The following is a 54,470-nucleotide window of genomic DNA, read 5'->3' on the forward strand; positions in this document are numbered from 1 at the left end:
CACCAAGTAATCGGTAAAACCGCAGGTCAAAGCATGATCGGCCGTCGCCCTCTAGCGGGCGGCGGCCGATCGTGTTTAGGTGCGTCTGACGCTTTTCTTATTGACATTCGATCCACGGGGGAGTGGTTCCGCATGCCCAACGGAGGGTTCTGCAAGTTGCCCGGAGGCAGCGTGGTCGTCGCCATAGGGCTGCCCAGCCCGGCCCGCGACGGCGCCACCGTCCGCTTCCTGGTCCACGCCGCGAACCGCGCCCGCGCCCTGACCAGGCTGCGGAACCTCGGACTGCGGGCCGTCTACCTCCGCGGCAACAGCGAACCGCCCACCCCGGACGAGATCACGGCCGTCCTGCACCACCCGGACGGCCTGCTGTGGAAATCCACCCCCGGCGCCGCCCAGGAGCTCTGGCACCCCGTACGGTCCCTCCCCAGGGAACCCGCGGCGTAGGCCCTACGGGACCGCCGGCCGGCCCGTCAGCTCCACGCCCGCAGCCCGCAGCTCCTCCAGGGCCCGGTCCGTCGTCTCCTTCGCGACGCCCGCCGTCAGGTCGAGCAGCACATGGGTGCGGAAGCCCTCTCGGGCCGCGTCCAGGGCCGTCGCCCGGACGCAGTGGTCGGTGGCGATGCCCACCACGTCGACCTCGGTGACGTCCCGCGCCCGCAGCCACTCCCCGAGCGTCCGCCCGTTCTCGTCACGCCCCTCGAAGCCGCTGTACGCCGCTTCGTAGGCGCCCTTGTCGAAGACGGCGTCGATCGCCCCGCTGGCGACGGCGGGGGCGAAGTTCGGATGGAAGCCCACCCCCTCCGTACCGGCCACGCAGTGCACCGGCCAGGAGGTGACGTAGTCCGGCTCCTCGCCCGCCGGGGCGAAGTGCGCGCCCGGGTCGACATGGTGGTCGCGGGTCGCGACCACGTGCCGGTAGGACGTGCCCGCCGTCTGGCCGACCAGGTCGGTGATGGCGGCGGCGACGTCCGCGCCGCCGGTCACCGCGAGGCTGCCGCCCTCGCAGAAGTCGTTCTGAACGTCCACAACGATCAATGCGCGGTGCATGGCGGGTGTCCTTAGCGGGTCGGGAAGGGGTGGGTTCGAGCCTAGAGACTTCCCTTCCCCACCGGGAGGGGGCGTCGACCGGAGCCTGGGGCCTGTCGTCCGGGTCAGGCCCTACATGTACTCCGTCGGCAGCACCGGCTCGCCCCGCGAGAGCTGGATGGCCGACATCGGCAGCCCGCCTCGGGCCGCGATGTGCCGGGACCTGGCGGCTTCGAGCGGCTCCCTGGCCACCACGTCGCCGCCCTTGACCAGCTCCACCAGCAGCTGGTGGTCGGCCAGCTCCGGCGGCACCGGCCCGGTGCCCACGACCTCCGCCTCCGCGATCCCGTGCGCGTCGGGCCGGCGCGCCGCCCACTTGCGCCCGCCGACCGAGGCCTTGCCGCCCATGGACTTCTTGGCCACCGGCACGAGCGGCGCCTTGAGGTCGGCCGAGGCCGCCCGCGCCACCAGCTTGTAGACCATGGAGCAGGTCGGGTGGCCGCTGCCCGTGACCAGCTGCGTGCCGACCCCGTACGCGTCGACCGGGGCCGCCGCGAGCGAGGCGATGGCGTACTCGTCGAGGTCCGAGGTGACGACGATCCTGGTGTCCCGCGCGCCCAGCTCGTCGAGCTGCGCCCGCACCCGGTGGGCGACGAGCAGCAGGTCGCCCGAGTCGATGCGGACGGCGCCGAGCTCGGGCCCCGCCACCTCCACGGCGGTACGGACGGCCTCGGTCACGTCGTAGGTGTCGACGAGCAGGGTCGTACCGCGGCCGAGGGTCTCGACCTGGGCCCGGAAGGCGTCCCGCTCGCTGTCGTGGAGGAGGGTGAAGGCGTGGGCGGAGGTGCCGACGGTCGGGATGCCGTAGCGGAAGCCGGCCGCGAGGTCCGAGGTGGCCTCGAAGCCGCCGACGTACGCGGCGCGGGAGGCCGCGACGGCCGCCAGCTCGTGGGTGCGCCGGGCGCCCATCTCGATCAGCCGGCGCCCGCCGGCCGCGGCCGACATGCGGGAGGCGGCGGCGGCGATGGCCGAGTCGTGGTTGAGGATCGAGAGGATCACGGTCTCCAGGAGCACGCACTCGGCGAAGGAGCCCTCGACGCGCAGCACGGGGGAGCCGGGGAAGTACACCTCGCCCTCGGGGTACCCCCAGATGTCGCCGGAGAAGCGGTAGCGCGCCAGCCATTCGAGGGTCGGCTCGTCGACGATGCCGCGCTCGCGCAGGAAGCCCAGGACGGCGGGGTCGAAGCGGAAGTTCTCGACGGCGTCGAGGACCCGGCCGACGCCCGCGAGGACGCCGTAGCGCCGCCCCTCGGGCAGTCTCCGGGTGAAGACCTCGAAGACGGAGCGCCGGTCGGCGGTGCCGGCCCGCAGGGCCGCCTGGAGCATGGTCAGCTCGTACTGATCGGTGAAGAGCGCGGTCGACGGCACGTCCACCGGCAGCCCAAGGTCCGCAGCGTTCATGTCAGCGATGCTAGCGCAGAAATCGTCACTCTGACGATTTCTAGGCCGTACGCGCCCGGAAGGCCCGACCCGTTTGTGCGACGGGCCCCCTGGAGTGGCAGCATGGGGTGAGTGAGCGTCGCGCCTATTGAGATCGAACGTACCGAGTCGGCCGAGGAGGTCTCCGCGGTCGTCGAACCGGATGTGCCCTGGGTGACCCTCGTGCACAACGATCCGGTGAACCTGATGAGCTACGTGACCTACGTCTTCCAGGCGTACTTCGGATACTCCAAGGACAAGGCGCACAAACTGATGCTCGACGTGCACCACAAGGGCCGCGCGGTGGTCTCCAGCGGCACCCGCGAGGAGATGGAGCGGGACGTGCAGGCGATGCACGGCTACGGCCTCTGGGCGACCCTCACCCAGGACCGCGGCTGATGGCCGGCCATTTCGAGGTCCTGCCCGGCGGTGGTGCCGCGGTCGCCCTCGACGACGTCGAGATCTCCATCCTCCGCTCCCTCGCCGTCCAGCTCATGGAGCTGATCGGGCCGGGCGACGAGCCCGCGAAGGACGCCGACCCGCTGGCCGCGCTCTTCGCCGAGGGCCCGAGCAAGCCGCCGTCCGACCCCGCGCTCAAGCGCCTCTTCCCCGACGCGTACGGGGACGACAGCGAGGAGCTGCGGGCGGCCGCCTCCGACTTCCGCCGCTACACCGAGAACGACCTGCGGGCCCGCAAGCGCGAGGACGCCCTCCTGGTGGTGCGCGCCCTGGACGGGCTCTCCGCGGACGCGGCGAGCGAGGGCGGCGCCGTCCTGAAGCTGACCCCGGACGAGTCCCGGGCCTGGCTCGGCGCGCTCAACGACCTCCGGCTGACCATCGGGACCCGTCTCGAGGTCACCGACGACGAGGAGAGCGAGCAGCTGTACCGGCTGCCGGACTCCGACCCCCGCAAGCCGATGGTGATGGCGTACCTCTGGCTGGGAGCGCTCCAGGAGTCCCTCGTCGAGACCCTGATGTCGTAACGACACCGGGCGACCCCCTGGTGTTCGCTCAGCGGACGCTCAAATCCGGATAACGAATGCGTTATCAGAGCGTCCGCTTCGCCGTGTTGAATCCCTTTTGTCCGCCGTTTTCTGTGGCCCGCGCCACACGCGACTCCCTCGATCGCGTACCGCACCGTGATAAATCTTCACGACCGCTCGGGGACGCCACCCCTGTCCCCGAGGGCGCTTGGACCGGCTGACCGCCGGTGGCACTCCATCCACATCCGGGGGGATCAGGATCTGATCCGCGGCCGACGCACTCGCAGTCGCGCGGATCAGCATGGAGAAAGGCGCACCACCATGACCTCTGTGCAGGTCGACAAGCAGCACGACGGCACCGACGGGGCCGTGGACGGCGGCGAGGGCTACCAGCGTGGCCTCGGCGCCCGGCAGATCCAGATGATCGCGATCGGCGGCGCCATCGGCACCGGCCTCTTCCTTGGCGCGGGCAAGGCCATCGCCAAGGCCGGCCCCAGCCTGATCCTCGCGTACGCCATCGCGGGCCTGGTCATCTTCTTCATCATGCGGGCCCTGGGCGAACTGCTCATGTACCGCCCCGTGTCCGGCTCCTTCGCCGAGTACGCGCGCGAATTCGTCGGCCCCTTCTGGGGCTTCGTGACCGGCTGGACGTACTGGCTCTTCTGGGTCGTCACCGGCATCACCGAAGTCACCGCCGCCGCCACCTACATGACGTACTGGTGGGACATCCCGCAGTGGATCTCGGCGCTGGTCTTCACCGTCATCCTCTACGGCGCCAACCTGATCTCCGTGAAGCTCTTCGGTGAGCTGGAGTTCTGGTTCTCCATGGTCAAGGTCACCGCCATCATCGGCATGATCCTGATCTGCGCCGGCATCCTCACCATCGGCTTCTCCGACGCCGGCGACACCGCCTCCGTCACCCACCTGTGGGACCAGGGCGGCTTCTTCCCCACCGGCATCGGCAACACGCTGATGACCCTGCAGATCGTCATGTTCGCCTTCCTCGCCGTGGAGCTGGTGGGCGTCACCGCCGGCGAGTCCAAGGACCCGAAGACGGTCCTGCCCAAGGCCATCAACACCGTCCCGTGGCGCATCGCCGTCTTCTACGTCGGCGCGCTGATCATGATCCTGTCGGTCGTCCCGTGGACCGAGTTCCAGCCGGGCGTCTCCCCGTTCGTCGCCGCCTTCGAGAAGATGGGCCTCGGCGTCGGCGCCGCCATCGTCAACTTCGTGGTGCTGACCGCCGCCCTCTCCTCCTGCAACTCGGGCATGTACTCCACCGGCCGCATGCTGCGCGACCTCGCGCTCAACGGCCAGGGCCCGAAGATCTTCACCAGGCTCACCAAGAGCGGCACCCCGCTCCTCGGCCTGACCTTCTCGGCCTCGCTGATGCTCGTCGGCGTCTGGATCAACTACGTCGCCCCCGGCAAGGCCTTCGAGTACGTGGTCTCCTTCGCCACCATCTCCGGCATGTGGGCCTGGATCATGATCCTGGTCTGCCAGATCCGCTACCGCGCCAAGGCGAACCGCGGCGAGCTCCCCGAGTCGACCTTCAAGGCCCCGGGAGCCCCGTACACCAGCTGGTTCGCGCTCCTCTTCATCGGCATGGTCATCGTCATGATGGGCATCGACGAGGGAGCCCGTACCGCCCTCTACGCGGCACCGGTCTGGGGCCTCATCCTGGGCGTCTCCTACCTGGTCCTGAAGGCCCGCAACCCCGAGGGCGCGGCCTTCGCCAAGCGCTCGTAAACACGCTCGCAAACACCGCCGCAAGGCACAGCTGTCCAGCATCCGGGCCATCCCGTACCACTCCTCGGTACGGGATGGCCCGTCTGCTTATCCTGTCGGCATGCTGACCATCACCCAGGCCCTGTACGACCAGATCGTGGAACACTCCCGCGCGGACCACCCGGACGAGGCCTGCGGCGTGGTCGCGGGCCCCGTGGGCACCGGACGCCCGGAGCGGTTCATCCCGATGCTGAACGCCGCCCGCTCGCCCACGTTCTACGAGTTCGACTCCGCGGATCTGCTCAAGCTCTACCGAGAGATGGACGACCGGGACGAGGAGCCCGTCATCGTCTACCACTCGCACACCGCGACCGAGGCCTACCCCTCCCGCACCGACATCTCGTACGCGAACGAGCCCCAGGCCCACTACGTCCTGGTCTCCACCGCCGACAGCGACGGCGCGGGCCCCTTCCAGTTCCGCTCCTACACCATCGTCGACGGCGTCGTGACGGAGGAGGAAGTGAAGGTCGTGGAGGCCTACGAGACCGAAGCGGTCTGAGAACACCCGAGGTCATCCGTGGTCCCGCCCGACAGGTGTCCGGCAGGCGGGCAGGAACCGTTCACCATGTGAGATCACATTCCGAAACCCGGACCGGGAATCGATACGATGAGCCCATGGTTTCCCACGACGTGAGCGAAGAGACGCCGAGCAGCATGCTGCTCGTGGCACGCCTGCACGTCGATCTGTGCCGCCTCGCCAGCGCGATCTGTACCTGATCCGCGCGATCCGTACGTGACCTGTACATCCCGCGCCGCGCTCTGAGCGAGACCGGCCCGAGCGCACCTCCGAGCACGACCCCCCTCCCGCGGGGGCCAGCCACGCGCCCACCACGTCACCCGTGCACCACGCCACCCGCGCCACCACGCCACTTCCGACAGGAGCCCACGTCCATGGCCATCGAGGTCCGCATCCCGACCATCCTCCGCACCTACACCGACGGCGAGAAGGCCGTCCAGGGCAACGGCGAGACCATCGCCCAGCTCCTGGCCGACCTGGAGTCCCGCCACGCCGGCATCGAGGCCCGCATCGTCGACGGCGACAAGCTCCGCCGCTTCGTCAACGTCTACCTCAACGACGAGGACGTCCGCTTCCTCGACGGCATCGACACCAAGCTCAGCGACGGCGACAACGTCACGATCCTGCCGGCCGTCGCCGGCGGCATGGTCTGATCCACATGCGCTACGACTCCTCGCTGGCGGCGGTCGGCAACACGCCGCTGGTCCGCCTCCCCCGGCTCTCGCCCTCGGACGACGTCCGCATCTGGGCGAAGCTGGAGGACCGCAACCCGACCGGCTCGGTCAAGGACCGCCCCGCGCTCCACATGATCGAGCAGGCCGAGAAGGACGGCCGGCTCACCCCCGGCTGCACCATCCTGGAGCCGACCAGCGGCAACACCGGCATCTCCCTCGCCATGGCCGCCAAGCTCAAGGGCTACCGCATCGTCTGCGTCATGCCCGAGAACACCAGCGAGGAGCGCCGCCAGCTGCTCGCCATGTGGGGCGCCGAGATCATCTCGTCCCCCGCGGCCGGCGGCTCGAACACGGCGGTACGCGTCGCCAAGGAACTCGCGGCCGAGAACCCGACCTGGGTGATGCTCTACCAGTACGGCAACCCGCACAACGCGGGCGCCCACTACGCCACCACGGGCCCCGAGATCCTCGCCGACCTGCCCTCGATCACCCACTTCGTGGCCGGCCTCGGCACGACGGGCACCCTCATGGGCGTCGGCCGCTACCTGCGCGAGCACAAGCCCGACGTCAAGATCGTCGCCGCCGAACCACGCTACGACGACCTCGTCTACGGCCTCCGGAACCTCGACGAGGGCTTCGTACCGGAGCTGTACGACGCCTCCGTCCTCACCACCCGCTTCTCCGTCGGCTCGGCCGACGCGGTCACCCGCACCCGCGACCTCCTCCAGCAGGAGGGCATCTTCGCGGGCGTGTCCACCGGCGCGGCCCTGCACGCGGCCATCGGCGTCGGCAACAAGGCGGTCAAGGCCGGCGAGAGCGCGGACATCGCGTTCGTCGTCGCCGACGGCGGCTGGAAGTACCTGTCGACGGGCCTCTACACGGCCAAGACGACAGAGGAAGCAATCGAAGCGGTCCAGGGCCAACTCTGGGCATAGCCGTCCGGCCCCCGCTGGGGGCTAGCCCCCAGCGGTGTGGGCAATCGTCCCGCATGGGGGTCCCCCCCGGACGAAGTCCTCGGGGGAGGGACGGGTGGGCGCACGGGACGGCGCCCACTGCCGGGCCTGGGCTCTCGTCGGCCCGGACCCGCGCCCAGGGGCCGGCGCCGCGAAAAGCTCCCGCAACCCGGCCCCGTAACCCGCGCTACCGCGCCAGATGGCGGACCTGGTCCCACACGACCGGGTCCGCCGTCCCCGCCCTCCGCCGGAAGCCGGAGACCGGCACCTCCCGCAGCTCGTCCGTCTCCAGGAAGCTCGGCCGCCCCTGCGCGTCGCCCACCGTCCCCGGCGGCAGCGCGATCACCCCCGGCCGCTCGTCGTGGTACTTGCTGGTGATCTTGGCGACCAGCGCCATGTCCCCCCGTACCGCGAGCACCAGGCAGGGCCTGTCCTTCGACCCCGGGCCGTCCTCGAACGGCACGTCCGCCCACCAGATCTCGGACTCCTTAGGCCCCCGCCCCGGACGCGGCGGAGCCTTCCGCGGCGGCCGGCCGGGAGGACGCGTCCGCCCCGAGGGCCGACGCGCCGACGGGGGCGCGGGCCGCCGCTTCGAACGCTTCCATCCGTCGGCGAGCGCCACGACCAGCGCGATCACCACGACCGCGACCAGCGCGGGCCACCACGACGTGTCCATACCTCAAGACGGTACCGGCGCGCGCGTCGCTCCGCCGCAACGGCCCGCCATCCATCCGAACCGGTGACAGAGCCCGTGAGTTCGCCCACAACGGGCCACCACGAAGGAGCGACAGGCCCTGGTGCGCCTTACGCTCGACAGACCGCTCAGCCTCCCCCTTCCACAGCGCGCTTTCGTATCCGTCAACGGATCCGTCCACGGAGGTTCACGCTCCATGAAGCTCACCGTCGTCGGCTGCTCCGGGTCGTTCCCATCTGCGGACTCGGCCTGTTCGAGCTACCTCGTCGAGGCCGACGGCTTCCGGCTGCTCCTCGACATGGGCAACGGCGCCCTGGGAGAGCTGCAGCGACACATCGGTCTGTACGACCTCGACGCGATCTTCCTCAGCCATCTGCACGCGGACCACTGCATCGACATGTGCGGGTACTTCGTCGCCCGCTACTACCGGCACGAGGGCGGACGCTGCGACGCGATCCCCGTCTACGCCCCGGAGGGCGCCGAACAGCGGCTGACCACGGCGTACGCGGACACCCCCTCCCCCAGTTCGATGAGCGAGGTCTTCGACTTCCACACGCTGAAACCGGGCGCCTTCGAGATCGGCCCGTTCTCCGTCCGTACGGAGAAGGTGTCCCACCCGGTGGAGGCGTACGCCATCCGGATCGAGCACGGCGGCCGGTCGCTCACGTACTCCGGGGACACCGGGGTCTGCGAGGCGCTGCACACGCTCGCCGAGGGCACCGACCTCTTCCTCTGCGAGGCCTCCTTCACCCACGGCAAGGAGGACGTCCCGGAGCTCCACCTCAACGGCCGGGAGGCGGGGGCGGAGGCCGCCCGCTCGTCGGTGGGCCGGCTGGTCCTCACCCACATCCCGCCGTGGACCGACGGCGAACGGAACCTGGCGGACGCGCGCGCGGTGTACGCGGGGCCCGCGGAGCTGGCGAGACCGGGCGCGGTCTACGAGATCTGAACACGGGAAAGGCCCCGGGACCGTACGGTTCCGGGGCCTTTCTCATGTGCGGGTGAGGCTCACGCCTTGGTGAGGTCCTCGAGCTCCTCGTCGGACTCGCGGCCCGGCGTCGGGAGGTTGAACTTGGTGATCGCGAAGCGGAAGACCACGTAGTAGATCGCCGCGAAGACGAGACCGATCGGGATGATCAGCCACGGCTTGGTCGCGAGGTTCCAGTTCAGCAGGTAGTCGATGCCGCCCGCGGAGAAGGTGAAGCCCGCGTGGACACCGAACGCCCAGGTGACGGCCATGGACACGGCGGTCAGGACCGCGTGGATGGCGTACAGGACCGGCGCGATGAACATGAAGGTGAACTCGATCGGCTCCGTGATGCCGGTGACGAAGGAGGTCAGCGCGAGGGAGACCATCATGCCCATCACGGCCTTGCGGCGCTCGGGGCGAGCGGCGTGGGCGATGGCGATGGCGGCGGCCGGCAGGCCGAACATCATGATCGGGAAGAAGCCCGACATGAAGATTCCGGCGCTCGGGTCACCGGCGAAGAAGCGGTTGAGGTCACCGTGGACGACCTCGCCGGCGGCGTTGGTGAAGTCACCGATCTGGAACCAGGAGACGGTGTTCACGAACTGGTGCATGCCGACCGGGATCAGCGCGCGGTTGATGAGACCGAAGAGGCCGGCGCCACCGGCGCCGAGGCCGGTCATCCACTCGCCGAAGTTGGAGATGCCCTCACCGATGGGCTCCCACACCAGGCCGAAGACGACGCCGACGAGGGTGCCGACGAAGGCCATGATGATCGGGACGAGACGGCGGCCGTTGAAGAAGCCGAGCCAGTCGACGAGCTTGGTCCGGTGGAACTTCTGCCACAGGACGGCCGCGATGAGACCCATCAGGATGCCGCCGAGGACACCGGGGTTGTTGTACTTCGCGGCGACGTCGACGCCCTTGTTGGCCGTCGTGTTGATGACGGCGTCGGCGACGGGGAAGGCCTTCAGCACGTTGCTGTAGACCAGGAAGCCGACGAGCGCGGCCAGGGCGGTGGAGCCGTCCGCCTTCTTGGCGAAGCCGATGGCGACACCGATGCAGAAGAGCAGGGGCAGGTTGTCGAAGACCGCGCCGCCTGCGGTGGCGAAGACGGAGGCGACCTTGTCCCAGCCGAGGCCTTCGGCACCGAACACGTCGGGCTGGCCGAGACGGAGCAAGATACCCGCGGCCGGCAGCACGGCGATCGGCAGCTGCAGGCTGCGACCGACCTTCTGCAGGCCCTGGAACAGGCCGGATCCGCGCTTCTTCGCGGGAGCGGCGGCCTGGGCGGTGGCCGTACTCATCAACTTCCTCCAGTAAGGCAAGGCGCCGCCAGAGGACAGTGAAAAGGGGGGACGGCGACGTCTCGTGGAACGCGGTGGTCTGGACCGCGTGGTCTACACCAATGAGTGGTGTAGACCAGTTGTAGCACGTGAGACTTAGATAAGGAACCTGCGAATTCTGTGCGCTCAGCCATAGCTGGAAATGAACGACATAAGGCCCCCGGACCGTCAGGTCCAGGGGCCTTTCAAGGGCCTTACGCGGGGGTCTTGCGCAGGGACCAAGGCCCCGAAACGGTCAGGCGACGAAGGGTGCGCGGGGGGTCACTTGACGTTGTCCCGCTCCATCTCCTCCTCGACCTCCTCCGGCTCGCGGCCGGGCGTCGGGAGATTGAACTTCGTGATCGCGAACCGGAAGATCGCGTAGTACACGACCGCGAAGCCGAGACCGATGGGAATGATCAGCCACGGTTTCGTCGCCAGGTTCCAGTTGATCACGTAGTCGATCAGGCCCGCGGAGAAGCTGAAGCCGTCCTTCACGCCGAGCGCCCAGGTCACGGCCATCGACACACCCGTGAGCACGGCGTGGATCGCGTAGAGCAGCGGGGCGATGAAGAGGAACGAGTACTCGATCGGCTCGGTGATGCCGGTGACGAACGAGGTCAGCGCGACCGACAGCATCATGCCGCCGACCACCTTGCGCCGGTGCGGCTTGGCGCAGTGGGTGATCGCCAGCGCGGCCGCCGGAAGCGCGAACATCATGATCGGGAAGAAGCCCGTCAGGAACTGGCCGGCGTTCGGATCGCCCGCGAGGAACATGGGGATGTCGCCATGGACCGTCGTACCGTCCGGCTTCTCGTACGTGCCGAACTGGAACCAGATCGGCACGTTCAGGAACTGGTGCAGGCCGATGACGAGCAGCGCCCGGTTCGCCAGACCGAAGATGCCCGAACCCCACGCGCCGAGTCCGACCAGCCAGTCGCTGAAGTTCTCCAGGCCCTCACCGATCGGCGGCCAGATCCACAGGCAGAGCGAGGCGAAGGCGATCGCCACGAACGTCATGATGATGGGGACAAGGCGGCGGCCGTTGAAGAAGCCCAGCCAGTCGACCAGCTTCGTCCGGTGGTACCGCTGCCACAGGTACGCGGTGAGCAGCCCCATGACGATGCCGCCGAAGACACCGGGATTCTGGTACGTGTAAGCGGCGAAGGAGTCGTCGACGGCGAGGCAGCCGCCGTTGATGTCCTTCGTCCCCGCCGGGCAGTCCTTGGGGAACTGGCGCAGGACCGTGTAGTAGACGAGGAAGCCGACCACGGCCGCCAGCGCGGTCGAACCGTCCGACTTCTTCGCCATGCCGATGGCGACACCGATGCAGAACAGCAGGGGCAGGCCGAGGTTGCCGTCGAGCAGCGCGCCGCCCGCGCCCGCCATCACCGCGGCGACGTTGTCCCAGCCGAGACCCTCCGCGCCGAAGACGTCCGGCTGCCCGAGCCGGTTGATGATGCCCGCGGCCGGCAGGACGGCGATGGGCAGCTGAAGACTCCGGCCCATCTTCTGCAGGCCCTGGAAGAGTCCGGCCCCCCAGGACTTCTTCCCCGGCGCGGCCGCGGCGCTGTCCGTACTCATCGGCGTCCTCCCTGCCCGGAACAACCCGGGGTCCGCGTCGTGTTGCACACTGGTGTAGACCAGTTGCGATAGGCTCCCGGGAGCCCGCTGAGGACAGGCCGCCGGTGATCGTCATCATTCGGCAGAACGGCGGCACTCGCTCGCGAAGTTGGGCCAACCGTGGGTTACCGTGACAAAGCGGACCAGAGGTGCGCCGAGATTCGCGTCAGCGCGAACGGACGCGAACGGAACGGACAGGGAGAGACACATGGCCAGCAAGGCTGAGAAGATCGTCGCCGGGCTCGGCGGCATCGACAACATCGAAGAGGTCGAGGGCTGCATCACCCGCCTGCGCACCGAGGTCGTGGACGCCAGTCTGGTCGACGAAGCCGCGCTCAAGGCCGCCGGCGCCCACGGCGTCGTGAAGATGGGCACCGCGATCCAGGTCGTCATCGGCACCGACGCCGACCCGATCGCCGCCGACATCGAAGACATGATGTGAGCAGCTGACCCCGTCGGCTGAAGCCACATCGGCGCAGGGCCCGTTCCGGCAGGGGAACGGGCCCTTCCCCATGTCCCGCTAGGCTCGACCCATGTCTCGAATCGACGGCCGTACCCCCGAACAGCTCCGCCCCGTCACCATCGACCGAGGATGGAGCAAGCACGCCGAGGGCTCCGTCCTCATCTCCTTCGGCGACACCAAGGTCTTCTGCACCGCCTCCGTCACCGAAGGCGTCCCACGCTGGCGCAAGGGCACCGGCGAAGGCTGGGTCACCGGCGAGTACTCCATGCTGCCCCGCGCCACCAACACCCGCGGCGACCGCGAATCCGTCCGCGGCAAGATCGGCGGCCGCACCCACGAGATCTCCCGCCTCATCGGCCGCTCGCTGCGCGCCGTCATCGACTACAAGGCCCTCGGCGAGAACACCATCGTCCTCGACTGCGACGTCCTCCAGGCCGACGGCGGCACCCGCACCGCCGCCATCACCGGCGCGTACGTGGCTCTCGCCGACGCGGTGGCCTGGGCCCAGGGCAAGAAGCTGGTCAAGGCCGGCCGCAAGCCCCTCACCGGCACCGTCGCCGCCGTCTCCGTCGGCATCGTCGACGGAGTCCCCCTCCTCGACCTCTGCTACGAGGAGGACGTCCGCGCCGACACCGACATGAACGTCGTCTGCACCGGCGACGGCCGTTTCGTCGAGGTCCAGGGCACCGCCGAGGCCGAGCCCTTCGACCGCAAGGAGCTCAACGCCCTCCTCGACCTCGCGTCCGGCGGCTGCGCCGACCTCGCCGAGATCCAGCGCAAGGCCCTCGAAGGAACGCTGTAGTCGCAACCCGCTTCCTCCCCACGGCGTCCTGACGGGCGGGAGTACGGATAGGCTCCGTGCGCCCGTCCGTCGTTCGTCCGCACACATCTGGGGGAGGACCCGCCTTGAAGCGCCGTCTCGCACTCGCCATGGCCACGGCCGCCGCACTCACCACCGTCCTGAGCGGCTGCGCCGCCCTCGACACCGCAATGGACTGCGTCAAGACCGCCGACGCGATAGCCACGTCGGTCGACAAGCTCCAGCAGGCCGTCTCCAACGCCTCGAACGACGTCACGCAGATCGAGGAGTCCCTCAACTCGATCTCCACGGAACTCGGCAACCTCAAGAACACGACGGACAACGCGGACCTCGCGAAGGCGGTGGACGACCTCACGAAGGGCGTCGAGTCCGTCCGTACGGCCGTGAAGAACGGTGACACGACGCCGGACATCCAGCCGATCACCGACGCGGCGGGCGAGGTGGCGAAGGTCTGCACGCCGGGCTGACCGGGCCACCCCGGATAATCGAGGACATGACCCGTCTAGTCCTCGCCACCCGCAACGCGGGCAAGATCACCGAACTCCACGCGATCCTCGCCGACGCAGGTCTCGACCTGGAACTCGTCGGCGCGGACGCGTTCCCGGAGATCCCCGACGTCAAGGAAACCGGCGTCACGTTCGCCGAGAACGCCCTCCTCAAAGCCCACGCCCTGGCCCAGGCGACCGGCCTGCCGGCCGTGGCCGACGACTCGGGCCTCTGCGTCGACGTCCTCAACGGCGCCCCCGGCATCTTCTCGGCCCGCTGGGCGGGCACGCACGGCGACGACCGCGCGAACCTGAACCTGCTCCTGGCCCAGCTGTCCGACATCGCGGACGAGCACCGAGGCGCCCACTTCGCTTGCGCGGCGGCCCTGGCCCTCCCGGACGGCACGGAACGCGTCGTCGAAGGCCGCCTGGAGGGCACCCTCCGCCACACCCCGACCGGCACGAACGGCTTCGGCTACGACCCGATCCTCCAGCCGGCGGACCACGAGGTGACCTGCGCGGAACTGACCCCACAGGAAAAGAACGCGATCAGCCACCGAGGCAAGGCCTTCAGGGCCCTGGCCCCGGTGGTGAGGGAACTGCTGGGCTGAGGGGCGGTATGACGAAGGGCGCACCCCTGTCGGGGCGCGCCCTTTCGCGTGGGCCCGGTGGGACTCGAACCCACGACACACCGGACCTAAACCGGCGCCCTCTTGGCCAGCTGGGGTACGGACCCGCGGCGCCCACTGTACTGTGCTCCGCCACGCCGATTCGAGAAGGTGCCAGTCTGGCTATGGCAGGACGGGCATAGGTACCGCAAGTTCACGGCGCGGTTGTCGAGACGATCGCCGTTGGCGTGATCGATCTCGAGAACGAGTCGTCTGCCTCGCCAGGTGTCGCCGACGCCGCACGCTTCGCAGATGTTTGGAACACCCAGCTCGTCCAGCGCACGACGCAGTTGTGCGGTCTTGGTCCGAGGGGCACCTGGCTCCAGGCGGACGAGCATTTCGGCAGCTGACTTGCGGCTCTGGGCGGGGATGCCTCGTTGGTGGGCCTGCCCTACGAAGTGCTCGCAGGAGATGCCGTAGGCAGCTATGCCCCGCTTCACTCGACTGCGAGCTGCTCCGCCGTTGGGCATGCCGAGCTGCCTCAGGACGCCTGCGACACTTCGCGAGCATGCCACCGCACGTACCAAGTCGTCGTATGAGGGGACTTCGGCTCCATATCTGCGGCCGTGGAGGAAGTGCGACGTGTCGATGTCGAACTGATCAAGCTTCTTCCGGATGTGCCCGTAAGAGCAGTCTCGCGGGGAGTACCCCATGTACTCGATGATCTCCCGGATGCTGTGCGAGTGGGCCGCTGCCTCCGCCAACGCTTGCCGCGCGAACGTGCGGCGCGGGCGTACGGGCAGGCTCTCCTCCTGGAAGTGTGATGTGTCGATGCCGTAGTGCTTGAGCCTTCTGTTCAGGTAGCCACGCGGTCCACCGGCCAGTGGCGTTCCCAGCCTGCGCATCAGGTCGATCATGCTGCTTGACCTCGCGGCGGTGCGGGCCAGTAGGTCGTGGGTGTAGTTCTGTGTGGTCATGCTTTGGTCCTGCGCTTCCGGCCTCGGTACGTGTCGGTCGCGGCGTGACAGTTGGGACACAGGAACCGGAGGTTCTCCGGTCGGTTGTCCCACCACTCTGCGTTGATGTGGTCCACCTCGAGCTGCAACGGCCTGCCGTTCCACTCCTGCCCTGTGCCGCACTCCGCGCAGCGTTCCTCGACTCCCAGGAGGAGAAGGTGGCGCCGAAGGCGTTGACCCGGAATCCGGCCGTCCTCCGGTCCACGCAATCGCAGTGCGGCTCCGCGTGAAGTTCTCGTGCGCCCTCGATGCGTGGCCGTGAAGTGTGACGTGTCGATACCCAGCACTGCGAGGCGGCGGCTGATGTGCGTGTGGTGGCCACCGACGGCATCGATACCCAAGCGGCGCAGAACGTCTTGGACGCTCGCGGAGGCGGCTACCGCCTCCACGAGGATCTCCCGCGTCCACTTCGCCCCCTCCCGTTCGAAGTGCGCCGTGTCGACCCCCAGCTTCCTCATGCGGTCTCGGATGTACCTCCGCGACCCGCTCTTCGGATCCACCCCCAGCTTCCCCAGCGCCTCCGACAGCGTCCGCGACGATGCCGCCGCCTCGGCGAGACGCTCTCGCGTGTACGGACTCTCCGCCATGCCGTGCCCCTCCGCTCCGGCCGCCCGTTCGCAGCCCGTACGGACTAACGAGCCGAATATCGGACGGTTACGCCATGTCGCGTACTGTCGCGTCCGGTAAACGGAACGGGCCGCACCGCCTCGAGAGGTGGTGCGGCCCGTTCGGGTGCCGGAACCGAAAGGCTCAGACGCCCAGGTCCCTGATGATCTTGGCTACGTGGCCGGTGGCCTTGACGTTGTAGAAGGCGTGTTCCACCTTGCCGTCCTCGTCGACGACGACCGTCGAGCGGATCACGCCGGTCACCGTCTTGCCGTACAGCTTCTTCTCACCGAAGGCCCCGTACGCCTCCAGGGTCTCCTTCGACGGGTCGCCGACCAGGGTGACCTTCAGGTTCTCCTTCTCGCGGAACTTCGCCAGCTTCTCCGGCTTGTCCGGGGAGACGCCGATGACGTCGTAGCCCGCGGCGGCCAGTACGTCCAGGTTGTCCGTGAAGTCGCAGGCCTGCTTCGTGCAGCCGGGAGTGAGCGCGGCCGGGTAGAAGTAGACGATGACCTTGCGGCCCTTGTGGTCCGCGAGGGAGACCTCTTTGCCGTCCGCGTCGGGCAGGGTGAAGGCGGGGGCGGTGTCGCCGGGCTGCAGTCGCTCGCTCATGGCTCTCCTCGGGAAAGTGCGCTTACGCCTTCAGAGCCTAATGGGGGTCGGGGGCGGCCCATCCGTGCCAGAGCTGACAGACTGTCCGTCAACGACCGGAATACGACTACGGAGGCAGCGCGGTGTCGGAGTCCAGGACCCCTGCTCAGATCGAGGCGGACATCGTCCGTCGGCGCGATCAGCTCGCCGTCACGCTCGACGAGATCGGCATTCGGATGCATCCGAAGACGATCATCGGGGATGCGAAGGCCAAGGTCGCCTCGACGGTCGACCAGACCGCGGGACGCGCCTTCGTCGCCGTCAACCGCGTCGTGTCGGACGTGAAGGCACGTTTCACCGATGCGGACGGCGCCCCGCGCCTGGAGCGCGTCGTCCCGGCGGCGCTCGTGGCCGTGGCGGTCATCGGGCTGCTCGCCCGGTCCTCCCGCAAGGGCAGGCGCTGACCCCGCACTCCTCGGCAGGTAGGTTCACTCCGTGAGCGAGAACACGCACGACAAGCTGCCCATCCGGATGCTTCACGACCGGGTCCTGGTCCGCACCGACTCCCCGGAGGGGGAGCGGCGCTCCGGCGGCGGCATCCTGATTCCGGCGACCGCCGCGGTCGGCCGTCGCCTCGCCTGGGCCGAGGTGGTCGCGGTCGGTCAGAACGTCCGTACCGTCGAGATCGGTGACCGGGTGCTGTACGACCCCGAGGACCGTGCCGAGGTCGAGGTGCGGGGCGTCGCGTACGTACTGATGCGGGAGCGCGATCTGCACGCGGTGGCGGCGGACCGGTTCCAGGGCACGTCGGACTCGACCGGCCTGTATCTGTAGCGAAGGCTTTCGGAGGCCCTGGTGACGGCCGTCACCAGGGCCTTTGTGTGTTCTTTGCTAGCCTGGGGGGACCCCGACGAGACGCGCCGTACCGGGTTTCCGACAAGACGACGCACTCCTGTTGTTCCGTCTCGCGGAGGTGTCGTCGTCATGGCCTGGGTTCTTCTCGTCGTCGCGGGTCTGCTCGAAGTCGGCTGGTCGATCGGTATGAAGTACACCGACGGTTTCACCCGGCTGTGGCCGAGCGTGTTCACGGGCGCCGGGATCGTCGCCTCCATGCTGCTGCTGTCGCATGCGGCCAAGACGCTGCCGATCGGTACGGCGTACGGCGTGTGGGTGGGGATCGGCGCGGCCGGTGCGGCGGTGCTCGGCATGGTGGTGCTCGGTGAGCCGGCGACCGCCGCCCGGATCTTCTTCGTCTGTCTGCTGCTCGTCGCCGTGGTGGGGCTGAAGGCGACGTCGGGTCACTGACGCCGTACGGGTGTACGAGGGGGAAGGGGGCTGCGGGACACCGCGGCTCCCGGACCCGCCTCGCCCGTCTCGTACCAGTCGTCCTGCGAGCCCTCCGGCGTCGGCGGTACCTCCGGCATCTCCTCCGCCCCCGGCATGAGCCGGAGCTCGAAGTCGCGTGGTGCGGTTCCGGCCAGGGCCTGCCGGGTGAAGTCCGCCCAGATCTCGGCGGGCGGCCCGCCCCCGTTGATGCGGGGCAGTCCCAGGGCTCCGTACAGCGGTTCCTGGCGACCCGACTCGGGGTCCTGGCCCATGAGGGCGACGACCGTCGCGAGTTCCGGGGTGTAGCCGGCGAACCAGGCGGCCTTGTCGTCCTCGGCCGTGCCGGTCTTGCCGGCGGCGGGGCGCCCGGCGGCCCGCGCCGCCGTTCCCGTGCCGGCCTCGACGACGCTGCGGAGGATCGACGTGGTCGTGTCGGCGGCCTCGCGGCTCACCGCCTGCCGGGTGACGGGGGCCGGCGGCGCGAGGTCGCGGCCGTCCTTGCTGACGCGTGCGACCAGGGTGTACGTGCCGTGCCGGCCGTGCGCGGCGAGGGTCGCGTACGCCGTCGCCATGTCGAGGACGCTGGCGGTGGCCGGGCCGAGCGCGATGGAGGGGGAGGCGGTGAGGTCGGGGGTGGTGCCGGGCAGTCCGAGGGAGACGGCGGTGCGGCGTACGTTTCCGGGGCCGACGTCGACGGCCATCTGGGCGTAGACGGCGTTCACGGAGAGGTCGGTGGCGGTGCCGACGGCGATCTCGCCGTAGCTCTCGTCGTCCTCGTTGGCGGGGTCGTAGGGGGAGCCGTTCCAGCCTTCCACCGGGCGCCGGTTGGTGCCGTCGTAGACGGTGTACGGGGTGATCGGTTCGCCGTACTGGGTCTGCGCGCCGCTCTGCACGGCGGCCGTGAAGACGAAGGGCTTGAAGGTGGAGCCGACCTGGTAGTCGCGGCGGGTGGCGTTGTTGACGTACTGCTGGGTGTAGTCGACGCCGCCGTACATCGCGAGGACCTTCCCGGTCGCCGGGTCGACGGCGGCCGCCCCGACGCGGACGTACCGGTCGGCGGGGGAGCGGGTGGGGTCGAGCCGGGAGGTGACGCGTTCTTCGACGGCCTGGACGAGGGCTTCCTGGGTGGCGGGTTCGATGGTGGTGGTGATGCGGAAGCCGCCGCCCGCGAGGGTCTTCTCGTCGACGATGCCGTGGCTGGTCAGGTACTCCTCGACGGCCTGGACGAGGTAGCCGCGCTGGCCGGAGAGGCCGGTGGCGGAGCGGGCGGTCTGCGGGGCCGGGAAGCGGGCGGCGGCGCGGTCGGCGGGGGTCAGCCAGCCTTCGGTGACCATGCCGTCGAGTACGTAGTTCCAGCGGGCGACGGCCTTGGCGCGGTTCTCGGGGTGGGTGGTGACGTCGTAGGCGCTGGGGGCCTTGAGGAGGGAGGCGAGGTACGCGCCTTCGGCGGTGTCGAGGCCGTCGACGTCCTTGCCGTAGTAGGCGCGGGCGGCGGCCTGCAGGCCGTAGGCGTTGCGTCCGAAGTAGCTGGTGTTCAGGTAGCCCTGGAGGATCTCCTCCTTGCTCTTCTCGCGGCCGAGCCTGATCGCGATGAAGAACTCCTTGGCCTTGCGGGTGAGGGTCTGTTCCTGGCCGAGGTAGTAGTTCTTGACGTACTGCTGGGTGATGGTGGAGCCGGACTGGCGGCCCTTGCCGGTGACGGTGTTCCAGGCGGCGCGGAGCATCGCCTTGGGGTCGACGGCGCGTGAGGTGTGGAAGTCGCGGTCCTCGGCGGCGAGGACGGCCTGCCGGACGGTGAGCGGGACGCGGTCGAGGGGGACGTTCTCGCGGTTGACCTCGCCGTCGCGGGCGAGGGGGCTGCCGTCCCGGTAGAGGTAGACGTTGGACTGGGCGACGGCGGAGGCGTTGGCGGGCGGGATCTCCACCAGGAGGTAGCCGGCGACGAGGGCGCCGGCGACCAGCAGGGTGCCGAGCAGGAGGAGCCCGAGGAGGGTGCGCAGGACGCGTCGGGGGCGGCGGCGCCCCGGCCCCGGGGGTGCGGGGCGCGCGGGGGGTGGCTTCTGGCCGGGGAGGGTGGGGTCCCTCGGTTCCCAGCCCGCGCGGGTTGGCCGGGGGGCGTCGGAGTCGCTCGTGCCGGAGGAAGGGGACATGGCATCACATACTGCATGGAAGGTGCGGAAACTCCTGAATACGACCCGAGTGTGGCGCGAAAACGGGTCGCGGTGGCGTGACGCGGGCCACTAGGGTCGTGCGCTTCGCTGTCATTCGGGCAGGAAGCGGTTCTTTGTGCGGGAAAGGGAGCTTCATGCTGCGGCTGTACGCGACGGTGGCCGCGGGTGGCTTCCGGCGTCATGCCACGTATCGGGTGGCGACGGCGGCGGGCGTCTTCACCAACACCGTCTTCGGCTTCGTCCTGTCCTACACCTACATCGCCCTGTGGGACGAACGTCCGCAGCTCGGCGGCTACTCCATCGACGACGCCCTCGCCTACGTGTGGATCGGGCAGGCGCTGATCACCGTCTGCGGGATGATGGGCGGCGGCTTCGAGGACGAGCTGATCGAGCGGATCAGGACCGGCGACATCGCGGTGGACCTCTACCGTCCCGCCGACCTCCAGGCCTGGTGGTTCTCGGCCCACGCGGGCCGCTCGGCCTACCAGTTGCTCGGACGCGGGGTCGTCCCGATGGCCGTCGGCGCGCTCGCCTTCCACTTCACGCTGCCGTCGGGGCCGGGCGGCTGGATCGCCTTCCTGGTGGCGGTGGCGCTCGGTTCGACGGTCGGTTTCGCGATCTGGTACCTGGTGGCGATGAGCGCGTTCTGGCTGCTCGACGGCCAGGGAGTGGTGCAGGTCGCCTGGCTGGGCGGCCTGTTCTTCTCGGGGATGCTCCTCCCGCTGAACGTCTTCCCCGGCGCCCTCGGCGAGGTCGCCCGGATGCTGCCGTGGGCGTCGCTGCTCCAGGTGCCGGCCGATGTGTACCTGGGGAAGTACGTGGGCTGGGAGCTGGCGGGGGCGTACGCCTTCCAGGGGTGCTGGGCCCTGGTGCTGTTCGGCGCGGGGCGGGCGGCGCAGGCGGCTGCGACGCGGAAGGTGGTGGTGCAGGGTGGCTGAGGCGACTCGGGTCGGCGCGGATTCCGCCGCTGTCCATGAAGTGGATTCCGCCGGTATCCAGGAGATGGATCCCGACGCTATCCATGAGATGGATTCCGGCGCTATCCATCGAAAAAACGAAAGACGCCCATACGGCCCACTGGCCGACTCCTGGCGCACGTACCGGCTGGTGGCCGGCATGTGGATCCGGTCCACGATGACGTACCGCGCGTCCTTCGCGCTCACGCTCGTCACGAGCTTCTGCGTCACCTTCTTCGACTTCGTCGTCATCCTGCTGATGTTCGGACAGGTGAAGGGCCTCGGCGGCTTCGGCTTCGCGGAGGTGGCCCTGCTGTACGGGACGGCGGGTACGTCGTTCGGGATCGCGGACCTGACGATGGGTTCGCTGCAGCGGATGGGGAAGCGGGTCAGGGACGGCTCGCTCGACACCTTCCTGATGCGCCCGGCGCCGCTGCTCGCCCAGGTCGCGGCGGACAAGTTCGCGCTGCGGCGGTTCGGCAGGGTCGCACAGGGCCTGCTCGTCCTGGTCTGGGCCCTGCTCCTGCTCGACGTGGAGTGGACGCCGCTGAAGGTGCTGCTGCTGCCGGTGACGGTGGCCAGCGGGACGGTCATCTTCGCTTCGGTGATGGTGCTGGGCGCGTCGACGCTGTTCTGGATGCAGGACGCGGCGGAGGTGACGAACTCGTTCACGTACGGCGGGAACACCCTCCTCCAGTACCCGCCGACGATCTTCGCGCAGGAGCTGGTGCGGGGCGTGGTGTACGTCGTGCCGCTGGCGTTCGTGAGCTGGCTGCCCGCGTTGTACGTGCTCGGCCGACCGGCCCCGGCGGGGGTGCCGGAGTGGGCGGCGTTCGTGTCGCCGCTGGTGGCGGCGGTCTGCTGCGGGGTGGCGGGCCTCGCGTGGCGGGCCGGGATCCGTTCGTACCGATCGACAGGAAGCTGAGGGTGAGGGCCGTGCCGTTCATCGAGCTGGAGTCACTGGAGAAGGTCTTCACGGTCCGCGTCCGCGGAAATGCGGGCCTGTTCCGGCGTGAGAAGAGAGAGGTCAGGGCGGTCGACGGCATCAGCTTCGCCGTCGAGCGCGGGGAGATGGTCGGCTACATCGGCCCGAACGGCGCCGGGAAGTCGACCACGATCAAGATGCTGACCGGCATCCTCACCCCCAGCGGCGGCCGGCTGCGGGTCGCGGGCATCGATCCGGCGCGCGAGCGGACCCGGTTGGCCCAGCGGATAGGGGTGGTGTTCGGGCAGCGGACGACGCTCTGGTGGGACCTGCCGCTGAAGGACTCGTACCGGCTGATGCACCGGATGTACCGGATCCCGGACGCCCGCTTCCGGGAGAACCTGGACCGCTGTGTGGAGCTCCTCGAACTCGGCGAGCTGCTTGACGTACCGGTACGGCAGCTCTCCCTCGGGCAGCGGATGCGCGGCGACATCGCGGCGGCCCTCCTCCACGACCCGGAGGTGCTGTACCTGGACGAGCCGACGATCGGCCTGGACGTGGTGTCGAAGGCGCGGGTGCGGGAGTTCCTGAGGGACCTGAACACCTCCCGTGGCACGACGGTCCTGCTGACCACGCACGACCTCACGGACATCGAGCAGCTCTGCTCGCGGGTGATGGTGATCGACCACGGACGCCTGATGTACGACGGGGAGCTGAGCGGCCTGCACGCGGTGGGGGAGAGCGAGCGGCTCCTGATGGTGGACCTGGAACGCGAGCTTCCGCCGATCACGGACGTGCCGGGGTCCCGTTTCGTACGGTCGGAGGGCCCCCGTCAGTGGCTGGCCTTCCCGGCGACGACCTCGGCCGCCCCGTTGGTGGCGGCGGTGGCCGCGAAGTACCCCCTTCTCGACCTCTCGGTGCGGGAGCCGGACATCGAGGCGGTGATCGCGAAGATGTACGGGGGAACTCGGGAGGAGCGCCGGGAGTCCCTGAGGTAGGAGGTCGACTGATGGTGAGTTTCTCGTACACGGCTGCGGACGAGGAGAAGAGCAGAGGCGTCCGGCGCATGAAGACGCTGGCGACGTCGCTGCTCGCTGCGGTGGCCGTGATCTACGCCCTGGCCACCTGGGCGGAGAACGCGGGATGGGGGCCCTGGGTGGGCTATGTCGCCGCGGCGGCCGAGGCGGGGATGGTCGGCGCGCTCGCGGACTGGTTCGCGGTCACGGCCCTCTTCCGGCACCCGCTGGGCCTGCCGATCCCGCACACGGCGATCATCCCGACGAAGAAGGACCAGCTGGGCGCGTCCCTGGGTTCGTTCGTGGGAGAGAACTTCCTCTCCGCCGACGTCGTACGGGGCAGGCTGCACGCCTTCGGCATCGGCGGCCGCCTCGGCGCGTGGCTGGCGGACCCGGCGCACGCGGACCGTGTCACGGCGGAGGCGTCGACGGCGCTGCGGGGAGCGCTGACGGTCCTGCGGGATGCGGACGTCCAGGCGGTGGTGGGGGAGGCGATCACCCGGAGGGCGGAAGCGGTGGAGATCGCCCCGGGCATCGGCAAGACGCTGGAGCAGATCGTCTCCGACGGGGCCCACCACCGCGCGGTGGACCTGGTCTGCACGCGGGCGCACGACTGGCTGGTCACGCACGGGGACTCGGTGATGGACGCGGTGCAGGGCGGGGCGCCGGGCTGGACCCCCCGCTTCGTCGACAGGCGCATCGGCGAACGCGTCTACAAGGAGCTCCTCCGCTTCGTGACGGAGATGCGGGACATGCCGGCCCACCCGGCACGCGGCGCGATCGACCGCTTCCTGACGGACTTCGCGGCCGACCTCCAGGCGGACACGGACACCCGGGCCCGCGTGGAGCGACTCAAGTCGGACCTCCTGGCCCGACCGGAGATCCAGGACATCATCGCCTCGGCCTGGTCGTCGATCCGCTCGCTGATCATGGCGGCGGCCGAGGACGACCGCAGCCAACTCCGCCTCCGCGCCCGCGCCTCCCTGATCTCCCTGGGCGTCCGCCTGTCGACGGACGCCCGCCTCCAGGAGAAGGTCGAGGGCTGGGCGGAGGACGCGGCGGCGTACGTGGTGACGACGTACCGGAACGAGATCACGTCCCTGATCACGGACACGGTGGCAGGCTGGGACGCCACGCAGACCTCGAAGAAGATCGAAGCGAACATCGGCCGCGACCTCCAGTTCATCCGCATCAACGGCACGGTGGTCGGAGCACTGGCGGGCCTGCTGATCTACACGGTGAGCCACGGGGTGGGCGGCTGAGGGGGCTACTTCCCCCGGGTGACGGCCCAGGAGAGGGCGGCGACACCCCCGGCCACGGAGAAGACGGCGGGCCAGGCGCCGATCTTCTTGGCGAGCGGATGAGACCCGGCGAACGCGGCGACGTAAGCGGCACCGAGCCCGGCGGCCACCTTCCCTCCACCGACCTGCTGCCACTCCCGCCCGGCGACGACCCCGGCCCCGGCGAGCACGACCCCACCGAGGGGCCGCTTCTTGGTCCACCGAGCAACGGCATACCCGCCGACGAGCCCGGCGGCGGCGATGGCGGGGGAGGGGATACGGGGCATGGTGAGGGGCCCTTCCTAGGCGGGGTGCTTTCTTCGAGCCTACGAGGGCGCGTGAACGGGTTCTCTGCCGGGAGTCACGCAGGCGGGGCACAGGGCCTCGTCGGCGAGCGGCCGGAAGAGCATGGGTTGGGTGTGGTGGCCGGCGCATTCGCGGGCGCCTTCGAGCCGGGCGGAGACCTGGGGTGCGGGTCGAGGCGGCAGGGCGAGGGGCGGTACGTCGCGCAGGAGGTACCGGACGAGGCCGCCGGGCCGGTGGACGGGCGTCCCGGCGCCGGGAAGGCCGCGCAGGATGTGCCGTCGACGGCGTCGGCGTCGGCGACGTCGGCCGTCTCGTCCGGAAGGTTGGAGGTCTCTTCCCCAGGGTCTTTATCTGGATGACGGTCGGTGGGCGGGGTGGTTGGCTGACCGGCGGCCGGTGCGGGGGTACTCGGTGTGACCTGCGGGGTTACGGGGTCGGGCGTCCGGCAGAGCAGCTTGACGGCCTGATCGGCGGTCAGCGGGGTATTGGATACGAGCTGTTGGGTGACCCAGCGCCCACCGGCGACCTGGACGCGCCGCTCATGCACGAACCCTTCCTCCTTCAGTTGCCGCTTGGCGCGGGTGAAGGCGTGTCCCCCGATCCGGGCACGTTGGGCGGAGGTGGAGAGGGATTCGCGGGCGCCCTGGGGGAGGGAGAGCTGCCAGGTGAGGAGCCGGACGGCGTCGGAACTGAGCCGAGGATGCCGGATGAGCTCGTGCGAGAACTGGGTGAAGGCACGCGAGGGCGCGTTAAAGTGCCGGTAGATCACGGTGGAGTCCTTGTCCACGAGTGGTTCAGGCCCCCGGCTGACGGCTGCAACCGTCACTGGGGGCTGTTTTGCGTGAACGTACAGCACAGCTTGTGTCTGGGTAGGCGCGTTAAGTGAAGAAGCCCCGTGCGAGTGAAGCCCAGGCCCAAGGGGCGTTAGAGCAGCCTGACCTCGGGCGCGTCCAGCCCACCGGGATTGATCAGCGGGGCCTGAAGCCCGACCACTTCACCTCCCCGACCCGCTAAGCGCCGCCCGACCGCCCCATTCAACAACCGCACCCCCAACCGACGGAGACCGACCCACTCACCTCCGCCACAGGCCAAGCCCCCACCCACGGGCCGTCAGGCGCACGCCAACCCCCGCCGCCGGAAGGAGCGACTCTCGGAAAGAGGGCGGTCCCACCCGAGGCCTGCCAGACACGACCACCCGAAGGGCTCGACCTCACACCAGAAGCCAGATGTCGTATGGGTGGCCAGGACCCGGGCGATTGGCGATCTGCTGCGGGGTTTTCTTGCCTCGTCACTGGAAGCCCCGTGGAAGGTCTGCGGTATGCCCGCCTCTGGGTACGAGACCCGGTTCTCGGTGTCGTGCGGGCCCGACCAAACGGTTGCGGTCGATCTTCCGGTGACGTTGGCGCACTTCGCTGGGTTGAGCGGGAGGGTTACCTGCCGGCGAGCGGGTGGCCCTTCAGGCCTCGATGCCCGAGGGGTTTCACCGTTCGCTTTGGCTTCCAGGCCACTAGGTCCTTGACGCCCTGGTCCAGCCTGGCCGCGACCTCGTCCTCGTCCAGCTCGGGATCTAGCACGTGTCGCAGCACGTGCAGGGCGAGCCTGGGGGGTACGGCATTGCCGATCTGCTGTGACACGTCGTTGCCGGCCCAGGGGTAGGCGGCGGGGAACGTCTGCAGCACTCCTGCCTCGGCACCGTTGAAACGGGCGAGGTCGTCATCGAGGTCCTTGTCGGTGCCCTTGTGGACCACGCGGTTCCGCGACACCTTGCCGGTGATCGTGGCGGAGGGGGTGTCGTGGTCACGGCGGCCGCGAGCCTCCGGCACGCCGCCGGTGCCGTAGTTGGAGACGACGGTGAACGGGGGACGGGGGCGCACCTTGTCCGAGAACGGCCGAGCGGTCTTCAGCGCGGTCTCCATGGAGACCCACTTCTCGGGCTTCCTCCGGGGCCGGCCGTTCTCGTTCTCGGAGCTCTCCGGAGGGAGGGTGTCGGTGGGGCCAGCCTTCGACGGCCCGCTGCGGGGGTACAGCTCGTGGGTCTCCCTCACCTGCGGCAGAGGATCACGGCCGGCCCGGCCGAGACGGGCCATCAGCACGGCGCGCCGTCGGGTTTGGGGAACGCCGAAGGCCTCGGTGTGCAGGAACTGCGTCGCGGTCCGGTATTCGAGGGTGTCGAGCACCGCGGCGTACTCCTCCCACACCCGCATGACCGCCGGCACCTGTTCCAGGACGACGGCCTCGTAGGCCGTCGCGCCTGGCCGCCTGCTCCGCTCGATGATCCACCACAGGGGCTGCAGGACGAGTCCGGTCCGCTCGTCGCCGAGCTCCTCGAGCCTGACCTTCAGCTTTTCGAGCACGCCGTCCAGGTCGCCGAATTCCTTGAGCAGGCGGGTGAGCCCGGCATCCGGGAATTCGAGGGTCTGAGGCGCTTTGAGCTCCTTCAGGAACCGCTTCGCCTCCTCTGCCGAGTTCCCCAGTTCCTCGAGCCTCTTCCGTATGGCCTTGCGCTTCTTGGTCCTGGCCTGCTCCACCGCGCGCTTCTCGGCCTTGAGAGCCCGTGCCTCGACCTCCTTGCGCCTGAGCTCCTCGTGGATCTGCCGCCAGGTACGGAAGACGTGCATCCAGGCCGACAGCGGGTCAGGGTCATCAGCAGTGTTCCGCACTGCCGTGTGCAGACGATCGATGTACCGGAGCACGTCGTCCAGCGCCCTGCGGCCCGCGCCGTGCCCGGCGACGGTGAAGGTCTGGCAGGGCGGTCCGCCGGTCAGCACCTGGGCATGCGGAAAGAAGGCGGCACGGTACTGCCGGACGTCGCCCTGGAAGGTGTCCATCCCTGCCCGGGCGCGGGTCGCACATGCTCCGGCGTCCCACTCGATGCCGGTCACCTCGTGCCCGAGCACATGCGCAGCCACATCGAGCCCACCGGGGCCTGCGAAGAGGTCCAAGATGCGGAACTTCGCTGGTGAGGGGCGTTCCAGTTCGATGTGACTCATGGGCCTGAATTCTAGCCGGCCGGCCGAGGTGCGCAGTACGCCTTGTCCACGCCCTGTGGATAGAGGGCAGAGCGGTCGCTATGGGCGCACCGAGTTCTTTGCCACCGGGCGGGGAGTGGCGTGAACGATCTACCTGTACGGGGCCGTCTTCCGCCCCGTGACCTGCCATTCCGACAGAGACGACTGCGGGAGGGCTGCCTGGTCCATCGTGATCTTCACCATCTGCGCGAGGTCGTCCGAGCGCGGTCACAGGACACGTACTCCGCCTCCGGCGCCTCGTCCGCCCATGTACTGGCGCTCTCCCCTGCGTGCCCAGGGTCGCTTCGCTCGTAGCGGGCGGGCCGAAGTCCGCACCGCCACGACTCTCCGAGCCCTTCGACCAGCATCGGTGCCACGGACGGGCTCCTCCACCGTCGAAGTTGGTGGGGAGAAGGCGTCGAACCATGTTTCTCGAGCGCCACGAGAATGCCAAGAGGCCTGCGTTCTCCGGCTCCGAATGCCGACTCGCCACCGCCAGGTTGCCGCCGACGAAGCGAAGTCGATCACTTATCCGTAGCCTGACCGTTCCCTTGGAGGTCGCTTCGGGGCGGTGCGCCTCAGCCGCTCCCGGTCCACCGTCGCGTGTACTGTCGCCGCGACCTCGTTCGCCGGCATGTGCTCCCAGAAGCGCAGGACCACCCATCCCTGGGCCTTGAGGTGTTCGGTCGTCTCCTCGTCGCGAGCCATGTTGCGGTCCAGCTTCTGCCTCCACCACTCGGCGTTCGCCTTCGGATGCGTGGCGTGCTCGGGGCAGCCGTGCCAGAAGCAGCCGTCGATCAGGACAGCCACCTTGACGGAGGTGAAGGCCACGTCGATCCGCCGGCGGGCCATGCCGGGCACCGGGTACTCGACGCGGTAGCGCAGGCCGGCCGCGTGCAGCAGACGGCGGACCGCGAGCTCGGCTGCGGTGTCCTTGCTGGCCTGCCTGCTCATGCGGGCCGAGACGACGGGGGAGGACGGAACGGCGTGGGACACACCTGCATTCTGCCGGAAGTCCGGTGCGTCACTCCGCCCCGTGGCACTCCCCGTACGTCCGGCCCGAGCCGCACCAGCAGGGGGAAGTGCTCGCCGGCGGCCAGGCCGCCGCGCGGCCCCTGGCCGCCAGGGTTGTCGCGTACTGGGGGAGGAGGTCCGCGTTTGAGGGGTGGGTGGATTCTGAGGCTGCGAAGGCTTCGTACGAGGGGACCGTGGCGCGGACGATGCCCAGGTTGGGGGTGCCTGCCTGGGAGAGTTCGCGGAGGGAGGCTTCGATGTCCGTGAGGTGGGCGCGGTACGTGGGGTACTCCGCCTCCAGTTCCGGGTACGCCGCCAGGAGCTCGTCCAGTTCCGGTTCCGGCCAGTGCAGGACCGCCACCGGGAACGGCCGGGAGAGGGCCGTGCGGTAGGTGCCCAGTTCCGAGCGGAGGCGGGTGATCTCCGCCTGGAGTTCCGCCGGGTCCGAGGAGCCGAGCGACCACAGGCGCTTCGGGTCGTGGAGCTCGTCCAGGGGGACCGCTGCCGTGTGCAGCCGGTCCGCCAGGTCGTCCCAGTCGTCGTGCGGCAGCGCCAGCATCCGGCGGACCCTGTGGCGGGTCATGAGGAGGGACTGCGTCGCGTGGGGGAGTTCCGTGGTCGTCTTGACCAGGAGCTCCGCCGCCTCCGTCAGCGTCGACTCCGCCGCCTCCAGCTCGTCGTGCGCCTCCAGCGTCTCCGCCGTGATCTCCCACGGGGCCGCGTCCGAGGGCCGTGCCCTGCGGAGGCCGTCGATGATCGCCCGGGCCTCGGCCTCGTGGCCGTACTCCCACAGGTTCGCCGCCTTCAGCGCCCTGATCAGGTGCGGCTGCGCCGGCTCCGGGGTCAGGAGGGAGTCGTAGAGGGCCGTCGCCCCCGGGCGGTCGCCCGCCAGTTCCAGATGGGCCGCGGCCTGGAGGAGCAGGGGCTCCCGGTCCTCCGGGTACTGCGCGGCGGTGCGCAGCAGGCGCTCGGCTTCGGTGGTGTGGGCGGCAGGCGTGTCGGGGCGCATGCGTCCCACCGTACTGCCGTGCGGGTCTGGAGAGTTGGTGCCTCAGCGCTTAAGGTGCCCGCGTGCGGGCCAGGGGGCGGGAGCGGGTGCCGGTCGTCGTCCAGTCGCGAGGGCGGCGGCGTAAGCCTGCCCGTCTGCTGTGGACGGGTGCCGAGGCCGTCGTCACCTGTGGCGTTGTCCTTCTCCTTCTCGTCGTCCACCAGCTGTGGTGGACCAACCAGGAGGCTCGTGCCGAGGCCCGCGAGCAGGTGCGTGTTCTCGAGCGGGAGTGGGACATCTCTCCACCCGTTCCTCCGCCCGATCCTTCGCCCGTTCCTCCGTCTGTCCTTCCTTCTGTTTCTCCGTCCCTTTCCTCCTCCCTCTCTCCTTCTGTCGGCGGTGGCGAGTCCCGGCCGCCCTCCGGGCCCTCCTCCTCCGCCGCCTTCGCCGTCCTCCGTATCCCCCGCCTCGGGCTCACCGCCCCCGTCGCCCACGGCGTCTCCAAGCGGTCCGTGCTCGACAGGGGGTACGTCGGCCACTACCCCGGCACCGCCGCCCCCGGCCGAACCGGGAACTTCGCGCTCGCCGGGCACCGGAACACCCACGGCGAGCCCTTCCGGTACCTGAACCGGCTGGTGAAGGGCGACGAGATCTCCGTGCGGACCCGGGATGCCACGTACACGTATCGCGTCGACCAGATCCTTCCCCGTACCGCTCCCCGCGACATCGGGGTCATACGGGCCGTGCCCCGGTCGCTCGTCAAGCCCTCGTACGGGTACGAGGCTCCCGGCGCCTACCTCACCCTCACCACCTGCACCCCGGAGTTCAGCAGCGCCTACCGGCTCGTCGTCTGGGCGACGCTCGTCCCGGACCGGTGACCTCGTGCCAGTACGAGGATGAGCACCGCGCCGGTCGCCGCCAGGCCCGCCGACACGAGCAGGGCGGTGTCCGGGCCCGCGGGCCCCAGGGCCAGCGTCAGGGCCACGCCCGCCGAGGATCCGATGTAGCGCGCGGTGTTGTTGGCGCCCGAGCCCATCGCCGCGCGCTCCGGGGGTACGGAGTCGACCGCGAGCCGGGGCAGCGCCGCGTTCAGGAGGCCGCTGCCCGCGCCCGCCAGGAGGAGGCCGGGGACGAGGCGTGGCCAGGGGCCGCCCTCGACGCTCCCGAGGAGGGCCAGGATTCCTGCCGCCGACAGGGCGAAGCCCAGGGTCAGTTGAGAGGGGGCCGAGATCGTCAGCCGGCGTGCCTGGAGGGCCACCACGAACGCCGTGCCCGACCAGAGCACGAACAGCCACGCCGCCCCCAGCGGTGACATCCCGGCCCCGCCCTGGAGCAGCGCGGGAACCACACTGAACAGGCCGATCACCGCCAGGCCCGTGAACAGCGCCCCCACGACCGACGCCAGGAACGCGGGCCTCCGCAGCAACGCCAGGTCCACCATCGGCGTACGGCTCCGGTGTTCCACCGCCGCGAACGCCGCCGTCAGGGCCGCGGAGGCCAGGAGGAGGAGGCCCACCTGGGGGCGCAGCCAGCCGTCCCTGCCCAGGGTGAGTGCCGTGAGCAGTGCCGCCAGGGCCAGGCCGAGGGTCGTCGCGCCCGCGATGTCCGGGCGGCGGTCCTGCCGATCGGGTTCCGGCCTGTCGTACGGCAGCCTCCGCGCGCCCGTCGCCGCCGTGACGAGTGCCGCCGCGCCCAGCACTCCGTACGCGAGCCGCCAGTCCGCCAGGCTCAGCACGCCCGCGAGCAGGGGGCCCAGGGCGATGCCGCCGCTGACGGACGCGCCCCAGATCCCCGTCGCCCTGATCCGGTCCCGGCCCGCCGGGTAGGCGTGGGCGAGCAGGCCCAGGCTGCCCGCGAGGACCGCCGCGCTCGCGGCGCCCTGGGCGACACGGGCGAGGGTGAAGGTGAGCGTGGAGCCGGCGAGGGCGCCGAGGGCGGTGGTGACGCCCAGGGCGAGGGTGCCGAGGAGGAAGACCCGGCGGCGCCCGTGCGCGTCGGCGAGGCTGCCGGCCACCAGGAGGAGGACGGCGAGGCCGAGCGGGGTTCCGTTGAGGAGCCATGCCTGGGCGGAGGCGGGGGTCCCGAAGGCGGCGGCCATGTCGGGGAGGGTGAGCATCGGGGCCGTGTAGTTCATCAGCGCGACGGCGGTGGCCGTGGCGGTGACGGCCAGGGTGGCCCGGCCGCCGGCGCCGTGGGGCGGGGCGGAGGCGTGGGCGGCGGGCGCGAGCTCGGGCACGGCAGGGACCTCCACCTGTAAGGGGCTTGGCTGCGCAGGCTGGGCCCAAGCTAGCAGGGTCAGTTCATTCAATGAACCTTGGTGGGTACGATGGAGCCCATGGCTCTCGGCAAGGACTACGCCCACCAGCAGTGCTCCATCGCCCGCGCCCTCGAAGTCGTCGGCGAGCGCTGGACCCTCCTCGTCGTGCGCGACGCCTTCTACGGCGTCCGCCGCTACAACGACTTCCTCACCCACCTCGGCGCCCCCCGAGCCGTCCTCGCCGCCCGCCTCCAGGCCCTCGTCGAGGCCGGTGTCCTCGACCGGCGGCGCTACCAGGAGTCGCCCCCGCGCGACGAGTACGTGCTCACCGCGCGCGGGCTCGCCCTCTGGCCGGTGCTGCGCGCGCTCGGCGCGTGGGGGCGGGCCGAGGTTCCCGGAGCCGTCCCGGTGCGCCACTTCCACCACGCCGACTGCGGCACCGAACTCGGCCCGTACGGCGAGTGCCCGGCCTGCCGCGTCCCCGTGCCGCCCGGCGACGTCGAGATGCGTCCCGGCGCCGGGCTCGACCCGGACCCCGGCGATCCGGTCGGCCGCGCGCTCCTCGGGACCCGCCGGCTCCTCGTGCCTCTCCCACACGGCTGGGAGGGCGGGAACTCCTGAAGCAGCCCGTGCGTCCTTTCGGTGAGAGACCGAGCGACGCACGACGACGAGGAGGTGGCGGGATGACGATCAGGGCACTGGTCCTGCGCGTGCTCGCGCCGCTGTTCTTCCTCCTCGCCCTCGCCGATCTCCTCCTCTCCGACGGTGGCGGCGTCGTCTCCGGTGGCGTCTCCGGCGCCGTGGCCCTCGCCGCGAGCACCGTCGTCTGCGCCCTCTTCGGAGCCCGTACGGCCCCGGCCGTGCCGCCCACCGCCGTCCGTACCGCCATCCGCGACCGCGAGCGGCGCACCGCCTTCCTGCCCCAGCGCGACCCCGACGCCGCCGGGCGTCGCAGACCCCGCGCTCCCGGCCGTCCCCTCCTGACGGCCGTGTAGGGAGCCCCCGCACCACCGGTCCGGACCGCCACATGTCCGGACCGCCGCCACCCGTCCGGATCGCCATCGGACCGGACCGGCACCATCACCCCCGGACCAGCTCCCGCGCGGATCCGTCATGCCGAGACCCGAATCCTTCCGGTTTCCCCCGGCACGACGAGACCCCACGGAGGGCTCCCTTGTCCGACCTCCTGTCCGACCTCCTGTCCGCCTTCGCCTCCCTCGTCGAGCGGCTCGCCGACCTGCTCCAGCCGCTCTTCGCCACCACCGCCACGGCCGCCGCGATCGTCCTCTGCACGATGCTCGTGCGGCTCGCGATCCACCCGCTGTCCCGGGCCTCGGCCCGCGGTCAGAAGGCCCGCACCCGGATCGCGCCGCAGATCGCCGCGCTCCGCAAGAAGCACGGCAAGAACCCCGAGCGGTTCAGGAAGGAGCTCACCGCACTGCACGCGCGGGAGAAGGTCTCGCCCCTCGCCGGGATCATGCCCAGCCTCCTCCAGGCGCCCGCGTTCCTGCTCATGTACCACCTGTTCGCCGGCGACCGGATGACCGGGCACACCCTCTTCGCCGCCCCGCTCGGCGACCACTGGGCCGACGCCCTCGCGCACGGCGGCGTCTTCGGCCCGGCCGGGCAGGTCTACCTGGTCCTCTTCGCGGTCGTCACCGGCGTGGCCGCCTTCACCTACCGCCGTACGAAGCGGCAGCTCGCCGCCCAGCCCCTCGACCTGGGACAGCCCACCCCGGGCGCCGGAGCCATCACCAAGGTCATGCCGCTGCTCTCCTTCGCCACCCTGATCACGGTCGCCGTCGTCCCGCTCGCCGCCGCCCTCTACGTGGTCACGAGCACCACCTGGTCCGCCGTCGAAAGGGCCCTCCTCTTCCGCGAGGAGGCGGAGGCCAAGCCTCTTGCTACTCGCGCGTAAGGGTCCAGTGTGTGAACGGGGTCTTGCAGAGTGACCCGTTGTCTTGGAGGATCGACCAATCCTCCGATGGCCGCACTCCATCGGCCGGGGTACCTCAGGGCCTTTCCCGGGCCCGCCTCGACCACAGGGAGAAGTCCATGAAGCTGCTGCGTGTCGGCCCGCCGGGAGCCGAGCGTCCCGCCCTGCTCGACCGGGACGGGGTCCTTCGCGACCTGTCCGCCCTTGTCGACGACATCGACGGCAGTCTGCTCGCCGACGCCTCCGCCCTCGACCGGATCCGGGGTGCCGCCGGCGCCGGCGTGCTGCCCGCGCTCGACGCCACCGGGCTGCGCGTCGGCCCGCCCGTCGGGCGGATCGGCAAGGTCGTGTGCATCGGGCTGAACTACCACGGGCACGCCGCCGAGACCGGCCAGGCCGCCCCCGCCGAGCCCGTCGTCTTCCTGAAGGCCTCCGACACCGTCGTCGGCCCCGACGACACCGTGCTCGTACCGCGCGGCTCGGTGAAGACCGACTGGGAGGTGGAGCTCGCCATCGTCATCGGGCGCACCGCCCGCTACCTGGAGACCGACGAGGAGGCCCTCGCGCACGTCGCCGGGTACGCCGTCGCCCACGACGTCTCCGAGCGCGAGTTCCAGATCGAGCGCGGCGGCACCTGGGACAAGGGCAAGAACTGCGAGACCTTCAACCCGTTCGGGCCCTGGCTGGTCACCGCCGACGAGGTGCCCGACCCGCAGGCGCTCGGCCTGCGGCTCTGGGTCAACGGCGAGCTCAAGCAAGACGGTCACACCTCCGACCAGATCTTCCCGGTCGCGGAGGTCGTCCGGTACGTCAGCCGGTTCATGACCCTCTACCCGGGCGACGTCATCAACACCGGCACGCCCGCCGGTGTCGCCATGGGGCAGCCCGAGCCCAAGCCGTACCTGCGCCCCGGTGACGTCGTCGAGCTGGAGATCGACGGCCTCGGTCGGCAGCGCCAGGAGCTGAAGGGCGCCTGATCGTTCGCCCCTTGCGCGGCGGGGCGCTCCTGCCCTCAGCCGGCGGCGGAGGCGTACGAGCCGAGCAGGCGTTCCAGCGCCTCGACGACCATGGCGTGATCCTCGGCCTGCGGCAGCCCCGAGACCGTGACCGAGCCGATCACGCCGACGCCCTCGACCGCGACCGGGAACGAACCGCCGTGTGCGGCGTACCGGTCGGGGTCGAGGCGCGACGACGCCTCGAAGGTCGTCCCCTTGGCGCGGAACCGGGCGCCGACCAGGAACGAGCTGACGCCGTACCGCTCGACGACCCGCCGCTTGCGGTCGATCCAGGCGTCGTTGTCCGCGCTCGAGCCGGGCAGCGCGCAGTGGAAGAGCTGCTGCGGCCCGCGCCGGATGTCGATCGCGACCGGGGCCTCGCGCTCGCGCGCCATGCCGACGAGCAGGGTGCCGAGCGTCCACGCGTCCTCGTACGTGAACCGGGGGAGGACCAGACGGGCTTCCTGGGCCTCGATGGCGGCGGTCTCCGGGCTGCTCACAGCGTCACCGTGACGTTCTCGCGGGCGGAGCGCTTCCCCGCCTCCAGGACGTCGAGCGCGGCGGCGGCCTCGTACGCCGTCACCGGGTTCTCGCCGGTGCCGCGCAGGGCGGCGGCGACGGCCGCGTAGTACGCCGGGTAGTCGCCGGGCAGCGACTCGACCGGGGTCCCGCCGCCGCTCAGCGGCGACTCGCCGGCGCCGAGCCGGCCCCACAGCGCCTCCGGTTCCGCGCCCCACACCGCGCCCGGCGCGGGCCGCAGCCCCTCGCGCAGGGCCGCCTCCTGCGGGTCGAGCCCGTACTTCACGAAGCCGGCGCGCTGCCCGAGCACACGGAAGCGGGGCCCGAGCTGGGCGGTCGTGGCGCTCACGTACAGATGGGAGCGGACGCCGTTGGCGTGGGTGAGCGCGAGGAAGGTGTCGTCGTCCGCGGCCGCGCCCGGCCTGCGCACGTCCGACTCGGCGTACACCGAGACCACCGGGCCGAAGAGGACGAGTGCCTGGTCGACGACGTGGCTGCCGAGGTCGTAGAGGAGCCCGCCGATCTCCTCGGCCGCGCCGGACTCGCGCCAGCCGCCCTTGGGCATCGGGCGCCACCGCTCGAAGCGGGACTCGAAGCGCTGGACCTCGCCGAGCGCGTCCTCGTCGAGGAGGCGGCGGAGGGTGCGGAAGTCGTTGTCCCAGCGGCGGTTCTGGAAGACGGAGAGCAGCAGACCGCGTTCCTCGGCGAGGGCGGCGAGGGCGCGGGCCTCGGCGGCTGTCCCGGCCAGCGGCTTGTCGACGACGACCGGGAGGCCGGCCTCCAGGGCGGCCGTGGCGAGGGCCACGTGCGTCTTGTTGGGGGAGGCGATGACGATCAGGTCGAGACCGTCCGCTCCGTCCGCCCCGCCCTCCCACAGCTCCTCCGCGGTGGCGACCACCCGGACTCCCGGGTAGGCGGCGCGGGCCTCGGCGGCCCGCTCGGGGTTGCCGGTGGTGACGGCGGCCAGGACCAGGTCCTCGGAGGCGGCGATCAGCGGGGCGTGGAAGACGGAGCCCGCGAGGCCGTAGCCGACGAGTCCGACGCGGAGGGGGGTGCGGGAGTCGGTGCCAGTCATGCCGACCACTTAAGCAACGGGGTTGCCAAAGTGCAAGCGGCGGCGACAATGGGCAGGTGACGAGGGATCTGGGTGGAGTGAGCGGGCCGACGCCGGGGGCGGGACCAGTGCGTGCACCGGCACTGGCACCGGCACCGGCGGCGGGGCGCAGCCGCGGCGCGGCGCTCGTGCTCGACCTGCTGCGCACGGCGGGGGAGCCGGGCATCAGCCGGCTGGAGCTGGCCGAGCGGACCGGGCTCACCCCGCAGGCCGTCAGCAAGATCACCGCGAGGCTCCGGACGGAGGGCCTCGCCACGGAGGCCGGCCATCGCGCATCGACCGGCGGCAAGCCGCGCACGGTCCTGCGGCTGGTCCCCTCCGCCGGGTACGCCGTCGGCGTCCACCTCGACCGCGACGAACTGACCACGATCCTGACCGACCTCGCGGGCGCGGTCGTGGCCCTGCGCCGCCGCCCCCTGGACCTGGGGGAGGGGGCGGGGCCCGTTCTGGGCGCGGTGACGCAGGAGGTACGGGACCTGCTCGATGGCACGCCCGACGTCCGTGTCGACGCCCGTGCCGTCCTCGGCGTCGGGGTCGCCATGCCGGGCCCCCTGGACCACCGGGCGGGCGTGCCGGGCCGGGTCACCGGCTTCCCCCAGTGGGAGGGCCATCCCGTACGCGAGGAGCTGGCCGGGCGCCTCGGGCTGCCCGTCGTCCTCGACAAGGACACCAACGCCGCCGCCCTCGGCCTCGCCATCGGGCCCGACGCGCCCAGCTCCTTCGCCTACGTCCACCTCGGTACGGGGCTCGGCGCCGGCCTCGTCCTCGGCGGGGCGCCGCTGCGCGGGGACAGGACGGGGGCCGGCGAACTCGGGCACCAGACCGTGCAGCTCGACGGGCCCCCGTGCGGGTGCGGCGGGCGCGGCTGCCTGGAGGTCCTGTGCCTGGCGGCGGTCGGACGCGGTGAACTCGCCGGGGCGGCGCGCGTCCTCGGCGCGGGCGCGGCCAACGTCGTACGGCTCCTCGACATCGACCAGGTCCTCCTGGGCGGCCGTGTGGTGCTGGCGGCGCCGGGGGTGTTCGCGGACGGGGTACGGGAGGTCCTGGCGGGGCTCGGCCTGACGGCCCCCGTGGGCGTCGCGGCGGAACCGGACGCGGTGGCCGAGGGGGCTGCCTGGCTCATCCTCGGTCCGATCTTCGGAAAATAGGCTGATCGGGCGGATTGGGCGGCCTGTCCGGGGCGCGGGCGGTGTCGCTGCCCGGCCCGTTCCCCCGGGCGTGGCAGGGTCGCGGCCGACCCGTACGTCGGCGAGCAGCAAAGGCCAAGGCCCATGGCATCAGCCCCCCTGCGACCGCGCAGCGCCCGCGCCGCCCTGGCGGCGGCAGCCGCGATGGCAGCCACCGCGACGGCCGCGACAGCCGCGATGGCGGCGACCGCGACGGCCGTGCCGGCGGCCCCCGAGGCGGCCGCGATGGCGGCCACCGGGACGGCCGCCCAACCGCCCCTGACCGCCCCGGCCGCAGGCGCCCCCTCGACTGCCGAGACCACGGGCCTGGTGGCCCCCGGCCTGGCGGCCCCGGGCTTGGCGGCCCCGGGCTTGGCGGCCCCGGGCTTGGCGGCCCCGGGCTTGGCGGCCCCCGGCCTGGCGGCCCCGGAGGCCCCGTCGCTCGCGGCCTCCGGCCTGACGGCGCCTGGCCTGGCGGCGTCTGGCCTGGCGACCCCGGGCCTGGCGGCCCCGTCGATCCCGGCCCTCGGCCTGGCGGCCTCTGGCTTGGCGGCCCCGGGCTTGGCGGCCCCTGGCCGGGCGGCTCCGTTGCTCGGGGCCTCCGGCTTGGTGAACCTCGCGACCTCCGCCCGCTCCGGTTTCTTCCCCCGCGCCGGCCTCTCCGTTCCCACCCCGCCGGGTCCCGCCCCCGCAGGTCCCGCCCCCGCCGACCTCGCCCCCGCCCCCGATCCCCCCGCACCCACCTGCGGTACCCCCGCAGGCTCCGCCTTCCCCCTCGACACCCGGCTGCACGGCGGGCCCGTCGACTATCCGGCCGGCGGGCCCCTCCAGGAGTGGAAACTCGACCTCACCAACACCACCACCGCGCCCTGCTCCGGCGTCCACCCCGTCCTCGTCCTCACCGACCGCGACCGCGCGCTCCGCCCCGAGCAGATCCGCTTCGAGTTCTACGACGAAGGAGCCGCGCGGTGGCACCCCGTCACCTTCGAAGGGACCGAAGAGGCCGAGAACGTAGGTGTGTTCACCGACTTCGGCGGCTTCTCGGTTCCCGCGGGCGGAACCCTCACCGTCCCCGTACGGCTGGCCTTCCGCGCGGGGACCGCCCCCGACGAGGTCGTCGTCAACGCCGCCGTCGTGCAGCGCCGCGGCGCCGACGGCGACTGGGTCGGCGAGTCCGGCGACTACCGTCTCACCGTCGGCCCCGCCGACCCGAGCGCGCCCGAGGAGCCCAGGACCGACCCGACCGGCCCGACCGATCCGACCGATCCGGCCGACCCGTCCGCCCTGCCCGATCCCCCCGCCGCCTCCAGGGCCCCCGCTACCGCGCCCCGCCCACCCGGCTCCACCCCGCGGGACCCGGCCGATCCCGGCCGGCAACTCGCCAGCACCGGAGGCGAGTCGGAGAGGTACGCCCTGCTCCTCGCCTCCGTGGCCGCCGCACTCGCCCTCTCCGGCGCCGCCCTCATCCGCTCCAGCGCGGTCCTCGCCCACACCGGCGCCGTCCTCGCCCGCTCGGCCCGTCGCCGCCGTCGCCGCGCCCCGCACCGCTGAGACATGCGGCGTACACCTTCCCGTTCATCCCCGTCTGCGACCATCCCCCGGTGAACTACCAGAACACCCCCGGCGCCCCCGGCGCCCCCGTCCGCTCCGGCATCCCGGAGCACGGCCGCGTGCCCAAGTACTACGCCGTCAAGGCCAAACTGACCGTGATGGTCGACGAGTTGGGTGAGGGTGGGCTGCTGCCCACCGAGCGTGACCTCGCCGTCCGGTACGAGGTGTCCCGCGAGACCGTCCGGCAGGCACTGCGCGAACTCCTCCTGGAGGGGCGGCTGCGCCGCCAGGGCCGGGGCACGGTCGTCGCGGGCCCGAAGCTCGAACAGCCCCTGTCGCTCGCGAGCTACACGGAGGGCGTGCGCCGCCAGGGCCGCCGCCCCGGCCGCAGCCTGATCTCGCTCGACCGGTTCCCCTGTCCGGAGGCGCTCGCGCCGGAGGTCGGTGCCCGACACGGCGAGCCGGTCTGGCACATGGAGCGGGTGCTGCTCGCCGACGACGAGCGGGTCGGTCTGGAGAGCACGTACGTCTCCGAGGCCCGGGCCCCGCGCCTGGACGTCGAGTTCGATCCGGACTCCTCCTTCTACGCCTACCTCCACGACCGGCTCGGCATCTCGTTCGGCACGGCCGACGAGCGCATCGAGACGGTGCTCGCGACCCCGCGCGAGGCCCTGCTCATCGGCACCCCGCCCGCCCTCCCGATGCTGCTGCTCCACCGGGTCTCCCGGGACACCGCGGGGCACCCCCTGGAGCGGGTCCGCACGCTCTACCGGGGCGACCGCTTCAGCTTCACGGCCCATCTGGGGGAGCAGAACTGACAGAGAGCCGGCCGACCCCACCCCTGTAACATCACAAGAAGATAACGGGTCTGGTCCAAGCTTGTCGGTCCGTTCACCGTCCCGTCGCCCACCGGCCCCGCCCGGGCCACCCGCCGCCGCGACCGTCGTCGGCATGAAGGTGATCGTCGTAGGAGCCGGCGTGGTGGGAACCATGCACGCCTGGCACGCAGTGGAACGCGGCCACGAGGTCGTACACATCGAGCGCGAGGCCGAGGCGCGCGGAGCCTCCCTCCGTAACTTCGGCCAGATCTGGGTCAGCGGACGGGCGGGCGGGGAGGAACTCGACACCGCCCTGCGCGCCCGCGAACTCTGGGAGGGCATCGGGGCCCGCGTCCCGGGCCTCGGCTTCCGGGCCATCGGCTCCCTCACCCCCGTCCGGAACGCCCACGAGCTGGCCGTCGCCGAGGCCGCCGTGGCCCGGCCCGACGCCGCCGCCCGCGGCTACAAGCTGCTCACGGCCGACGAGGCCCGCGCGGTCAACCCGGCCCTGCGCGGCGCGTTCGAGGCCGCGCTCTGGTGCGAGCGGGACGCGGCCGTCGAGCCGCGCCTCGCGCAGCTCGCCCTCCGCGAGGCCCTCCTCGCCACCGGCAGGTACACGTTCCTGCCGAACCGCGAGGTCCGCGACGTGGTCGGCGAGAACGCGGTCCGTGACGACCAGGGCGAGGTCCACACCGGCGACGCCGTCGTCCTGTGCACCGGCGCCTGGCTCTCCGGCCTCGTCCGCGAGGTCGCCGGCGAGATACCCGTCCGCCGGGTCCGGCTCCAGATGATGCAGACCGAACCCCTCGGCGAGCCGCTCACCACCTCCGTCGCCGACGCCGACTCCTTCCGCTATTACCCGGCCTACGCCTCCGAGGCCCTCGACGCGCTCCAGGCCGCGCAGCCGCAGGACCCCACCGCCGCCGCCCACAAGATGCAGCTGCTCATGGTGCAGCGCCTCGACGGCGGACTGACCATAGGCGACACCCACGAGTACGAGCACCCCTTCGCCTTCGACACCCTCGAAGACCCCTACGAGCACCTCACCCGCGTCGTCGAGTCCTTCCTCGGCCGGCCGCTGCCGAAGATCAGGCGGCGCTGGGCCGGGGTGTACGCGCAGTGCGTCGACACCAGCCGGGTCGTGCACCGCCAGCGGGTCCGTGACGGCGTGTGGCTGGTGACGGGACCCGGCGGCCGGGGCATGACCTGCTCGCCCGCCATCGCCGAGACGACCGCGAACGAACTGGGCTGGTGAACCCCATGACCTCAACGAACAATCACACGGCCAAGCACACGGCCAAGCACGACCTCGTCGTCCTCGACATGGCCGGCACCACCGTCGCCGACGACGGCCTCGTCGAACAGGCCTTCGCCGTCGCCGCCGAGCGCCTCGGCGAAGACCCCGCCACGATGATCGACCACGTCCGCGCCACCATGGGCGAGTCCAAGATCTCCGTCTTCCGCCACCTCCTCGGCGGCGACGAGGACCGGGCCCGGCAGGCCAACCTCGCCTTCGAGGAGGCGTACGGCGAACTCGTCGCCGACGGCCGCATCGCCCCGATCCCGGGCGCCGCCGAGACCATCGCCACGCTCAAGGAGCAGGGCAGGACCGTCGTCCTCACCACCGGCTTCGCCCGGGTCACCCAGGACGCCATCCTCGACGCCCTCGGCTGGCGCGACCTCGTCGGCCTCACCCTCTGCCCGGCCGACGCCGGCGGCCGCGGCCGCCCGTACCCGGACATGGTCCTCGCCGCCTTCCTCCGTACCGGCGCCGTCGACGACGTCCGCCGGATCGTCGTCGCGGGCGACACCTCGTACGACATGCTCAGCGGCGTCCGCGCCGGCGCCGGGATCGTGACGGGCGTCCTGACCGGCGCCCACGGCGAGGCCGCGCTCTCCGAGCACGGAGCCGACCGCGTCCTGCCCTCCATCGCCGGACTCCCCGCGCTGCTCCGGGAGTTCGAGGCATGACCAGCGGCATCCGCTTCGACGCCGTGTCCGTCGCGTACGGCGGCACCACCGTCCTCGACCGGCTCGACCTGACCGTCGAGCCCGGCGAGGTCATGGCCCTCCTCGGGCCCTCGGGCTCCGGCAAGACCACCGCGCTGCGGGCCGTCGCCGGATTCGTACGGCCGGTCTCCGGGCGGGTGCTCATCGGAGACCGCGACGTCACCGCCCTCCCGCCGTACCGGCGGGGGATCGGGATGGTCGTCCAGCAGTACGCCCTCTTCCCGCACCTGCGGGTCGAGGCGAACGTCGCCTTCGGCCTGAAGGCCCGGAAGGCGCCGAAGGACGAGATCCCCGGCCGGGTCGCCGAGGCCCTGGAGATGACCGGCATGGCGGCCTACGCCCACCGGTACCCCCGCGAACTCTCCGGCGGCCAGCAGCAGCGCGTCGCCATCGCGCGGGCGCTCGCCATCCGGCCCAAGGTCCTCCTCCTCGACGAACCGCTCTCCGCGCTCGACGCCCAGCTGCGCTCCGGCATGCTCGCCGAACTGGCCCGCCTGCACCGCGAGTTGCCGGACGTGTCGATCCTGTACGTCACCCACGACCAGGTCGAGGCGCTGACCCTCGCCGACCGGATCGCCGTCATGGACAAGGCCCGGCTCCAGGACTGCGGCACCCCGCGGGACCTCTACCGCAGGCCGCGTACGGAGTTCACGGCGTCGTTCGTCGGCAACGCGAACCTGCTGCCGGTGACGGTGACCGCCGACGGGGTCACCTTCGACGGCACCGACCTGAAGGTCGCCCCCGGCGACGCGGCCCCCGGCGCGGGCGCCACCCTCTGCGTCCGCCCGCACCTCGTCGGCCTCGGCGAGGGCCCGAACGCGCTCAGGGGCCGCATCACCGAGGTCCAGTGGCGCGGCTCCACCCACCGGCTGTACGTCGAGACCGGCGGCCACCGGGTGAAGGCGGACGTGCGGGAACTGCGGGAGACGCCGCTGCTCGGGTCCGAGGTGACACTGCACTTCGCGCCGGAGGACGCGGTGCTGCTGGCCGCAGGGGTGAACGATGGCCACTAGGGCTCCAGGTCTCGTCGAGCAGCACCCCGCAACGGGCGTTGTGCCCACGGGCTCCGCCCCCGCGGAACGCCTGCCCACGACAGGACCGCGCACGATCCCCACCTGGGTCTGGGCCCTGCCGCCCGTCGCCGTCCTCGCCGTCGTCTTCCTCTACCCGCTCGCGCTCGTCGTCCAGGAGTCCCTGGCCCCCGGCGCCTACGCCGACGTCCTCGCCTCCGCGTCCTTCCGCGAGGCCCTCGTCACCACCGTGTGGCTCGCCGTCGCCTCCACCGCCGGCTGTCTGGTCCTCGGCTTCGTGCTCGCGGTCGTGATCGCGTTCGTACCGTTCCCCGGCGGGAAGGCGGTGTCGAAGTTCATCGACGTCTTCCTCTCCTTCCCGTCCTTCCTGATCACGCTCGCCCTGCTCTTCCTCTACGGCACGGTCGGCATGGCCAACGGCCTGTGGACGGACGTCACCGGTGACACGACCGGCCCCTTCCAGTTCCTGACCACGCCCTGGGGCGTCCTCCTCGCCGAGATCACGTACTTCACCCCGTTCGTGATGCGGCCCCTCCTCGCCGCCTTCTCCCAGATGGAGACGGCCCAGCTGGAGGTCGCCTCCTCGCTCGGCGCCCGGCCGCTGCGGATCGTCCGGCAGGTGATCCTGCCCGAGGCGCTGCCCGCGCTCGCCGCGGGCGGCAGCCTCGTCCTCGTCATGTGCCTCAACGAGTTCGGGATCGTCCTCTTCACCGGCGCCAAGGGCGTCACGACCCTCCCGATGCTCGTCTACGGCAAGGCGATCCTCGAATCCGACTACGCCGCCGCCTGTGTCGTCGCCGTCGTCAACGTCGCCCTCTCCGTGGGCCTCTACGTCCTCTACCGGGGGGTGAGCCGCCGTGCTGGTGCATAGCCGAACGGGCAGATGGACGGCGTGGGCCGGGTTCGCCGTCCTCTTCGTCCCGCTCTTCGCCCTCCCGCTCCTCGTCATCGTCGCCGCCTCGTTCTCCACGAACTGGTCCGGCGCCTTCCCCTCGGGACCGACGACCGCGCACTACGCGGCGGCCGTGCGCGGAGAGTCCCTCCAGGCCCTCACCACCAGCCTGGTCACCGCCGTCACCGCGAGCCTGATCGCGCTGACCGCCGGCACCTGGGCGGCGCTCGCCGGAGCCGCGCTCGGCGCCGGCGGCCCGTGGGGCAGAAGGGCCAAGAGGTTCCTCGACGCCCTGTTCATGCTGCCGGTCGCCGTGCCGTCCGTGGTCGTCGGCCTCGCCGTCCTCGTCGCGTACTCACAGCCGCCGGTGCTCCTCAACGGCACCCGCTGGATCGTGATCCTCGCCCACACCGTCCTGGTCACGGCCTTCGCCCACCAGTCGGTGTCGGCGGCCGTCGTGCGGCTCGACCCGATGTACGAGCAGGCGGCGGCCAGCCTCGGCGCCCGCCCCTCGTACGTCCTGCTCCGGGTGAAACTGCCGCTCCTGCTGCCGTCCCTGAACGCCGCCGCCGGGCTCTGCTTCGCCCTGTCCATGGGCGAGCTGAGCGCCACGATGATGCTCTACCCGCCGGACTGGACGCCGCTCCCGGTGCTCATCTTCACCCGCACCGACCGGGGTGCCCTCTTCACCGGCTCGGCGCTCGCCGTGGTCCTCATGGCGGCGACCCTCCTCGCCCTGCTCGCCGTCTCCCGCATCCGTACCAAGGCCTCGTACCGCTAGAGCCCCTGCTTCCCTCCCGCTTCCTTCCGCTAGGAGAAAACGACGTTATGCGCACGTACGCCAAGCCGATCGCCGCCCTCGCCGGCTCCCTCGTCCTCGCCGGGAGCCTCACCGCCTGCGGCGGTTCCCCCGCCGCCTCCGACGAGAAGATCGTCACCGTCTACAGCGCCGACGGCCTCAAGGGCGAGGCGGGCGACGGCTGGTACGACAAGGTCTTCGCCGACTTCGAGAAGAAGACCGGCATCAAGGTCAAGTACGTCGAGGGCGGCTCCGGGGAGATGGTGCAGCGCGCCCTCCGCGAGAAGAGCAACACCCAGGCCGACGTGATCGTGACCCTGCCGCCCTTCATCCAGCAGGCCGACTCCAAGGGCCTGCTCCAGTCGTACGAGCCCCAGGGCGCCGACCAGGTCGACGGCGGCGACAAGTCCGGCGACGGCAAGTGGACCTCGGTCGTCAACAACTACTTCGGCTTCATCCACAACAAGAAGGAGCTGCCCGCCGCCCCGAAGACCTGGGAGGAGCTGCTCGACGCGAAGTTCGAGAACAAGCTCCAGTACTCCACCCCCGGCGTCGCGGGCGACGGCACCGCCGTCCTCATCAAGGCGATGCACGACTTCGGCGGGAAGGAGCCGGCCATGGAGTACCTGAAGAAGCTCCAGGCCAACAACGTCGGCCCGTCCTCCTCCACCTCCAAGCTCGCCCCCAAGGTGGACAAGGGAGAACTCCTCGTCGCCAACGGCGACGTGCAGATGAACTTCGCCCAGTCCAAGTCCATGCCGAACCTCGGCATCTGGTTCCCGGCCAAGGACGGCGGAAAGCCCACCACCTTCGCCCTGCCGTACGCGGCCGGCCTGGTGAACGGGGCCCCGCACACCGAGAACGGCAAGAAGCTCCTCGACTTCATGCTGAGCGAGGGCGCGCAGCGCGAGGTCAGCGCGATCGGCGGCGGCTTCCCGGCCCGCAAGGACGTCAACGCCACCGACGCCAACGCCATCCAACTCGCCAAGCTGATGGTGGACGTCGAGGTCTTCGAGCCGGACTGGTCCGACATCGACGAGAACCTCAAGGCGTACGTGGACGCCTGGAAGTCCGCGACCGGAAGCTGATCGGCACCAAGAGTTCACCGCACGACCCTGGAACACCTCCGTACATCGCGGAAAGATAACGGGTACGGACCAACGCCCCTGAGGAATCAGGGGCGTTGGCACGCCCGCACCCCCTTCCCCCTTCCACGGACTTCCACGGAGGACTCCGACATGCCGATCACCGGCATCTCCCGCCGCACCGTGCTCGCCGCCGCGGGCGCCACCGCGGCCGTCGCCGCCACCGGCCTCGCCGCCGCCCCCGCCGCCCGGGCGGCCTCGCCCACGCTCCCCAACGGCACCAGCAAGGACAAGGTGCTCGTCGTCGGCATGGACGGTCTGCGGTACGACCGGATCGACGCCGCCAAGGCCCCGCACCTCAAGTCCCTGATCGCGAACGGCACCTACGGCCGCTCCCTGCTCTACGCCAACCCGATGGCCGCGACCTCCTCCGGCCCCGGCTGGTCCACGATCTCCACCGGCGTCTGGCCCGACAAGCACGGCGTCAAGGACAACAGCTTCACCGGCAAGAACTACGGCCAGTACCCCGGGTTCCTCGCCCGGCTGCACCAGATCCGCCCCGAGCTCTCCCTCTTCGCCGCCGTCGACTGGCCCGAGCTCGACACCCACGGCACGGTCACCGCGGGCGCCGACGCCAAGATCGTCTACAACAACGACTACGCCGTGAACGACCTCGTGATCACCGACATCACCGAGGACATCCTGCGCAACCAGAACCCCGACGTCCTCTTCGTCTACTTCGGCGAGACCGACGCGGCCGGTCACAGCTACGGCGCCGCGAGCCAGCGGTACCTCGACGCCATCGACGTCCAGGACGCCTACCTCGGCCGGCTGCTCGCCGCGATCAAGGCCCGCCCCGGGTACGCCACCGAGCGCTGGACGGTCATCGTCACCACCGACCACGGCCACACCGACGGCGGCGGCCACGGCGGCTCCGCCATCGAGGAGCGCCGCACCTTCGTCCTCGCCCAGGGCCCCGGCATCGCCGCCGGGCTGCGGCCCATCGACACCCGCCTCGTCGACGTCGCCGCCACCGTCTACCACCAGCTCGGCATCACCCCCGACCCGTCCTGGGGCCTCGACGGCAAGCCGATCCAGGAGCGCTCCGCCGACCCCTTCGACGCGCTCCACGGGTCCCTCTCCGGCCGCGTGGACGAGACCGGCATCCCCGTCGGGGTCCTCGGCTTCACCCACACCGCGCCCAGCGGCTGGTCCGTCATCAACAGCGCCATGGGCACCGGCGGCATGACCGAGTGGCGCGGCTGGTCCTTCGCCACCGACGAGTTCTGGTCCCGCACCCAGCGCGACCAGTCCCGCGAGCTCAACGTCCGCGCCCGGGGCGTCTTCGCCGTCGCCGACTCCGACGAGTGGGCCGACAAGACGTTCTCCGGTACGTACGACTCGACCCTCGTGACCCCCGCGTACAGCGTCTCCGGCGCGTCCAGGGTCACCCTCGACTTCACGACCTTCTACCGCCAGGAGGGCGCCCAGTCCGCCCAGGTCCTGGTGAGCTTCAACGGCGGCACGCCGACTCCGGTCAAGAGCTACACGGCCGACGTGATCTCCAAGCCGCAGTCCCTCACGGTCGCGGTCCCCGCCGGCGCCACCAGCGCGAGCTTCCGCTTCCGCTACACCGGCGCCAACAACTGGTACTGGACGATCGACGGGGTGAAGGTCACCGCATCCTGATCACCAGGGTCAAGATCAGGACATCCTGACCCAGGACCTCCTCCGCCTTGCAGCTGCACGCACCGGAGCCCGCTCCCTGACCCAGTCTGCGCGGGCGGGCAGGCCCTAGGCTTGGGGGCGTCGCCACAGCGCTGTCGCGGCGCCCCCAGTACACCGCACGTCAGTACGGCAGGAGTCCCGCACCCATGGCAGAGCGCAAGCCGATCGAATCCTGGCTGACCGACATGGACGGCGTCCTCATCCACGAGGGCGTGCCGATCCCCGGCGCCGACGCGTTCATCAAGAAGCTGCGGGAGACCGGGAAGCCCTTCCTGGTCCTCACCAACAACTCGATGTACACGGCCCGCGACCTGCACGCCCGCCTCGCGCGGATGGGCCTCGAAGTCCCCGTCGAGAACATCTGGACCTCGGCCCTCGCGACCGCCAAGTTCCTCGACGACCAGCGCCCCGGCGGCACCGCGTACGTCATCGGCGAGGCCGGTCTCACCACCGCGCTGCACGACATCGGCTACGTCCTCACCGACCACGCCCCCGACTACGTGGTGCTCGGCGAGACCCGTACGTACTCCTTCGAGGCGATGACGAAGGCCGTCCGCCTCATCAACGCCGGCGCCCGCTTCATCTGCACCAACCCCGACGAGACCGGCCCCTCCCTGGAGGGCCCCCTGCCGGCCACCGGCTCGGTCGCCGCGCTCATCACGAAGGCCACCGGCAAGGAGCCGTACTTCGCCGGCAAGCCGAACCCCCTCATGATGCGCACCGGTCTCAACGCGATCGGTGCCCACTCCGAGACCAGCGCCATGATCGGCGACCGGATGGACACCGACATCCTGGCCGGTCTGGAGGCCGGGATGCAGACGTTCCTGGTGCTCACGGGCCTGACGACGCAGGCGGAGATCGACCGCTTCCCGTTCCGCCCGTCCAAGATCGTCGACTCGATCGCGGACATCGTCGACCGCGTGTAGCGGCCCTCGGTCGAGCCCCTGCGGATGCGATCAGTACGGATCCGGGTGACCCTGCCAGTACCAGGAGGTCACGATGCGTTCAGGTCCCATTGCTCTCCGTGCCGCAGGGGCGGCCGCGCTGCTCGTGCTGGCGCCCACCGCCGGTGGCGCGTACGCCCATGACGGGGTGAAGGTCACCGTCACCCCGTCCACCGCCTCGCCCGGCGCCGACATCGACGTGCGCGTCCAGGGCTGCAAGGGCACGACGGGTGCCGCCAAGTCCCAGGCGTTCGTCGCCGACACGGAACTCACCGGCCGCGACGGCGGGGGCAAGCCGCTCTTCGGCGACACCACGGTGAAGTCCGGTCTCGAGACCGGTACGTACAAGGTGAGCGTGACCTGCGACGGCCACGACCACCCGGACGTCGGCACCGTCCACGTCCAGCACCGCAAGCCCACCCACGAGCCGACGCGCAGGCCGACGGAGAAGCCGACCGAGAGGCCGATCGAGAGGCCGACCGGGAAGCCGACCCACCACGCGAGCCCGGTCGCCCCGGTCCGCGCGGGCGGCGGCGGCACCGCCGCGTTCGCCGCGCCGGCCGCCCCCGGCGTCGCCCAGACCACGAGCGAGAGCGGCCTCGGCACCCCGTACACCCTGCTCGGCCTCGGTCTGGCCGCCGTCGCCGCCGTCGCGGTCGCCTTCCGCAGCTCCCGCCGCCGCACCACCGGCTCCGGTACGGACACGGAGTGACGATGTCGTCCGGATCCCGCCCGGCGGGCACCGGGCGACTCGTCACCGGCGTGACCTGGGCGCTGCTGCTCGTCGGGCTCTGGCTCTGGGGCCGCGAGGCCACCGAGGGTCCCGGCGGCAGCTCAGCGCCGACCACCGGCGACATCGCAGCCGTCGGCCGCCCGCTCGGCGCGGCGCTGCCCCCGGCCCACGATCCGCTCGCCCCCGTCGCACCGCGGCGGATCGAGATCCCCTCCCTCGGCATCACCGCGCCCGTCGTGGCGCGGGGCCTGGACGGCACGGGGGCGATCGAACCGCCGCCGTACGAGATGCCGCACACGGTCGGCTGGTTCGGTTCCGGCACCCGCCCGGGCGCGGCAGGCCCGGCCCTCTTCGTCGGACACGTCGACACGGACACCCGCCCGGCCGTCTTCTACGGCCTGAGCGCGGCCCGTCCCGGCGCCAAGGTCCGCGTCACCCGGATGGACGGGTCGGTCGCCGAATTCACGGTCGACGACGTCCAGGTCCACTCCCGGGAGGACTTCGACGCCCGGAAGGTCTACGGCGCCCGCGAGCCGCACCGCGCCGAGCTGCGCCTGATCACCTGCGGCGGGACCTTCGACCGCGCGGCCGGCACGTACTCGGCGAACGTGGTGGTCTCGGCGTATCTGACGGGTTCGGAAAGGGCCGCCGCCGGCGTCTGAGTCGGTGGCCGAAAACGGTCAAGACCCCCTCACCATCGGTGAGGGGGTCTTGACTTTGCGTGCGCCGCCAGGGACTCGAACCCCGGACCCGCTGATTAAGAGTCAGCTGCTCTAACCAACTGAGCTAGCGGCGCCTGCTGACAGAGAGAACTCTACCTGACGTGCGGGTGTGCTCCCGACCAATATCGGTCACCACCGGCCTGTCGGATGGTCGCATCGAGCCTTTAATCCGTCAAAATGCGATATGACCAGACAGTTGAGACACTGACGCCCAAAACCAAGGGTCAAAAGATCTTGACGAGTGTGGAGGGGAATCGCATGAGCGTGCCGGTCTTCGAGGAGTTCGAACCAGCGGCCGACTGCGGCTGCCCGGGGTGCGCCCGGCAGCGGCGTGACCTCGCGCTTGGCCTGCCCGTCCGGGCGGGCGGCCACCCCGCTGCCCACGGCGCCCGCCGCGCCCTGGTCCTGGTGACGGCGGCGGGCGTGGTCCTGGGTGGAGGCGGGGCCTCGGTGGCGACGGCCCTCCCGCCGCCGGCGGGCCCGCACACCCCGGCGGAAACGACGGATGCGACGGGCGCGACAGGCGCGACAGACACGACGGACACGACGGACACTAAGGACGCGACGGACACGACGGACACGACGGAGTCGGTCCGTACCGCCGACTTCCCGCGGCCCGACACCCCGCAGGGCGGGCCGGAACCGCTGCACGGAGCGCCGGGCCCCGGGCCCCAGCCCTCCCCGATCGCGACTCCGACGACCAGTCAGGTCTCGACCGGCACCCTGCGGAAGACGACCCGGTCCGAGATCATCAACCGGGCCAAGCTGTGGGTGACGGCCCAGGTCCCGTACTCCATGGAGAAGTACTGGTCCGACGGCTACCGCCAGGACTGCTCCGGCTACATCTCGATGGCCTGGAACCTGCGCAGCAACGAGTGGACCGGCAGCCTCGACCGCTTCGCCGACCGCGTCGACCGCACCGAGCTCCAGCCCGGCGACATCCTGCTCTTCCACAACCCGGCCAACCCGACGCGCGGCTCCCACGTCACGATCTTCGGTGGCTGGACCGACTACACCCACACCTCCTACATCGCCTACGAGCAGACCAAGCCGCGCACCCGCAGGCAGGCGACGCCCCTGGCGTACTGGGAGAACTCCAACCGGTACGTGGCCTACCGCTACAAGGGCGTGGTCAGCGGCGGAAGCGGCGGCGGCAGCACCGGCGGCGGGGCGACGCCCACGGCGACGCCGTACCCCGGGACGGCCATGTTCGGTCCGGGCGCCTCCAACGCGTACGTCACCCAGCTCGGCAGGCTCCTCGTCGACCGCGGCGGCAAGAAGTACTACAGCAAGGGGCCCGGCCCGAAGTGGGGCGACGCGGACCGGCGCGCGACCCAGGCGTTCCAGCTGGCGCAGGGCTGGAAGGGCAAGGATGCGGACGGGCTGCCCGGCCCACAGACGTGGAAGCTCCTCGTGACCGGCGGGGGCAAGAGCATCGGCGGTTCGGGTGGTTCGGCCGGGTCGAGTTCGAATGCGACGGGATTTCCCGGGCGTGGCTCCTTCCGTCCGGGCCAATCCAACGCATATGTGGAGAAGCTGGGCAAACAACTGGTGAAGCGGGGCTTCGGCAAGCACTACCTGTCGGGACCCGGTCCGCGCTGGACGGAGGCGGACCGCCGCAACGTCGAGGCGTTCCAGCGGGCACAGGGCTGGCGCGGTGCGGCTGCCGACGGCTACCCGGGCCCGGAGACCTGGCGGCGTTTGTTCCGATGACCCCGAGAGCATGAGGTGGACCCGAATGACGGCATCGCCCCCCAACCCCGCGGACTCCGGCGCGGCGGCCTCGCGTGACGCGGCCCGCACCGCCAGACGTCTGACGGACGGCACCCTTCCGCGCACGTCCCCTCCGCAGGGAGCACCCCCGGGCACCCCGCCCGGGCCGGCCCCCCAGGACCCGGCGGCGGCTCCCGACGGGACCGAGGAGGTCCGGGCCACGGGGAGCGAGGCGGCGGTCGCGGTCGCGGTCGCCGGGGGAGCGGCGGAGGCTCCGGCCGCCGGGGCCGGGGTGGCGGTTCCGCCCGTCGGCGAGGCGGAGACGCCCGCCCCGGCTGGTGCGGGGACGCCCCTCGGGGCGGCGGCGCCCCCCGCGACGGACGGGAGCGACGGCGGAGCCCCCGCTTCTGCCGCCGTGCGCCCGGTTCCTGGCGGTACGTCACTGAATCCGCCGGGCCTTCCGGCCGCTTCTGCGGGCGTCGTCCCGAAGCTCACGCGGGACGGGTCCGACTCCGGCGCGTCACGGGGCGGCCAGGCCGGGCCTGATGGGGGCGGGTCCGCGTCCGCGGCCTCCCCGGTGCGCCCGGCTGAACGGTCCGGCGAGCCGCCGACGCACCCGGCCGGGGCTCCCCGTACGTCGCCGACGCACTCCGCCGGCCCGTCCGGCATGGCGTCGGTCCGTCTGATCGAGGGGCCCTCCGGTACGTCGTCGTCGACGCCGGTCCACCGCACGCCGCCTTCCGCCGGCCGCATCCACGAGGCCGCGACCGGGTCGGCCACCGGTACGCCCCCCGGCACCCCTACCGCACGCCCTACCGCACCCCCGGCCACAGCCACGGCCTCGGCCGAGTTCCCGCCCGCCGTCGGCGTGTCGGCGGGACGGCACCGTGCCTCCTCGCCGGAGGCGCCCGGCGACACCGCACGGCCGGGCGCTCAGGAGCCGGTCCCGATTCCGGGCAGGGTCCCGGCAGCGGTCACCGACGCGAAGGCCGGCCCGGACGCTCCGACGAGCCCCGCGCCCGCGCCCGCCTCCGCCACGAGCCCCGCCTCCGCCACGGGTCCCGCCCCCGCCACGAGCCCCGCCTCCGCCACAGGCCCCGCCCCCTCCACCGCCGTCGCCGAGCGCGGCGCCCCCGCCCCGGACTTCGGGCGGATCACCGGCGCCCGCGTCGGTACCGTCGCCGTGCCCGTCGCCGCCGTCGTGCGGGTGGCACGGCGGAAGAACGTGATCGGGGCCGAGACCACCGGCTCCATCCCGGTCCACCTGCTGTTCCGTGACGAGCCGGAGACCGTCGTGCGCCGGGCGGCGGGCGCCGACGACGGGGGGCCCGACACCGTCGCCATGGCCGCGCCCATCACGCAGACGAACGGCCGGGGGCCCGCCATTCCGGCCCCGTCGAAGATCCAGCCGCAGACCGGGACGGCGACCAAGCCCGTATCCGAGCCCGCGGCCAAGGGCGCGACCAAGTCCCCCACCAGGTCCACTGCCCAGGCTCCCGCCATGTCCCCGTCCAAGGCCAGACCGACGCCCAAGCGTCCTCAGACCACCAAGGCAACCGCCTCCACCTCCCGGCCCGCCCCCACCGCCGACCCCGGTCTCGTCGAGCGGCCGGGCGCGGTGCTGCCGGGGTGGGTCGGGGTGATCGGCGGCGCGGCGGCGCTCGCCGGTTGCGCGGCGATCGTGTGGTGGACCGGGGCGGTGCCGGAGGAGGCGGCGCGGATGCTGCGGCTGCCGGAACGTCCGTACCACGGCATCCACCTCGGCCAGTGGGCGCTGCTCGCGCTCGGCGTCGTGCTCGCCCTGTTCGCACTGGGCGGTCTCGGGCGGGGCCGGGTCGGCTACGCCTGGGTGCTCACGCTGTTCGGCGACTACCGGGGCACGGTCCGCCGTACCGGTCTGGTCTGGGTCAGCCCGCTCCTGCTGCGCCGCAGGGTCGACGTACGGCTCCGGCACTGGCGCAGCGAGCCGCTGTCGTCCGTCGACGCGAAGGGCACCGCCCTCGACGTCACCGTCCTCGTGGTGTGGCGGGTGCGGGACACGGTCCGGGCGGCCCTGGGGGTCGACGGGCACGAGGACTACCTGCGGGAGCAGGTCGAGGCGGCGATGGCCCGGGTCCTCTCGCAGCTTCCGGCGGACGCCTTCCACGAGGACGCCCCGACGCTCCGGGACGCGGAGGCGGTCGGCGAGGCCCTGACGCGGATGCTGTCGGCGGAGTGCGCCCCGGTCGGGGTGGACGTGTTCTCGGCGCAGCCGACGCGGATCGAGTACGCGCCGGAGGTCGCGGCGGCGATGCGCAGGCGCCGGATCGCGGCGATCGACGCGAAGCACCGGGACAGCGTGCTGACCTCGGTGGTGGACGCGGTGGACGACGTGGTCCACCGGCTGACCAGTCGTGGTCTGGTGGAACTGGACGACTACGAGCGCAAGGCGCTGGTCAAGGACCTGACGGTGGCGTTCTACACGGGTCGGACGGGTCCGGTGGAGGGGGCCTGAGGGGATGGACATGTTCAACTTCCGTCCATACCTTGGTACTTGGTCCAGACCAAAATGAACGACCCGCAAGACCCGCACGCGTGCGCGCACGACCCAACGGAACTCCCCCACGTTCTCCTGGAGCGACAGCATGCGCAAAAAGTCAGTCGGGGCGGCGGTGGTGGCGCTCGGCGTCGCCGGCGCCACCCTCCTCGCCACCGGTAGCGCCGGAAGTCACGGCTACACCGACTCGCCGATCAGCCGCCAGAAGCTCTGCGCCAACGGCACCGTGACCAACTGCGGCTCCATACAGTGGGAGCCGCAGTCGGTCGAGGGCCTCAAGGGCTTCCCCGCCGCCGGCCCCACCGACGGCAAG

The 54,470-nt window shown here is 71.3% G+C and carries 58 protein-coding genes, 2 tRNA genes and 1 riboswitch (2 of these 61 cut by a window edge); of the genes, 42 read left to right on the top strand and 18 right to left on the bottom strand.

All coding sequences use genetic code 11. The features are described 5' to 3' along the window. Together IO20_RS0115975 and IO20_RS0115980 are read left to right on the top strand one after the other, a co-directional pair. Positions 1-10, top strand: the 3' portion of a protein-coding gene (locus IO20_RS0115975; protein ID WP_030554683.1) for an immune inhibitor A domain-containing protein. 2,450 nt of this gene lie to the left of the window's left edge; the window shows 10 of its 2,460 coding nt (coding positions 2,451-2,460); its start codon lies beyond the left edge, outside the window; the stop codon is at positions 8-10. Positions 11-132: 122 nt separating this feature from the next. Then, the gene (locus IO20_RS0115980; protein ID WP_030222259.1) at positions 133-444 is read left to right on the top strand and encodes a hypothetical protein; all 312 of its coding nucleotides are present in this window, start codon (positions 133-135) and stop codon (positions 442-444) included. 3 nt (positions 445-447) lie between these two features. Here IO20_RS0115980 and IO20_RS0115985 read toward each other — a convergent pair whose 3' ends face one another. Continuing rightward, entirely contained in the window at positions 448-1,047 is a 600-nt protein-coding gene (locus tag IO20_RS0115985; protein WP_030554686.1) for a nicotinamidase, read from the bottom strand. Positions 1,048-1,158: 111 nt separating this feature from the next. Beyond that, entirely contained in the window at positions 1,159-2,487 is a 1,329-nt protein-coding gene (locus IO20_RS0115990; RefSeq protein ID WP_030554688.1) for a nicotinate phosphoribosyltransferase, read from the bottom strand. A gap of 111 nt (positions 2,488-2,598) precedes the next feature. Here IO20_RS0115990 and clpS point away from each other — a divergent pair, with 111 nt between their 5' ends. The 7 genes from clpS (at position 2,599) to IO20_RS0116025 (ending at position 7,402) form a co-directional block, all read left to right on the top strand. Continuing rightward, complete coding sequence (gene clpS, locus IO20_RS0115995) at positions 2,599-2,904, top strand: ATP-dependent Clp protease adapter ClpS (protein WP_030222252.1); 306 nt, start codon at positions 2,599-2,601, stop codon at positions 2,902-2,904. Next, on the top strand, positions 2,904-3,488 hold the full coding sequence (locus IO20_RS0116000) for a DUF2017 domain-containing protein (RefSeq protein WP_030554690.1): 585 nt from the start codon (positions 2,904-2,906) through the stop codon (positions 3,486-3,488). The genes clpS and IO20_RS0116000 overlap by 1 nt, the downstream gene beginning before the upstream one ends. A gap of 321 nt (positions 3,489-3,809) precedes the next feature. Further along, positions 3,810-5,237: an amino acid permease gene (locus tag IO20_RS0116005; RefSeq protein WP_030554696.1), complete on the top strand. Its 1,428-nt coding sequence runs from the start codon at positions 3,810-3,812 to the stop codon at positions 5,235-5,237. A gap of 100 nt (positions 5,238-5,337) precedes the next feature. After that, positions 5,338-5,775 carry a M67 family metallopeptidase gene (locus IO20_RS0116010; protein ID WP_030554698.1) on the top strand — a complete coding sequence of 146 codons (438 nt, stop codon included), beginning with the start codon at positions 5,338-5,340 and terminating at the stop codon, positions 5,773-5,775. 116 nt (positions 5,776-5,891) lie between these two features. Continuing rightward, positions 5,892-5,993 carry a putative leader peptide gene (locus tag IO20_RS42175; RefSeq protein WP_321184766.1) on the top strand — a complete coding sequence of 34 codons (102 nt, stop codon included), beginning with the start codon at positions 5,892-5,894 and terminating at the stop codon, positions 5,991-5,993. Positions 5,994-6,167: 174 nt separating this feature from the next. Beyond that, positions 6,168-6,446, top strand: coding sequence for a MoaD/ThiS family protein (locus IO20_RS0116020; protein WP_030554700.1), 279 nt, complete (start codon positions 6,168-6,170; stop codon positions 6,444-6,446). A 5-nt stretch (positions 6,447-6,451) separates the two neighbouring features. Continuing rightward, positions 6,452-7,402 carry a PLP-dependent cysteine synthase family protein gene (locus IO20_RS0116025; RefSeq protein ID WP_030222242.1) on the top strand — a complete coding sequence of 317 codons (951 nt, stop codon included), beginning with the start codon at positions 6,452-6,454 and terminating at the stop codon, positions 7,400-7,402. Positions 7,403-7,607: 205 nt separating this feature from the next. On the opposite strand, the gene IO20_RS0116030 is transcribed toward IO20_RS0116025, so the two are convergent. Further along, positions 7,608-8,096, bottom strand: a complete 489-nt coding sequence (locus IO20_RS0116030) for a type II toxin-antitoxin system PemK/MazF family toxin (protein ID WP_030554703.1) — start codon at positions 8,094-8,096, stop codon at positions 7,608-7,610. A gap of 214 nt (positions 8,097-8,310) precedes the next feature. On the opposite strand from IO20_RS0116030, the gene IO20_RS0116035 reads away from it, so the two are divergent. Then, a complete protein-coding gene (locus tag IO20_RS0116035) occupies positions 8,311-9,063 on the top strand; it encodes an MBL fold metallo-hydrolase (RefSeq protein ID WP_030554704.1) in 753 nt (250 codons plus the stop codon). A 59-nt stretch (positions 9,064-9,122) separates the two neighbouring features. On the opposite strand, the gene IO20_RS0116040 is transcribed toward IO20_RS0116035, so the two are convergent. Both IO20_RS0116040 and IO20_RS0116045 read right to left on the bottom strand, forming a co-directional pair. Beyond that, positions 9,123-10,388 carry a PTS transporter subunit EIIC gene (locus IO20_RS0116040; RefSeq protein WP_030554706.1) on the bottom strand — a complete coding sequence of 422 codons (1,266 nt, stop codon included), beginning with the start codon at positions 10,386-10,388 and terminating at the stop codon, positions 9,123-9,125. Positions 10,389-10,688: 300 nt separating this feature from the next. Beyond that, positions 10,689-11,990 (bottom strand): PTS transporter subunit EIIC, encoded by a 1,302-nt coding sequence (locus IO20_RS0116045; protein WP_030554708.1) that lies wholly within the window; start codon positions 11,988-11,990, stop codon positions 10,689-10,691. Positions 11,991-12,159: 169 nt separating this feature from the next. Between IO20_RS0116045 and IO20_RS0116050 the strand changes: the two genes are divergently transcribed. From IO20_RS0116050 to IO20_RS0116065, 4 genes are all read left to right on the top strand, one after another. Then, positions 12,160-12,471 (top strand): PTS sugar transporter subunit IIB, encoded by a 312-nt coding sequence (locus tag IO20_RS0116050; RefSeq protein ID WP_281181634.1) that lies wholly within the window; start codon positions 12,160-12,162, stop codon positions 12,469-12,471. A gap of 91 nt (positions 12,472-12,562) precedes the next feature. Continuing rightward, a complete protein-coding gene (gene rph / locus IO20_RS0116055) occupies positions 12,563-13,294 on the top strand; it encodes a ribonuclease PH (protein WP_030554710.1) in 732 nt (243 codons plus the stop codon). Positions 13,295-13,422: 128 nt separating this feature from the next. Then, positions 13,423-13,779, top strand: coding sequence for a hypothetical protein (locus IO20_RS0116060; protein ID WP_030222217.1), 357 nt, complete (start codon positions 13,423-13,425; stop codon positions 13,777-13,779). Positions 13,780-13,805: 26 nt separating this feature from the next. Continuing rightward, positions 13,806-14,408, top strand: a complete 603-nt coding sequence (locus IO20_RS0116065; protein ID WP_030554713.1) for an XTP/dITP diphosphatase — start codon at positions 13,806-13,808, stop codon at positions 14,406-14,408. A 49-nt stretch (positions 14,409-14,457) separates the two neighbouring features. Here IO20_RS0116065 and IO20_RS0116070 read toward each other — a convergent pair. From IO20_RS0116070 to bcp, 3 genes are all read right to left on the bottom strand, one after another. Further along, positions 14,458-14,533 (bottom strand) — tRNA-Leu (locus IO20_RS0116070). 845 nt (positions 14,534-15,378) lie between these two features. Beyond that, entirely contained in the window at positions 15,379-16,008 is a 630-nt protein-coding gene (locus IO20_RS0116080; protein WP_030554714.1) for an HNH endonuclease, read from the bottom strand. Between the two features lie 163 nt (positions 16,009-16,171). After that, complete coding sequence (bcp, locus tag IO20_RS0116085) at positions 16,172-16,639, bottom strand: thioredoxin-dependent thiol peroxidase (protein WP_030554716.1); 468 nt, start codon at positions 16,637-16,639, stop codon at positions 16,172-16,174. A 122-nt stretch (positions 16,640-16,761) separates the two neighbouring features. Between bcp and IO20_RS0116090 the strand changes: the two genes are divergently transcribed. The 3 genes from IO20_RS0116090 to IO20_RS0116100 all read left to right on the top strand — a co-directional run bounded on the left by IO20_RS0116090 (position 16,762) and on the right by IO20_RS0116100 (position 17,923). Next, the gene (locus tag IO20_RS0116090; protein ID WP_030554718.1) at positions 16,762-17,082 is read left to right on the top strand and encodes a DUF3618 domain-containing protein; all 321 of its coding nucleotides are present in this window, start codon (positions 16,762-16,764) and stop codon (positions 17,080-17,082) included. A gap of 31 nt (positions 17,083-17,113) precedes the next feature. Next, the gene (locus IO20_RS0116095) at positions 17,114-17,452 is read left to right on the top strand and encodes a GroES family chaperonin (RefSeq protein ID WP_030554720.1); all 339 of its coding nucleotides are present in this window, start codon (positions 17,114-17,116) and stop codon (positions 17,450-17,452) included. 56 nt (positions 17,453-17,508) lie between these two features. Further along, positions 17,509-17,569: riboswitch (guanidine-III (ykkC-III) riboswitch) on the top strand. Between the two features lie 33 nt (positions 17,570-17,602). Next, entirely contained in the window at positions 17,603-17,923 is a 321-nt protein-coding gene (locus IO20_RS0116100) for a DMT family transporter (protein ID WP_028811654.1), read from the top strand. On the opposite strand, the gene IO20_RS0116105 is transcribed toward IO20_RS0116100, so the two are convergent. Beyond that, the gene (locus IO20_RS0116105; RefSeq protein WP_037635620.1) at positions 17,917-20,094 is read right to left on the bottom strand and encodes a transglycosylase domain-containing protein; all 2,178 of its coding nucleotides are present in this window, start codon (positions 20,092-20,094) and stop codon (positions 17,917-17,919) included. The two genes, IO20_RS0116100 and IO20_RS0116105, sit on opposite strands and share 7 nt — an antisense overlap. Positions 20,095-20,252: 158 nt before the next feature. Between IO20_RS0116105 and IO20_RS0116110 the strand changes: the two genes are divergently transcribed. The 4 genes from IO20_RS0116110 to IO20_RS0116125 all read left to right on the top strand — a co-directional run bounded on the left by IO20_RS0116110 (position 20,253) and on the right by IO20_RS0116125 (position 24,274). Beyond that, a complete protein-coding gene (locus tag IO20_RS0116110) occupies positions 20,253-21,053 on the top strand; it encodes an ABC transporter permease (protein ID WP_030554725.1) in 801 nt (266 codons plus the stop codon). A gap of 178 nt (positions 21,054-21,231) precedes the next feature. After that, positions 21,232-21,996 (top strand): ABC transporter permease, encoded by a 765-nt coding sequence (locus tag IO20_RS0116115; protein ID WP_106978663.1) that lies wholly within the window; start codon positions 21,232-21,234, stop codon positions 21,994-21,996. A gap of 11 nt (positions 21,997-22,007) precedes the next feature. Continuing rightward, positions 22,008-22,994: an ABC transporter ATP-binding protein gene (locus IO20_RS0116120; protein WP_037635667.1), complete on the top strand. Its 987-nt coding sequence runs from the start codon at positions 22,008-22,010 to the stop codon at positions 22,992-22,994. Positions 22,995-23,005: 11 nt separating this feature from the next. Continuing rightward, positions 23,006-24,274 (top strand): DUF445 domain-containing protein, encoded by a 1,269-nt coding sequence (locus IO20_RS0116125; protein ID WP_030554731.1) that lies wholly within the window; start codon positions 23,006-23,008, stop codon positions 24,272-24,274. Between the two features lie 5 nt (positions 24,275-24,279). Here IO20_RS0116125 and IO20_RS0116130 read toward each other — a convergent pair whose 3' ends face one another. From IO20_RS0116130 to IO20_RS0116160, 5 genes are all read right to left on the bottom strand, one after another. Beyond that, on the bottom strand, positions 24,280-24,579 hold the full coding sequence (locus tag IO20_RS0116130) for a hypothetical protein (protein WP_030554733.1): 300 nt from the start codon (positions 24,577-24,579) through the stop codon (positions 24,280-24,282). Between the two features lie 74 nt (positions 24,580-24,653). After that, positions 24,654-25,367, bottom strand: a complete 714-nt coding sequence (locus IO20_RS38625) for a hypothetical protein (RefSeq protein ID WP_245684964.1) — start codon at positions 25,365-25,367, stop codon at positions 24,654-24,656. Positions 25,368-26,028: 661 nt separating this feature from the next. Continuing rightward, positions 26,029-27,588 carry a DNA cytosine methyltransferase gene (locus IO20_RS0116145; RefSeq protein WP_078946189.1) on the bottom strand — a complete coding sequence of 520 codons (1,560 nt, stop codon included), beginning with the start codon at positions 27,586-27,588 and terminating at the stop codon, positions 26,029-26,031. Between the two features lie 546 nt (positions 27,589-28,134). After that, a complete protein-coding gene (locus tag IO20_RS0116155; protein ID WP_051874725.1) occupies positions 28,135-28,560 on the bottom strand; it encodes a very short patch repair endonuclease in 426 nt (141 codons plus the stop codon). A 70-nt stretch (positions 28,561-28,630) separates the two neighbouring features. After that, positions 28,631-29,629, bottom strand: a complete 999-nt coding sequence (locus tag IO20_RS0116160; RefSeq protein ID WP_030554740.1) for an SEC-C domain-containing protein — start codon at positions 29,627-29,629, stop codon at positions 28,631-28,633. A gap of 62 nt (positions 29,630-29,691) precedes the next feature. On the opposite strand from IO20_RS0116160, the gene IO20_RS38630 reads away from it, so the two are divergent. After that, positions 29,692-30,486: a class E sortase gene (locus IO20_RS38630; protein ID WP_030554741.1), complete on the top strand. Its 795-nt coding sequence runs from the start codon at positions 29,692-29,694 to the stop codon at positions 30,484-30,486. On the opposite strand, the gene IO20_RS0116170 is transcribed toward IO20_RS38630, so the two are convergent. After that, positions 30,444-31,844, bottom strand: coding sequence for an MFS transporter (locus IO20_RS0116170; RefSeq protein ID WP_245684965.1), 1,401 nt, complete (start codon positions 31,842-31,844; stop codon positions 30,444-30,446). The genes IO20_RS38630 and IO20_RS0116170 overlap by 43 nt on opposite strands. Before the next feature lie 99 nt (positions 31,845-31,943). Here IO20_RS0116170 and IO20_RS0116175 point away from each other — a divergent pair, with 99 nt between their 5' ends. From IO20_RS0116175 to IO20_RS0116190, 4 genes are all read left to right on the top strand, one after another. Next, positions 31,944-32,486: a winged helix-turn-helix transcriptional regulator gene (locus tag IO20_RS0116175; protein ID WP_078946190.1), complete on the top strand. Its 543-nt coding sequence runs from the start codon at positions 31,944-31,946 to the stop codon at positions 32,484-32,486. A 62-nt stretch (positions 32,487-32,548) separates the two neighbouring features. Continuing rightward, a complete protein-coding gene (locus IO20_RS0116180; RefSeq protein ID WP_030554746.1) occupies positions 32,549-32,860 on the top strand; it encodes a DUF6412 domain-containing protein in 312 nt (103 codons plus the stop codon). Between the two features lie 191 nt (positions 32,861-33,051). Continuing rightward, positions 33,052-33,783 (top strand): YidC/Oxa1 family membrane protein insertase, encoded by a 732-nt coding sequence (locus IO20_RS0116185; protein WP_030554748.1) that lies wholly within the window; start codon positions 33,052-33,054, stop codon positions 33,781-33,783. Between the two features lie 137 nt (positions 33,784-33,920). Continuing rightward, complete coding sequence (locus IO20_RS0116190; RefSeq protein WP_030223018.1) at positions 33,921-34,778, top strand: fumarylacetoacetate hydrolase family protein; 858 nt, start codon at positions 33,921-33,923, stop codon at positions 34,776-34,778. Between the two features lie 35 nt (positions 34,779-34,813). On the opposite strand, the gene IO20_RS0116195 is transcribed toward IO20_RS0116190, so the two are convergent. Together IO20_RS0116195 and IO20_RS0116200 are read right to left on the bottom strand one after the other, a co-directional pair. After that, the gene (locus tag IO20_RS0116195; RefSeq protein WP_030554750.1) at positions 34,814-35,296 is read right to left on the bottom strand and encodes a heme-degrading domain-containing protein; all 483 of its coding nucleotides are present in this window, start codon (positions 35,294-35,296) and stop codon (positions 34,814-34,816) included. After that, positions 35,293-36,390, bottom strand: a complete 1,098-nt coding sequence (locus tag IO20_RS0116200) for a Gfo/Idh/MocA family protein (protein WP_030554753.1) — start codon at positions 36,388-36,390, stop codon at positions 35,293-35,295. The genes IO20_RS0116195 and IO20_RS0116200 overlap by 4 nt, the downstream gene beginning before the upstream one ends. Positions 36,391-36,497: 107 nt before the next feature. Between IO20_RS0116200 and IO20_RS0116205 the strand changes: the two genes are divergently transcribed. The 13 genes from IO20_RS0116205 to IO20_RS0116265 all read left to right on the top strand — a co-directional run bounded on the left by IO20_RS0116205 (position 36,498) and on the right by IO20_RS0116265 (position 49,848). After that, on the top strand, positions 36,498-37,577 hold the full coding sequence (locus IO20_RS0116205; RefSeq protein ID WP_051874722.1) for an ROK family transcriptional regulator: 1,080 nt from the start codon (positions 36,498-36,500) through the stop codon (positions 37,575-37,577). 123 nt (positions 37,578-37,700) lie between these two features. Next, positions 37,701-39,146, top strand: a complete 1,446-nt coding sequence (locus IO20_RS42000; protein WP_078964549.1) for a hypothetical protein — start codon at positions 37,701-37,703, stop codon at positions 39,144-39,146. A 50-nt stretch (positions 39,147-39,196) separates the two neighbouring features. Continuing rightward, on the top strand, positions 39,197-39,964 hold the full coding sequence (locus IO20_RS0116215; RefSeq protein ID WP_030556586.1) for a GntR family transcriptional regulator: 768 nt from the start codon (positions 39,197-39,199) through the stop codon (positions 39,962-39,964). 133 nt (positions 39,965-40,097) lie between these two features. Then, a complete protein-coding gene (locus IO20_RS0116220; RefSeq protein WP_030556588.1) occupies positions 40,098-41,219 on the top strand; it encodes a TIGR03364 family FAD-dependent oxidoreductase in 1,122 nt (373 codons plus the stop codon). Between the two features lie 5 nt (positions 41,220-41,224). Beyond that, complete coding sequence (locus tag IO20_RS0116225; RefSeq protein WP_030556590.1) at positions 41,225-41,935, top strand: phosphonatase-like hydrolase; 711 nt, start codon at positions 41,225-41,227, stop codon at positions 41,933-41,935. Continuing rightward, positions 41,932-42,987: an ABC transporter ATP-binding protein gene (locus tag IO20_RS0116230; protein ID WP_030556592.1), complete on the top strand. Its 1,056-nt coding sequence runs from the start codon at positions 41,932-41,934 to the stop codon at positions 42,985-42,987. The genes IO20_RS0116225 and IO20_RS0116230 overlap by 4 nt, the downstream gene beginning before the upstream one ends. Then, positions 42,977-43,876 (top strand): 2-aminoethylphosphonate ABC transporter permease subunit, encoded by a 900-nt coding sequence (locus IO20_RS0116235; RefSeq protein ID WP_030556594.1) that lies wholly within the window; start codon positions 42,977-42,979, stop codon positions 43,874-43,876. Before IO20_RS0116230 ends, IO20_RS0116235 begins: the two co-directional genes overlap by 11 nt. Beyond that, positions 43,863-44,678 (top strand): ABC transporter permease, encoded by an 816-nt coding sequence (locus IO20_RS0116240; RefSeq protein WP_030556596.1) that lies wholly within the window; start codon positions 43,863-43,865, stop codon positions 44,676-44,678. The genes IO20_RS0116235 and IO20_RS0116240 overlap by 14 nt, the downstream gene beginning before the upstream one ends. A gap of 47 nt (positions 44,679-44,725) precedes the next feature. Then, the gene (locus tag IO20_RS0116245) at positions 44,726-45,784 is read left to right on the top strand and encodes a 2-aminoethylphosphonate ABC transporter substrate-binding protein (protein ID WP_030556598.1); all 1,059 of its coding nucleotides are present in this window, start codon (positions 44,726-44,728) and stop codon (positions 45,782-45,784) included. A gap of 150 nt (positions 45,785-45,934) precedes the next feature. Then, positions 45,935-47,470 (top strand): alkaline phosphatase family protein, encoded by a 1,536-nt coding sequence (locus IO20_RS0116250; protein WP_030556599.1) that lies wholly within the window; start codon positions 45,935-45,937, stop codon positions 47,468-47,470. A 185-nt stretch (positions 47,471-47,655) separates the two neighbouring features. Continuing rightward, positions 47,656-48,435: an HAD-IIA family hydrolase gene (locus IO20_RS0116255; protein ID WP_030223957.1), complete on the top strand. Its 780-nt coding sequence runs from the start codon at positions 47,656-47,658 to the stop codon at positions 48,433-48,435. A 73-nt stretch (positions 48,436-48,508) separates the two neighbouring features. Then, entirely contained in the window at positions 48,509-49,165 is a 657-nt protein-coding gene (locus IO20_RS0116260) for a PT domain-containing protein (protein WP_030556601.1), read from the top strand. 2 nt (positions 49,166-49,167) lie between these two features. Next, entirely contained in the window at positions 49,168-49,848 is a 681-nt protein-coding gene (locus IO20_RS0116265) for a class F sortase (protein WP_030556603.1), read from the top strand. Positions 49,849-49,908: 60 nt separating this feature from the next. Here the strand turns inward: IO20_RS0116265 and IO20_RS0116270 are convergent. Further along, positions 49,909-49,982 (bottom strand) — tRNA-Lys (locus IO20_RS0116270). 184 nt (positions 49,983-50,166) lie between these two features. Between IO20_RS0116270 and IO20_RS0116275 the strand changes: the two genes are divergently transcribed. The 3 genes from IO20_RS0116275 to IO20_RS0116285 form a co-directional block, all read left to right on the top strand. Further along, positions 50,167-51,621 (top strand): peptidoglycan-binding protein, encoded by a 1,455-nt coding sequence (locus IO20_RS0116275; RefSeq protein ID WP_030556605.1) that lies wholly within the window; start codon positions 50,167-50,169, stop codon positions 51,619-51,621. Between the two features lie 25 nt (positions 51,622-51,646). Beyond that, entirely contained in the window at positions 51,647-54,115 is a 2,469-nt protein-coding gene (locus tag IO20_RS41415) for an SPFH domain-containing protein (RefSeq protein WP_245684966.1), read from the top strand. Between the two features lie 130 nt (positions 54,116-54,245). Next, a protein-coding gene (locus IO20_RS0116285; RefSeq protein WP_030556609.1) for a lytic polysaccharide monooxygenase auxiliary activity family 9 protein crosses the window boundary here: on the top strand, positions 54,246-54,470 show its start. The gene runs 369 nt beyond the window's last position; only the first 225 of its 594 coding nucleotides appear in the window; it begins with the start codon at positions 54,246-54,248; its stop codon lies off the right edge, out of view.

This window comes from Streptomyces exfoliatus, assembly GCF_000725545.1.
GTDB classification, from domain to species: domain Bacteria; phylum Actinomycetota; class Actinomycetes; order Streptomycetales; family Streptomycetaceae; genus Streptomyces; species Streptomyces exfoliatus.

Bases quoted from the DNA above. Each gene is read 5' to 3' on its own strand.
- IO20_RS0115980 (WP_030222259.1), top strand. From the start codon at position 133: ATGCCCAACGGAGGGTTCTGCAAGTTGCCCGGAGGCAGCGTGGTCGTC.
- IO20_RS0115985 (WP_030554686.1), bottom strand. From the start codon at position 1,047: ATGCACCGCGCATTGATCGTTGTGGACGTTCAGAACGACTTCTGCGAG.
- IO20_RS0115990 (WP_030554688.1), bottom strand. From the start codon at position 2,487: ATGAACGCTGCGGACCTTGGGCTGCCGGTGGACGTGCCGTCGACCGCG.
- IO20_RS0116000 (WP_030554690.1), top strand. From the start codon at position 2,904: ATGGCCGGCCATTTCGAGGTCCTGCCCGGCGGTGGTGCCGCGGTCGCC.
- IO20_RS0116005 (WP_030554696.1), top strand. From the start codon at position 3,810: ATGACCTCTGTGCAGGTCGACAAGCAGCACGACGGCACCGACGGGGCC.
- IO20_RS0116010 (WP_030554698.1), top strand. From the start codon at position 5,338: ATGCTGACCATCACCCAGGCCCTGTACGACCAGATCGTGGAACACTCC.
- IO20_RS42175 (WP_321184766.1), top strand. From the start codon at position 5,892: ATGGTTTCCCACGACGTGAGCGAAGAGACGCCGAGCAGCATGCTGCTC.
- IO20_RS0116020 (WP_030554700.1), top strand. From the start codon at position 6,168: ATGGCCATCGAGGTCCGCATCCCGACCATCCTCCGCACCTACACCGAC.
- IO20_RS0116025 (WP_030222242.1), top strand. From the start codon at position 6,452: ATGCGCTACGACTCCTCGCTGGCGGCGGTCGGCAACACGCCGCTGGTC.
- IO20_RS0116030 (WP_030554703.1), bottom strand. From the start codon at position 8,096: ATGGACACGTCGTGGTGGCCCGCGCTGGTCGCGGTCGTGGTGATCGCG.
- IO20_RS0116035 (WP_030554704.1), top strand. From the start codon at position 8,311: ATGAAGCTCACCGTCGTCGGCTGCTCCGGGTCGTTCCCATCTGCGGAC.
- IO20_RS0116040 (WP_030554706.1), bottom strand. From the start codon at position 10,388: ATGAGTACGGCCACCGCCCAGGCCGCCGCTCCCGCGAAGAAGCGCGGA.
- IO20_RS0116045 (WP_030554708.1), bottom strand. From the start codon at position 11,990: ATGAGTACGGACAGCGCCGCGGCCGCGCCGGGGAAGAAGTCCTGGGGG.
- rph (WP_030554710.1), top strand. From the start codon at position 12,563: ATGTCTCGAATCGACGGCCGTACCCCCGAACAGCTCCGCCCCGTCACC.
- IO20_RS0116060 (WP_030222217.1), top strand. From the start codon at position 13,423: ATGGCCACGGCCGCCGCACTCACCACCGTCCTGAGCGGCTGCGCCGCC.
- IO20_RS0116065 (WP_030554713.1), top strand. From the start codon at position 13,806: ATGACCCGTCTAGTCCTCGCCACCCGCAACGCGGGCAAGATCACCGAA.
- IO20_RS0116080 (WP_030554714.1), bottom strand. From the start codon at position 16,008: ATGGCGGAGAGTCCGTACACGCGAGAGCGTCTCGCCGAGGCGGCGGCA.
- bcp (WP_030554716.1), bottom strand. From the start codon at position 16,639: ATGAGCGAGCGACTGCAGCCCGGCGACACCGCCCCCGCCTTCACCCTG.
- IO20_RS0116100 (WP_028811654.1), top strand. From the start codon at position 17,603: ATGGCCTGGGTTCTTCTCGTCGTCGCGGGTCTGCTCGAAGTCGGCTGG.
- IO20_RS0116105 (WP_037635620.1), bottom strand. From the start codon at position 20,094: ATGTCCCCTTCCTCCGGCACGAGCGACTCCGACGCCCCCCGGCCAACC.
- IO20_RS0116115 (WP_106978663.1), top strand. From the start codon at position 21,232: ATGTGGATCCGGTCCACGATGACGTACCGCGCGTCCTTCGCGCTCACG.
- IO20_RS0116125 (WP_030554731.1), top strand. From the start codon at position 23,006: ATGGTGAGTTTCTCGTACACGGCTGCGGACGAGGAGAAGAGCAGAGGC.
- IO20_RS0116130 (WP_030554733.1), bottom strand. From the start codon at position 24,579: ATGCCCCGTATCCCCTCCCCCGCCATCGCCGCCGCCGGGCTCGTCGGC.
- IO20_RS0116145 (WP_078946189.1), bottom strand. From the start codon at position 27,588: ATGAGTCACATCGAACTGGAACGCCCCTCACCAGCGAAGTTCCGCATC.
- IO20_RS0116155 (WP_051874725.1), bottom strand. From the start codon at position 28,560: ATGAGCAGGCAGGCCAGCAAGGACACCGCAGCCGAGCTCGCGGTCCGC.
- IO20_RS0116160 (WP_030554740.1), bottom strand. From the start codon at position 29,629: ATGCGCCCCGACACGCCTGCCGCCCACACCACCGAAGCCGAGCGCCTG.
- IO20_RS0116175 (WP_078946190.1), top strand. From the start codon at position 31,944: ATGGCTCTCGGCAAGGACTACGCCCACCAGCAGTGCTCCATCGCCCGC.
- IO20_RS0116180 (WP_030554746.1), top strand. From the start codon at position 32,549: ATGACGATCAGGGCACTGGTCCTGCGCGTGCTCGCGCCGCTGTTCTTC.
- IO20_RS0116190 (WP_030223018.1), top strand. From the start codon at position 33,921: ATGAAGCTGCTGCGTGTCGGCCCGCCGGGAGCCGAGCGTCCCGCCCTG.
- IO20_RS0116200 (WP_030554753.1), bottom strand. From the start codon at position 36,390: ATGACTGGCACCGACTCCCGCACCCCCCTCCGCGTCGGACTCGTCGGC.
- IO20_RS42000 (WP_078964549.1), top strand. From the start codon at position 37,701: ATGGCATCAGCCCCCCTGCGACCGCGCAGCGCCCGCGCCGCCCTGGCG.
- IO20_RS0116220 (WP_030556588.1), top strand. From the start codon at position 40,098: ATGAAGGTGATCGTCGTAGGAGCCGGCGTGGTGGGAACCATGCACGCC.
- IO20_RS0116225 (WP_030556590.1), top strand. From the start codon at position 41,225: ATGACCTCAACGAACAATCACACGGCCAAGCACACGGCCAAGCACGAC.
- IO20_RS0116230 (WP_030556592.1), top strand. From the start codon at position 41,932: ATGACCAGCGGCATCCGCTTCGACGCCGTGTCCGTCGCGTACGGCGGC.
- IO20_RS0116235 (WP_030556594.1), top strand. From the start codon at position 42,977: ATGGCCACTAGGGCTCCAGGTCTCGTCGAGCAGCACCCCGCAACGGGC.
- IO20_RS0116245 (WP_030556598.1), top strand. From the start codon at position 44,726: ATGCGCACGTACGCCAAGCCGATCGCCGCCCTCGCCGGCTCCCTCGTC.
- IO20_RS0116250 (WP_030556599.1), top strand. From the start codon at position 45,935: ATGCCGATCACCGGCATCTCCCGCCGCACCGTGCTCGCCGCCGCGGGC.
- IO20_RS0116255 (WP_030223957.1), top strand. From the start codon at position 47,656: ATGGCAGAGCGCAAGCCGATCGAATCCTGGCTGACCGACATGGACGGC.
- IO20_RS0116260 (WP_030556601.1), top strand. From the start codon at position 48,509: ATGCGTTCAGGTCCCATTGCTCTCCGTGCCGCAGGGGCGGCCGCGCTG.
- IO20_RS0116265 (WP_030556603.1), top strand. From the start codon at position 49,168: ATGTCGTCCGGATCCCGCCCGGCGGGCACCGGGCGACTCGTCACCGGC.
- IO20_RS0116275 (WP_030556605.1), top strand. From the start codon at position 50,167: ATGAGCGTGCCGGTCTTCGAGGAGTTCGAACCAGCGGCCGACTGCGGC.
- IO20_RS41415 (WP_245684966.1), top strand. From the start codon at position 51,647: ATGACGGCATCGCCCCCCAACCCCGCGGACTCCGGCGCGGCGGCCTCG.